The sequence below is a fragment of the Actinoplanes sp. CA-252034 genome (assembly GCF_050956125.1).
In the GTDB taxonomy this organism is placed as follows: domain Bacteria; phylum Actinomycetota; class Actinomycetes; order Mycobacteriales; family Micromonosporaceae; genus Actinoplanes.
On the sequence record NZ_CP191846.1, the window covers coordinates 7,575,123 to 7,632,515 of the forward strand.

Genomic DNA, 57,393 nt, shown 5'->3' on the forward strand with positions numbered 1-57,393 from the left:
GAGGCGTACGAGCGGCTCCTGCTGGACGCGCTGATCGGTGACGCGTCGCTGTTCATCCGCAGTGACGAGGTGCAGCACAGCTGGCGCATCGTCGACCCGATCATCGAGCACTGGAACAAGGACACCTCGCCGATCCCGACGTACGAGGCCGCGTCCTGGGGCCCGACCGACGCCGACCGGCTCATCGGCCGCAACGGGCGCAAGTGGCGCAACGCGTCCTGAGTGGCACACCTGCGTGTGGTGACGGGCTCGCATAGGGTATTCATCGATCCCCCCAGCGAGCCCGTTCCACGCAAAGGACACACCGACATGCAGGTCTCGGTCGCGCATCACCCACCGAACACGGCCGTGCTGGTCCTGCGCGGATCACTCGACATCGACACCGCCCCCGCACTGAAGGCGAACCTGACACGGCTCGTCGAGCGGCCCGCCCCCCGCGTGGTGGTCGACGTCTCCGGCCTCGACTTCTGCGACTCGATGGGCGTCGGGGTGCTGGTCACCGCGCACGGCCGGGCGGCCGAACGGGGCGGCTGGGTCCGTCTCGCCGCCCCGTCGAGCTTCCTGCGCCGCCTCTTCGACACCCTCGGGCTCAGCGACTACCTGCCGATGTTCCCCGACGTCGCGGCGGCCCTCAAGGAGGAGTGACCGTCACGGCCGCCCCCAACCGTCGCGGCGGCCGTCACAGGGGAGTGACCGACGTGAGGGCGGCCACCGCCGCGCCCCGGGCCCCGGCCATGTCCCGGTCGGGGACCAGCGCGAACGTGGCGACCGCCTTCTGCTCGTCGCGCAGGTCGGTGTTCTCCCGGACGGTGTTGAGGAACCACTGCCGGAAGTGGGGCTGCGCCTCGACCACGCCGCCGCCGAGGAAGTAGGCCGACGGGTCGGTGAAGTTCGCCGCGATGGTGAACAGCTTGCCGATCGCCTTGGCCTGCTGGGCGAAGACCGCGAGCGCGAGCGGGTCCTCCTTCTCCCCGTAACCGCGCAGCGCCTTGGCCGCCGTCACGATCGGCTCCGCGGCCAGCGGGTGGTCCGGGAAACGGGTCAGCCAGTACGGCAGCAGGTTGTTCCTGATACCGGTCAGCGAGGCGATGCTCTCCACGTCGCCGGCGAACCCGCAGTTGCACCGTGGGACGGGCTGACCATCCTCGAGGACCCCGTGCAGCGGGATCTGCACGTGCCCGAGCTCGCCGGCCATCCCGGCCGCGCCGCGGACCACCTGGCCGGCCTCGACCACTCCGCCGCCCAGGCCGGTGCCGACGATCGCGGAGACCGACGAATGCGCCGCCGCGGCGGCGCCGAAGTGCTGGTGGTGCGCGTAGAGGGCGGCCGCGTTGCCGTCGTTGTTGTAGACCACCGGCATGCCGAGCCGGGCCTCGAGGGCGCCCCGGATGTCGAACCCGTGCCAGGAGACCTGGTTGAAGTTGGTCGCGCCCTTCGACGAGATCACCCCGTGCGCGCTGGCCGGGCCCGGTGTGTCCAGCCCGACGGCACGGACCAGCGACAGCGGTGTCCTGGTCAGCTCCAGAATGTTCGCGAAGGCGTCGGCCAGGGCCTCGACGGCCGACTCCGGCCCGTCGAGCACCCGGCTCGGGTTCTCCACGAGGTTGTTGACGAGGAACTGTCCCGTCGCGTCGAGAACGGTGGCGTTGTTGCAGGTGCCTCCGTTGTCGAGTCCGACGACGACCCAGGAGGACGGGGTACGTACGGTTTCAGCCTGATCCACGGTCTTGAGACTAAGTCAGCACCTGGTTTCCGGTCACGGGTGCGCCCGGATTGCGGCTCCGTTAGTCACGGTTGCAGCCGTGACTCGATCGGCGTTGCGGGCCGAACCGTCTGGCATGACTCAGCCGACCCGCCGTACCGTGCTCGCCGGTTCCGTCGCCACCGCCGCCCTCACCGTCACCGGCCTGGCCGTCGAGACGCCCGCCGCCGCCCAGGCCGCGCCCGCTCCCGACCTGGCCCGGACGATGGGCGACGACCCGATCGCCCACCTGCTGCGCCGCGCCACCTTCGGCGCCACGCCCACGTCGCTGGCCGAGGCCCGGCGGCTGGGTGTGAGCGGCTGGCTCGACCGGCAGCTCGACCCGGCGCGGATCAGCGACACCCGGTGCGACGAGGTCCTCGAGCGGCTGCCGATGGCCGGCGCCGACCCGGCCACCGTACGGGCCACGCTGCCGAAGGACTCGTACGACGCCTTCAAGCAGCTGGGGCGGGCCGCGATCGCCCGCGCCGCGTGGAGTGAGCGGCAGCTGTTCGAGCAGGCCGTCGCGTTCTGGGCGAACCACCTGCACGTGGCCGCCCCGTCCAGCGGCGTCTGGGACACCCGCGCCGACTACGACACCACGGTCATCCGCAAGCACGCGCTCGGCAAGTTCGCCGACATGCTCAAGGCCAGCGCCCGCCACCCGGCCATGCTGACCTACCTGGACCAGCGCTCGTCGACGAAGGCGCACCCGAACGAGAACTACGCCCGTGAGCTGATGGAGCTGCACACCGTCGGCGTCGGCGACTACTCCGAGCCGGACGTGCTGGCCGCGGCCCGGCTGCTCACCGGCATGACGGTCGGGAAGTCGTCGCGGGCGTACGTCTACGACGCCTCGCTGCACGCCACCGGCGCCGTCGAGATCCTGGGCTTCAAGCACGCCAACGCCGCGAGCGACGGTGAGGCCGCCGCGTTCGCCTTCATCGACCACCTGGCGCGCCGTCCGCAGACCGCCGAGCGGATCGCCCGCAAGCTGTGTGTCCGGTTCGTCGCCGACAGCGCCCCGGAGTCGCTGGTCGCCAAGCTCAAGAAGGTCTACCTGGACAACGACACGGCGATCGTGCCGGTGTTGCGGGCGCTGTTCCTGTCCCCGGAGTTCGCCGGGTCGGTGGGGCAGAAGGTGCGCACCCCGTTCGAGGACGCGGTCGCCACGATCCGGGTGCTCGGCCTGGGCCCGGACCCCTCCGGCGTGAAGTCGCTCGACGCGCTCTACAACCACCTGGCGCAGGCCGGGAACGCCCCGTTCCGCTGGAGCCCGCCGAACGGCTACCCGGACGTCGCTGCGGCCTGGGCGTCGCCGTCGGCGTTCCTGCTGCGCTGCAACCTGCACCTGAACCTGGCCGCCGGCTGGTACCCCAAGCAGCTGGCCCGGCCCGCCGACCTGCTGAAGTCTCTGGTGCCGGTGCTGCCGGGGACGTACGGCGCGCTGGTCGACGCGATCGCCGTGCGGCTGATCGGGGCGAAACTGCCCGCCGCGCACACCGCCGCCGTGCTCAGTGTCGCCGGGAAGCTGCCGACGAGTCCTCTGACCGCCAAGGACAAGTCGCTGGCCGGCGCCGCGCCGTACCTCCTGGCCCTTGTTCTTGACTCGCCGTCCTTCCAGCTGAGGTGACCCATGACCACACCACTGCTCTGCTGTGACGAGAACGAGAAGCTGCAGCTCACCCGCCGGGGGGTGCTCGGCCGTGGGCTGGCCGTCGGCGCCGGGGCGGCACTGACCGGCCTGGCCGGTGAGGCGCTCAGCACCAGCCTGGCCTTCGCCGCCGGGACGTACACCGGGGACACCCTGGTCGTGGTGTCGCTGCGCGGCGGATTCGACGGCCTGTCGGCGTTCGCGCCGATCGGGGACACCGACTACTACCAGGCGCGCCCCGGCATCGCGGTGCCGAAGGCGAAGGTCATCGGCGGCGACGGCGGCATGTTCGGCCTGCACCCGGCGCTGGCCCCGCTGCTACCGCAGTGGACGGCCGGCAGACTCGCCGCGGTGCACGCGGTCGGGCAGCCCGATCCGACCCGGTCGCACTTCGCCGCCATGGAGGCGATGGAGAACGCCGCTCCCGGCACCTCGATCCGCAGCGGCTGGCTGGACCGGATGCTCGGCCTGACCGGCGCGTCCGGTCCGCTGGCCGCGGTGTCGCTCGGCGACGCCATGCCGGCCCGCCTGCTGGCCGGCGCGTCACCGGACGTGTCGATGAAGGGCCTGGACGACTTCACGCTCTCGGCCGACGGAAAGAAGCCGATGGCCGCGGCACTGCGCGCCATGTACGCCGACGCCCCGCCGGTGCTGGCCGGCCCCGCGCTCGCCGCCGACCGGGCACTGGCCGCCACCACCGCGGTCAAGGGCGCCTACACCCCGGCCAACGGCGCGGTCTACCCCGACACCGACCTCGGCGAGGCGCTACGCGACGTGGCCCGGCTGATCAAGGGGAAGTCCGGCCTGGTCACGGCCGCGGTCGACTGCGGTGACTGGGACATGCACCAGGGTCTCGGCCCGGCCGTCGCGGGCCAGCGAATGTACGACAACCTGCTCGACCTGTCCACCGCGCTCGCCGCGTTCGTCAAGGACCTCGGCGACCAGGGCATGAGGAACGTGACCGTGCTGACGATCAGCGAGTTCGGGCGCCGGGTCAAGGAGAACGGCTCCCGTGGCGTCGACCACGGCCACGGCAACGCGATGATGCTGCTCGGCGGCGGCATCCGCGGCGGCCGGGTGTACGGCGACTGGCCCGGCCTGGACACGCAAGCGCTGGTAGCCGGCGATCTGGCGGCGACCACCGACTACCGCTCGGTGATCGGCGAGGTGCTGCAGAAGCGCTGCGGCCTGGGCGCCCTGGACACCGTCTTCCCGAAGGTGAAGCCGTCGGCGTTCGGGCTGGCCGCCGCCCGCTGAGACGGAGGAACGAGTAGGGGCCGGTGCTTCTCCCAGAAGCACCGGCCCCTACTCGGCGGTCCCGGCCAGGTCCTGGCCGGGAGCGCCGGGTCCTACTTGGCGCCCGCCGTGCGGCGCTTCGACCAGACGTCGAAGGCGACCGCCAGCAGCAGCACGCCGCCCTTGACCAGCATGACCGTCTCGGTCTGCCAGCCGAGCAGGCCGGCGCCGTTGTTGATGACGCCCATGATCAGGCCGCCGGTGATGGCGCCGACGACCTTGCCGACACCGCCCTGGACGGCGGCGCCGCCGATGAACGCGGCCGCGATGGCGTCCAGCTCGAAGCTGTTGCCGGCGGTCGGGCCGGCCAGGTTGAGCCGCCCCGCGAAGATCAGGCCGGCCAGTGCGGACAGCACGCCCATGTTGACGAACAGCCAGAACACCACCGACTTGACCTTGACGCCGGAGAGCGTCGCGGCCTGGAGGTTGCCGCCGACCGCGTAGATCTGGCGGCCGAACACGGCCCGGTTGGTGACCAGGGTGTAGCCGACCACCAGCACCGCCAGCAGGACCAGCACCCACGGCAGGTTGCGGAACCGGGCGAGCTGCACCACGAGGAACAGCACCAGCAGCGCCGGGACGACGGCCTTGAGCAGGAACAGCCACATCGGGTCGATGGCCTGGTGGTAGCGGATCCGGCCGGCACGGGCCCGGAACTGCACGATCAGCATGCCGACGACGACGGCGACACCGACGATGATGCTGAACAGGTCGGCGCCACCCAGCGGGCCCAGGGCGATGTTGTTCAGGAAACCGGGGGTGAACCCGTTGGCCAGGGTCCGGACGGTGTCCGGGAACGGGCCGATGCCCTTGTTGCCGAGGATGTAGTAGGTCACGGCACGGAACAGCAGCATGCCGGCCAGGGTGACGATGAAGGCGGGAATGCCGAAGTACGCCACCCAGTAGCCCTGCCAGGCGCCGATCACGGCACCGAAGGCCAGGGTCGCCACCACCGCGATCGGCCACGGCACGTCGTTCTCGACGATCAGCATCGCGGCGAACGCGCCGGTCGCGGCCACCACCGAGCCGACCGAGAGGTCGATGTGCCCGGCGATGATGATCAACACCATGCCGATGGCGAGCACGAGGATGTACGAGTACTGCACGATGATGTTGCTGAGGTTCTGGGGCGAGAGCAGAGCGCCGTCGGTCGCCACCGCGAACGCCAGGACGATCAGCGCCAGAGCGATGTAGATACCGTTCTGTTTCAGGTCGAAGCTGACCCTGCGGGGAGCCGTGTCGCGCCCGGGCGCGCCCACGCCCTTGCCGACCTGCGCGGGTGCGGCCGTCACGGCGCTACCTCCTGTACGTCCTTCGTCATCAGGGTCATCAGGCTCTCCTGCGTGGCCTCGGCGCGCGGCACCTCGCCGGTGATCCGGCCGGCCGAGAGGGTGTAGATGCGGTCACAGATCCCGAGAAGCTCGGGTAGCTCGGACGAGATGACCAGCACGGCCTTCCCCTCGTCGGCGAGCCGGTTGATGATCGTGTAGATCTCGTACTTCGCGCCGACGTCGATGCCCCGGGTCGGCTCGTCCAGGATCAGCACATCCGGGTCAGTGAAGATCCACTTGGAGAGTACGACCTTCTGCTGGTTGCCACCGGAAAGCTTGCCGACGACGGCCTCGACGGTCGGCGACTTGATGTTCATGCTGGTCCGGAACTCGTCGGCGACCTTGAACTCCTCGTTGCCGTCGACCCAGCCACCCCGGGCGAGTTTGCTGAGCCCGGCCGCCGAGACGTTGCGCTTGATGTCCTCGATGAGGTTCAGGCCGTACCGCTTGCGGTCCTCGGTCGCGTACGCGATGCCGTGGTCGATCGCCTCGCGTACGGTGCGCGCCTGGATCTCCTTGCCGTCCTTGATCAGCTTGCCGGAGATGTTGACGCCGTACGAGCGGCCGAAGACGCTCATCGCCAACTCGGTGCGGCCGGCACCCATCAGGCCGGCCAGGCCGACGATCTCGCCGCGGCGCAGGCTCAGGTTGGCCTTGCGGACCAGCGCCCGGTCGGGCTGGGTGGGACTGTAGACCGTCCAGTCGACGATCCGCAGAGCCTCCTCACCGATCTTCGGCGTGTGGTCCGGGTACCGGTGCTCCATGTCGCGGCCGACCATGCCCGCGATGATCTTCTCTTCGGTGAGGTTGGCGGTCTCGTCGGTCCAGATGGTCCGGCCGTCCCGCAGGATGGTGACCCGGTCCGAGATCCCGATCACCTCGTTGAGCTTGTGCGAGATGATCACACAGGTGATGCCCTCGTCACGCAGGCCGCGCAGCAGGTTCAGCAGGTGTGCCGAGTCCTCGTCGTTGAGCGCCGCGGTCGGCTCGTCGAGGATCAGCAGCCGGACCTCCTTGGAGAGGGCCTTGGCGATCTCCACGAGCTGCTGCTTGCCGACACCGAGGTCGATGACCGGCGTGACAGCGCTCTCCGCGAGGCCCACCCGGCGCAGCAGCTGGTCGGCCGCCGCGTTGGTCCGGTTCCAGTCGATCCAGCCGCGCGTGGCCTGCTCGTTGCCGAGAAAGATGTTCTCGGCGATGGAAAGATTGGCCGCGAGCGCCAGCTCCTGGTGGATGATGACGATGCCGCGATGCTCACTGTCACGGATGCCGGAGAACTTGCAGATCTCGCCCTCGTACTGGATGTCGCCCTCGTAGGTGCCGTGCGGGTAGACACCCGAGAGCACCTTCATCAGAGTCGACTTGCCGGCCCCGTTCTCGCCGCAGATGGAGTGGATCTCTCCTCTGCGTACCTCGAGGTTGACGTCCTGCAGCGCCTTGACGCCCGGGAACGTCTTGGTGATGCCGCTCATCCGCAGGATCGTGTCGGTCATGGAGCCCTCCTATGGGCTGATGAGGCCGCGCCCCCGCCCGCCGGGGGACGGGCGGGGGCGCGGGTCCTACATCACTTCAGCTGGTCAGCCGTGTAGTAGCCGGCGTCGACCAGTTCCTTCTGAACGTTGTCCTTGGTGACGATGACGGACTCGAGGAGCTGCGACGGGACGACCTTGACGCCGTTGTCGTAGTCCGTGGTGTTGTTCGTCTTCGGGGTCCCGCCCTTGAGGACGGCGTCGGCCATCTCGCCGGTGGCCTTGGCCAGGTTGCGGGTGTCCTTGAAGATGGTGGAGTACTGCTCGCCCGCGAGGATCGACTTGGCCGAGGCCAGCTCGGCGTCCTGGCCGGTCACGATCGGGTAGGCCTGCGCGCCGGTGCCGTAGCCGCCGGACTTGAGGGCCGAGAGGATACCGATCGAGATGCCGTCGTAGGGCGAGAGAACGCCGTTGACCTTCGAGCCGTCCTTGTAGGTCGAGGTCAGGATGTTCTCCATGCGCTTCTGCGCGGTCTCCGGGTCCCACCGCAGCGTGGCGACCTTCTCGAAGTCCTTCTGGCCGCTCTTGACGACGAGGGTGCCGTCGGCGATGTACGGGTCCAGAATGCTCTTGGCGCCGTTGAAGAAGAAGGTGGCGTTGTTGTCGTCCGGCGAGCCGGCGAAGAGCTCGACGTTGAACGGGCCCTTCTTGTCGGTCTTGGCGCCGGTCGCGTCGACCACACCCAGGCCGGTCAGCAGCGAGGTGGCCTGCTGGACGCCGACCTTGAAGTTGTCGAAGGTGGCGTAGTAGTCCACGTTCGGGCTCTTACGGATGAGCCGGTCGTACGCGATGACCTTGATGCCGGCCGTCTTGGCGTTCTCCAGCTGGGTGGTGATCGCCTCGCCGTCGATCGACGCGATGATCAGCAGCTTCGCGCCCTTGGTGATCTGGCTGTCCAGCTGCTGGGTCTGGGTCGGGATGTCGTTCTCCGCGTACTGCAGGTCGACCTTGTAGCCCAGGCCCTCGAGCTGCGACTTGAGGTTGTCGCCGTCGTGGATCCAGCGCTCCGAGGACCGGGTCGGCATGGTGATGCCGATCAGGGCGCCGGCGGTGTCACCGCCGCCGGTGGCCTCCTTGTCGGAGGTCTTCTCGGCGTTGCCGCAGGCGGCCATCGTGGCGACCATGGTGGCAGCGGTCAGAACGGCCGCGAGCCGGGGATATTTCACGGTGGATCTCCTCTTTGAGAACGGGTGTTACAGGGGGCGGGCCAGGCGGAAGTACGCCTGGTTCCAGCGCACCCGGTCGGAGAAATCCGCCGGGGTGGTGCGCTCATCGATCAGCAGGAGTTCGGTCTGGGCCATCTCCGCGAAGTCACGAAGTGTCTCCGCGCCGACAGCCTGGGTGAGCACCGTGTGGTGCGGTCCGCCGGCCATGATCCAACACTCGGCCGAAGTGGACAGCGACGGGGCGGGCTTCCACACCGCGCGGGCCACGGGCAGGTTCGGCAGCGGCTCGTCCGGCGGGATCACCTCGATCTCGTTCGCGACCAGGCGGAACCGGTCTCCCATGTCGGCCATGCCCATGACCACCGCCGGGCCCGGGGCCGCGTCGAAGACCAGGCGCACGGGGTCCTCCCGCCCACCGATTCCCAACGGGTGGATCTCGGCACGTGGCTTCGCCGACGCGATGGACGGGCAGACCTCGAGCATGTGCGCGCCGAGGATCTTAGGCTCACCCGGACCGAAGTGGTAGGTGTAATCCTCCATGAATGAGGTGCCGCGTCCGGTTCCGGTTCCCATCGCCTTCACGGTGGCCACGAGCACCGAGGTCTTCCAGTCGCCCTCGCCGCCGAAGCCGTAACCGTCCGCCATCAGACGCTGAACGGCGAGTCCCGGCAGCTGCCGCAGACCCCCGAGGTCCTCGAAGTTCGTCGTGAACGCGCCGAAGCCGCCCTCGGTCAGGAACCGCCGCAGGCCGGCCTCGATGCGGGCGGCGTAGCGGAACGAGTCGAGGCGGTCGCCGAGCAACTCCGGGGCGATCTCGAAGACGTCGCGGTACTCGGCGATCAGCTTGTCGATCTCGGCGTCCGGCACCTCGTCCACGACTGCCACGAGGTCGTTCACCCCGTACGTGTTGACCGAGACCCCGAACCGCAGCTCGGCCTCGACCTTGTCGCCCTCGGTGACCGCCACGTCGCGCATGTTGTCACCGAAGCGCGCCAGCCGGAGGCCACGCATGTGCTGCAGGCCGGTCGCGGCCCGGGCCCAGGCGTCGACGCGCTTCACCACCGACGGGTCGGCGGCGTGCCCCGCGACGACCTTGCGCGGCACGCCGAGGCGCGCCTGGATGAACCCGAACTCCCGGTCGCCGTGGGCGGCCTGGTTGAGGTTCATGAAGTCCATGTCGATGGTCGACCACGGCAGCGACCGATTGTGCTGGGTGTGCAGGTGCAGCAGCGGCTTGCGCAGCGCGTCCAGGCCACCGATCCACATCTTCGCCGGCGAGAAGGTGTGCATCCAGGCGATCACGCCGATGCAGTCGCGGTCGGCGTTGGCCTCCAGCATCACCTGCTTGATGGCGCCGGAGTCGGTGAGCACCGGCTTGCCGACGATCTCGGCGGTCAGCCCACCGGCGGCCAGGGTCCGCTGGATCTCGGCGGACTGGCCGGCGACCTGCTGGAGGGTCTCCGGGCCGTAGAGATGCTGGCTACCGGTCAGGAACCAGATCTGCGGGTTCATCGGTTGGTCCTTTGGTCGAAGAAGTTCAGGCGCCCGCGGCAGCGCGGCGCACCATCGCCGAAACCGGCAGGCACGTCTTCATCCGGTCGCCGGACTTCAGGGGCACCGGCAACCCAGTGATCTTACGTCCGGAAACGGGGCCGCCGTCACCAAACGTCACGCCATACCCGGCCACGGGTCGTACCTCCGAGGGACGGCCGGGAGGGTGGCCGCGGCCACAACCCGGCGGGAAACCTCAGTGTTATCGTTAACAAATACGCTGTCAACGGGCGTCGGCAACAACGAGGTAACGGCCCATTAACGTGGGCGGAGAGTAATCGTTCAGATGCGCCGGGGGGCGCTTTCCCGGACGATCAGCTGCGGCGGCACCACGATCTGGTCGGCGGTGCCGGAGATGTCCCGCATCTGGCCCAGGAGCAGGCTCAACGCGGCCCGGGCCACATCACCGAAGGCCTGCCGGACGGTGGTCAGCGGCGGAATGAAATAGGCCGCTTCCGGAACGTCGTCGAAACCGACCACGCTGACGTCGTGCGGCACTCGCCGGCCGCGCTCGTGCAGCGCCCGCAGAATGCCCAGAGCCAGGTGGTCGTTCGCCGTGAAGATGGCGGTCACCTCGGGCATCCGGGCCAGCATCTGACCGGTCCGGTAGCCCTCGGCGGCGGACCAGTCGGCCGACAGCAGCGGCGGCACCTCGGCGCCGGCCTCCTCGAGGGTCTGCCGCCAGCCCTGGATCCGCCCGGCCGAGTCGAACCAGTCGGTCGGCCCGGACACGTGCCAGACCGTCTCGTGCCCGGCGTCGAGCAGGTGCCTCGTCGCCGCCCGGGCGCCCGCCACCTGGTCCACCGTCACGAGCGGGCGCCCGCTGGACGGATCGCCGTCGATGAAGACGACCGGCAGGTCCTCCGGGATCTCGGCGAGCGCCTCGGTGGCCGACGCGGTGTTGGCGATCACGACCAGGCCGGCGACCCGCTGGTCCAGGTGCCGGTCGACGACCGCCGAGATGGAGGAGCGGTCCAACTCGTGAACGCTGCCCACGCTCACCGCGAAACCGGCGTCCGCGGCGGCCTGCTCGAACTCGCTGAGCATGGTGGCCGGGCCGAAGAGGGTGCTGTTGCGGGCGACCACGCCGATCAGCTGGGAACGGCCGGTGACGAGAGCGCGGGCGGCGCGGTTGGGACGGTAGCCCAGCTCGGCGATGGCGGCACGGACCCGGATCCGGGTCTGCTCCTTGACATTGGGATGATCGTTGAGCACCCGCGAGACGGTCTGGTGGGACACCCCGGCCAACCGGGCCACATCCGTCATCGCCGGGCTACGTGATCCCTTGTCCACTTGCGCACCTCGTCCGATCCGGTGAACCATTTCAACCGGGCATCGATCGGGGACCGGGCAGCCGGAGACCTCGCCGAGTTGAGAAAAGCTCAGTTCTGATGGAGCGTAGCGGGCAGTCGCACGCGCTCACAGACTCAGAAATGTTATCGATAACATCGGCTTTTCACGAGCCCCGCGCAGACGATCTTCGGCGGCACGTACCCTCGGCAGCGATGGAACCGTCAGGAAACACCGCGCCGGGTGTGCTCGGCAGCTTAGCGGACGAGGGGTTCACCTCGTTACGCCGGGCCGCCGCACCTCGCGCCGAGCGCTACGAGATCGGCCGGTCCCTGCGCGAGCGGTCCCCTCGCTCCGACATGGCCCACTGGAAGGCCCCCGACCGCCGCCCCGACCCGGTGGCCCAGGTCATCGCCTCGCACGAGGGCCGGCTCAGCCGGCTCGTCCCGGTGCGCGTCGGCCGGATGATGGCCTCGCCCTACACCTTCCTGCGCGGCACCGCGGGCCTGATGGCCGACGACTTCGCCGGCCTGCCCAGCACCGGCATCACCCCGGTCATCTGCGGCGACGCCCATCTCGGCAACTTCGGCTTCTACGCCTCCCCCGAGCGGGAGCTGGTCTTCGACCTCAACGACTTCGACGAGGCCCACCCCGGCCCGTGGGAGTGGGATCTGCGCCGCCTCACTGTGAGCGTGCACGTGGCCGGCCGGGTCAACGGGTTCCGGGAGAGCTCCTGCTCCGACGCCGTCCAGCACTGCGTCGAGTCGTACCGGGACCAGATCGCCCACCTCGCCGAGCAGCCGCTGCTCGCCCGCTCGTTCGACCAGCTCGACGTCGAGGGCATGCGCTCGGCGGCCACCCGGGCCAGCTTCCGTGACGAGATCGAGCGCGCCGCACGCCGCGCCCGCCGCCGCACCAGCGACCGCGCGCTGCCCCGCTTCACCGAGCGTAACGACGGTGCCATGCGGCTCGTCGAGGAGCCGCCGCTGATCACCCGGCTCCCGGCCGACGAGCGCGAGCAGCTGGCCGAGGCCCTGGACGGCTACCTCAGCACCCTCAAACCGCACTGGGCACGGATCCTCGGCGGCTACCGGATCGTCGACATCGCGCACAAGGTCGTCGGCGTCGGCTCGGTCGGCCTGCGCGCCTACGTCGCCCTGTGCGAGGGCAGCAGCCCCGACGACGTGCTGTTTCTACAGCTCAAACAGGCGCGCCGCTCGATCGTGGCGAAACATCAGCACGGCGCGCTCGCCTGGCACCGCCACCAGGGGCAGCGCGTCGTGGAGTACCAGCAGGCCCTGCAGACGGTGAGCGACCCGCTGCTCGGCTGGACCACGGTCGGCGCCCACCAGTACTACGTGCGCCAGTTCCGCGACATGAAGGGCGCCATCGTCGTCGACGACATCAACGCCGGCGCGCTCGCCGACTACGCCGCCATCTGCGGCTTCCTGCTCGCCAAGTCGCACGCCCGGACCAGCGGCGCCTCCATGATCGCCGGCTACGTCGGCAGCGGCGACAAGCTCGACGAGTCCGTGGCCCGCTTCGCCCGGGCCTACGCCGACCAGGTCGAGAAGGACCACGAAGCCCTGGTCGCCGCGGTCCGCCGCGGCGACCTGCCGGCCGAGCCCGGCCCGACCCCATGACGATCACAACCCCCGATGAGGTACGCCCGTGAGCGGCACGATTCCCCTCGACTCCCCCGCGCTCGCCGCCTTCTGGACCGAACGCCACCTGTGCACGCTGACCACACTGCGCGCCGACGGCTCCCCGCACGTGGTCGCGGTCGGCGCCACCTTCGACCCGGTCGCCGGCCTGGCCCGGGTGATCACCTCCGGCACCTCGACCAAGGTCCGCAACGTGCTGCGCGGCCGGCAGCGGGTGGCGATCTGCCAGGTCGACGCCGGCCGCTGGAGCACGATCGAGGGCCTCGCCGTGATCCGCGACGACCCGTCCTCGGTCACCGACGCCGAGCAGCGGTACGCCGCCCGCTACCGCCAGCCCCGCCCCAACCCGGCCCGGGTGGTCATCGAGGTGACGGTCACCCGCGTCCTGGGCTCGGCGTCACTGATGCCCGCGGCGGACTGAGCCCGGGCACTCCCGGCACGACCAACCCGGGCGCTTCCACGACGAGCCTGGGCGCTTCCGGCACGACGAACCCGGGCGCTTTCGGTGCGACGAACCCCGGTGCTTCCGCGCGACCAACCCGGGCGCTTCCGGCACGACCAACCCGGGCGCTTCCGGTGCGACGAGCCTGGGCCGCCGATACGCCCGCGCACTAGTCTCGGGGGCATGAGCACTCCGCCGGACATCGTCGACAGCGTGCTGCTGCCGGGCCATGACGTGCCGCTCGGCCGTTACACGACGGTCCGGCGGCTGCTGCCGCACCGGGAGCGGCGCATGATCGGCGCCTGGTGCTTCGTCGACCACTTCGGACCCGACGACGTCAGCGGCCGGCCGGGCATGCAGATCCCGCCGCATCCGCACTGCGGCCTGCAGACGGTGACGTGGCTGGCCGACGGGCTCATCGAGCACCGCGACAGCCTCGGCAGCCACCAGCTCGTCGCGCCCGGTCAGCTCAACCTGATGACGTCCGGGCACGGGATCGCCCACTCCGAGCACACCCCGCCCGAGCACCCGGACGGCATGCACGGGCTCCAACTGTGGATCGCCATGCCGGACGACGCCCGCCACGGCCCGGCCCGCTTCGAGCACCACACCGGGCTGCCGTCGCGCCGGGACGGTGACGTGACGATCACGGTCGTCGCCGGCAACCTCGGCGACCTGCGGTCCCCGGCCGGCGTGCACTCGCCTCTGATCGGGGCCGAGCTGGTGCACGCCGCGGCAGCCGAGCACACCCTCGAGCTCGACCCCGCCTTCGAGCACGGCGTGCTGGTGATGTCCGGCCGGGCCACGGTCGCGGGCACACCCCTGGAGCCGGGATCGCTGCTCTACACCGGCCCCGGGCGCGACACCCTCCACCTGGCCACCGACGGTCCGGCGCGGCTGTTCCTGCTCGGTGGAGAGCCGTTCGACGAGCCGCTGGTGATGTGGTGGAACTTCGTCGGGCGCAACCACGACGAGATCGCCCGGGCGCGCGCGCAGTGGATGGCCGGGGAGCCCTACGGCTCCGAGAGGTTCGGCACCGTCGACGGTTGCGCGGCCGGTCCGCTCCCGGCTCCTGAGCTTCCCTCGGTACGGCTGAAGGCGCGCGACCGGCACGGCGACACGTACTGACACGCGGCTTCACATTTGCACCGGCGACCGTCATGATCGTCCGATGACGCCCGCCCGACTCCTCGCGGTCCTGGCCGGCGTTCCCGGCCTGCACCCGCACACCGACCAGCGGGTGCCGCCGATCATCACCTGGGACGACGGGCCGTCCGGGAGCACCGCGGCCGCCGCGCTGACCGCCGCCGGCTTCGCGGTGACCGAGCCGTTCTGGGCCGGGGCGCTCGTCGACGTGGGCGTCGAGCCGTGTGTCTTCCAGCGGGTGCTGCGCCCGGAGACGGCCGCCCTGCTCTGGCTGCACAGCACCGGGCCGGACACCCCCGACGGCGACGCCGCCCTCGCCCAGCGGGTCTTCGCCGCCGATCTGCCGGCCGAGGGCCACCGGCCCGCCACGCACACCGAAGAGCTCGCCGTCCACCTGCTGATCGGTGAGCTGACCGGGACCGACTTCGGCGGGGACGACCTGTTCGCCCGGATCGGCACGACCGTCCGGCGCGTCTTCGGCGGCCGGCCCGGTCTCGTCGAGCTCGCCGGCCGCGCCGTCATCTGACCCGTGGACGGGGCCCGTTCGGCGCACGCCGGCTACATCCGGGCCGTCGCGGCGGCACTGGAGGCCGCCGGGGTGCCCGTCGCCGACTGGCGTGCCGACGACGGACCGGTCCGTGACGGGTGGATCCCCTTCGACCTGGCCCGGCAGGTACGGCTGCACGGACGGCCGGTGTGGGACCACGACGAGGCCGGGGCCGGATGGTCCGAGGAGCGGGGCTGGTATCTGCTCGTCGTCGACGATCCGGCCGGGCGCTCCGTGCGTACCACCGAAGCTCTTGCCGTCGCGACGATCGCCGCGCCGGGCGCGGTGGCCCGGGCCGTCGCCTCCCTCGCCGGTCTTCCCGGCCCTGCCCCACCGGCCCCCGATTCCCCCGCGGGCCTTCCCGCGCCTGCACCACCCGCTCCCGATTCCCCCGCGGGCCTTCCCGCGCCTGCACCACCGGCCCCCGATTCCCCCGCGGGCCTTCCCACGCCTGCACCACCCGCTCCCGAGGAGGCCGGCGCCGACTTCCCGGGGCACCGGGCCGACGTGGCCGATCCCGCTTTCGAGGCGGCGCTGGGTCGCTATGCGGCACGTCGCACAAAGTCCGTTGACGGGTGGCGGGGCGCGGCGGAAGGTCGAGGGTAGACCGACCCCACACCGGCGGAGGACGCCCGTGACCCTCCTGGACGCCAGCCGTATCGCCCTGATCCTCGCCGCCCCGGGCCTGGTGATGGCCGGATGCCGCTACGTGCCGCGATGGTGTGCCGCGGTGGCTGAGCGCTGCCGCCCGCCCGTCGTGCGACCGCACGGCCCGCCGATCGAACGGCTCGCCGCCGATCTGCGCCGGTTGCTGCGCCTGCACGGGGAGCTCGCCGCCTCGGCGCACTCGGCGTTCTGCGCTCACCGGCTGTGGGCGGTCGAGGCGGCCATCGGCACGCGTGCCATCGAGGCGGCCGTCGCGCTGGAGGTCCCGCACCCGCCTGCCGACGCCGCGGCCACACTGACCAGGACCCAGTTGTCCGCGCTGCTCACCGCCCTGGCCGCGGCCGGCCTGGTGCTGCCCGCCAGGGTCGAGGGCTTCACCACCGACGGCCGCCTCTGAGCCGCACCCCACCCGGGATCGGGCCGGTTCGATCATGTCGGCTTGCGAATCCTGTCCCGCGCCGTCGTCGCGACCGTCGCCCTGACCGCGCTCCCTCGGCTCGCGGCGACTTGGGCGTGGTCATCGCCCTGACGGCGCTCCTGCGAACCGCGGCGACCTGCACCTGGGCGCCATCTGCTCACCTGCGCCGGCGCGGAGGGACGGCGGCGGAACGACCGGGTTCCGCCGCCGCCTCCGGTCCCGGCTCCATGACCCGGTGACACGCACCGCGAGAATGCGGAGGGGGTCATCCCCGCGGGGGTCTGCCGGGCACGGCACGGCCACCGTGCTGGGATCGGTGACCGCGGAGCCGGGGGCTGGGAAGAGAGCAGCGGCGGGAGATGGGCTCCCGCCGCTGCCTCCGTCCCGGCGACACGCCAAGAACCGCTGCCCGCGAGAAGACGAGGGGGCGTCGTCTCAGCGGAACGTCTCGGGCATGACACGGCCGCCGTGAAACTGGGGGGCGACGGCCGTGGGCCGGGAAGTCAGGGGCCGCAAACAACCCGCCGGGACATCACTGGCCGCGGCGGGGTGCTCCTCCACCGTGACAGATCACCCATCCATGATCCGCGAACACGGAGCGTGTCCTTCGCCACCCGCCGGTCACGCGTGCGACGCCGGACGTTCACCGGGCTCCGATACAGGTGGTCACCTGTTCAGGGTCACCCACAAGTCCTTGGTTCTCCTGAAGAGCACCTTAAAAAGTCCTTAAGTCGACACCGCTACCGTCACCTCACGGCAGTGAATCCCGTTGATCGGGACAGCACCCGGACCCGGTCCGCGACCATCACCGGACCGCTGTCATAGTCACTGCTCAACCGGTTGAACCGGGGCAGCCCTCCAGACGTATACCCCGATGATCGCGCACCATCGGCGGGCTGCGGCGCCGATGCGATCAACGCTCGCGGGCCGGCCGCGAGGCCGATGACGGGGACCCGCAGGGCGGTGGCGCAGTGCGCAAATCCGTGGTTAACCTTCCACATCCACCACGTGGCAGGTATTGATCGCGGGACGCAGGGGGCGGCACCGGGGTGCGGAGGTGGTACAGGGTGAGGACGGTGGCACGGATGCGGCGTCGGGGCGTTGGGTCCTTCCCCAGCCGATTCGGGGCCGCGTCATGAGCTTCGAGGACGACGAGTACTGGGCGGACGAGTACGACGAGTACTCGTTCATGCCGAGCTCCGCGGTCAAACAAGAGAAGCACTACACCAAACGTTCCGTTCCGGACCCGGTCATGCCGACCCGCCGGCGCACCGGCCGAGCCGACGACGGCGACCTCCGCCAGAAGGCCGCCTTCGACGCCGAACGGCCCGGCTGGCTCGACGACCCCGACTTCGAGCCCATCGACACGTCCGTCGACAACCTCGTCGGCGACGACTTCGACGACGTCGACTTCAACCGGCCCGAACTCGCCGTCGACTTCGACAAACCCGACTTCCCGATCGTCGACCCCGCGGCGCGACCCGAGCTGCGGCGAAGCGCGGCAGACCGGCGCCACGGCGGGGACAACCGCTATGAGCGTACGGGCGACCCGCGCCGTGACGGCGACCACGGATACGGGCCGTCCGCCCGCTACCGCGACGACGCCCCGCCCCGCCGCGACGACCGGCGGGAGCGCAGCGGTGGACGCCCGGACGACGGGCGCGGCGGATGGGACGAGCGGCGCGACGGGGCGCCCGGACGCCGGGACGAGCGCGATCGCCGGCCCGCGGCTCGCGAATCCCGCGACGACCTGCGTGATCCCCGCATCGACAGTGATCCCCGTGTCGGCCGTGATTCCCGCGGCTCGCGGGACGTGCGTGGTGGGCTCCGTGACGCTTTCGACCCGCGTGATCCGCGCGGTGGTACCGACTCGCGGGACCTGCGTGATCCGCGCGATGCCCGCGGTGACGTGCGCGATCCCCGCGATTCCCGCGGTGACCTGCGTGACCCCCGCGATGCTCGCGGTGAGCTGCGCGATCCCCGCGACGCCCGCGGTGACGTGCGTGGTGCCCGCGGTGAGCTGCGCGACCCGCGTGATGCCCGCAGCGACGCGCGTGACCCCCGCGGTGAGTTGCGGGATTCCCGTGACCCGCGTGCTGAACTGCGTGATCCGCGCGGTGAGATCCGTGATGCGCTCGACCCGCGCGACCGGCGCGGCGACATCCGTGACCCGCGTGACGATCTCCGTGCGGCGCAGAACGATCGCCGTGACGACTCTCGTGACCCTCTGGAGGCCCGCGACGGCCGGAACGACCCGCGCGACGAACGCCGGGACCCGTCCCGTGACGACCGCCGGGGACGTGGCCCGCGCGCCGTGGAGATCCGTCCCGACGAGTCGTGGGACGACGAGGGTCACATCGAACGGGACGACGAGCGGCCCGGCAGCGGCCGGACCATCGAGTTGGGCACCGACGAGTACTGGGAGGAGCCCAGCCGGTCCCGCGATGGCCGGCGCCCGGCGCGGCCCGACGGCTCCGGCGAGGCGTGGGACGACTTCGGTCCGATCCGCCCGGTCGGTGGGCGGCGTCAGCGCCGCGACGAGGACGCCCGACGGTCCGGTCCGGCTCGCCGCGACGACTACGCGGTCAGCGGGCGGGCACAGGTTCCGGCCGGCCCGGAGCGCGGCGACGGCTTCGGCACGGTCGACGGACGAGCCCAAGTCCCGACCAACCCCGAACGCAGCGACAGCTTCGGCACGGTCGACGGACGAGCCCAAGTCCCGACCAACCCCGAACGCAGCGACGGCATCGGCCCCGCCGGACGGGCACAGGTCCCGACCAGCCCGGAACGCGGCGACGGCTTCAGCACGGCCGGTGAGTCCTACGACGGTTACCGCCAGGAGCGCGAGCCGCTGACGGCAGCTCCCTCAGTTGGCGACTCCCGTGCCGCCGACCAGGGTGGACGCCGACCCACCACGGCCGGCGACGACGCCAACCGGCCGGAGCTCGGGGCCGATGGATCCCCGCTGCCCGACCGTGGAACCAGCGGCGACCTCTCGCCGGACACGCCGGCCGGTCGTGCCGAAGTCCGCGACGGATCCGGGCGCGCCACGGCCGGTGACGCCTTCGGTCGTGCGGCGGGCGAATCCGCCGAAACCGGCGACCATCGCGAGACGGCGGACGGGGGGCCCGCGTTCAACCGTGCCCGTACGGGATTCGGCAGTGCGGGCGACCACCGCGGCACACCGGCCTCCGGCGTCGGGACGACAGCCGACGTGGGCGGCCAGGACGGCGCCGACGAGCGCCGCGTCGCAGCATCCGGCGGAGCCGAGGGTGGGCGTCCTGCCACCGACGACCGCAGCGCTTCGGGCGCCGGGAACAGGGCTGACCGGGCCGACAACGGCGGCGGCCGCTCCGGCGCGGCGGACCCCGGTGGTCGTCCCGAATGGACCGCCCCCGGCCACGGTGAGATCGGGCGCGGCGCCGGTCATGGCACCCCGGTCTCGGATTCCAGGAACGGGGCTCCGGAGCAGGTCGGCGGAACGACCGCGGCGCATGACGTCGCCGGGCACGGGACAGGCGGTTCCGGTGCGCCAGGCTCGTCCGGGTCGCGCCAGCAAGGACCGGCCACAGGTGGAGCGCCCACGGCCGACGGCTGGGCCGCGCCGCAGGGAGCCGGATCGGGCGGAACACCCGCCGCCGACGGCTGGGCCAACCCGCAAGGAGCCGGATCGGGCGGAGCGCCCACGGCGGACGGCTGGGTCACTCCGGTCGGCGCGGGTGACCGGGGCGTTCCGGGGGCGGGTGTTCCCGGAGAGGTGGCGGGTCACGGCGAGGCCGACGGTGCTGGGCGGCAGGCTTCCGGCAAGGACGAGCGGAAGGGCTCGGAGCGGCGCGGGGGCTGGCGTTCGGCGGTGGCGCGGCTGGTGCCCGGACATCGGGGCGGGGCGGCCGACAAGGGCGTCGAGCCGACGACGGATGTCAGTGGACCGGGCGGGACCGGCTCCGGCGCTGGTGTGGGGCCGAACGGGCCGGCAGCCGCGAACCCCGGGGATGGGAACGATAGGGCCGCAGCGACGGGCGCTACCGACGGCGGGCCTCGTGTGGTGCGTCGCGCTGAGCCGCCCGTACCGCCGAAGGTCGTCAGCACGGCCACGCCTCCGACCGCACCGCGCGTGATCAAGGCCGACCCGCCGGTGGCGCCGCGTGTCGTCGCCGCGCCGGCGCCGGTCCCGCCGGCGCGCATCATCGGCCCGAACGGACCGCAGCCGGGCGCTGAATCCGCACGCCCGGGCGCCGGAGCGCCGGAGAACGGCTCGCCCGGCGCACCGTCGGGGAACGGCAACGGCGGCGTTTCGGCTGCTCGCGGGCCGGAGACCGGCCGCGCCGGAGCAGCAGACGGACCAGGAGCTCCCGGCTCAATGCCGACCCAAGGAGCTTCCGGCGGGATCCCCGGACAGGGCGGGCCCGGAGTGCCGCCCGGACAGGGCGTTCCCGGCATGGCGGCCGGACAGGGCGCAACTCCCGGATACGGAAATGCGGGCCCGGCTTCCGGGCCCGTCGATGCACGTTGGGGCGGCGCCGGCGGGCGACCGGATGGGACCGGCGGCTTCGACCGACCTGGCGCACCCGCCGACAACCAATGGGGCGGCACCGGCGGACGGCCCGACGTCACCGGCGGCTTCGACCGACCCGCCGCACCCGGCGACAGCCGCTGGGGCGGCGCCGGCGGGCGACCGGATGTGACCGGCGGCTTCGACCGACCCGGCGCACCCGCCGACAACCAATGGGGCGGCACCGGCGGACGGCCCGACGTCACCGGCGGCTTCGACCGACCCGCCGCACCCGGCGACAGCCGCTGGGCCGCGGACGGGCGGTCGGACGTTCCGCAACAGCGGTCTCGGCGGACGCCACGGACCGCGCACGTCTTCCTCTCCGAAGGGGACGGGCCGTGGGCCATGGTTCCCGACGACGCTCAGCCGGCCGCCGGTGCCCGGCCGATCTCGCCGTCCACCACGGGTGACGTCGCTGCCGGTCAGCCCGCGCCGACGGCGGCCTGGCCGCCCGCGGCTCGACCGCAGGTGCCGGGCGTCGACGCGGGTCCGGTCGGGTACCCGCCTCAGGGCCAGGGTCCCGCCGCAGCCGGTGCTCCGTCGACCGCGACCGCCTGGCCGCCGGCTGATCAAAGCGTGCCGGGTGTTCACGGTCCGGGCGGGACGCCTACGGGATCGCCGCAGCCGACCGTCGGTGGACCGCAGGCCGTTCCCGGCACTCGGCAGCCGGGTTTCGGGGCGTCACCGTCTGCTCCCGGTGGGCCTCGATCGGTTCCTGGGGCGCCGCCGTCGGTTTCGGGCGCTCGGCAGCCCGGCCCCGGTGTGCCTCAAGCCGCACCGAGCGGTCCCCCGCCGGTTGCCGGAACGCCGCAGTCCGCGGCCGGCACGGCACAGTCCATGCCGGGTCTCACACCGCCGGGTCCCGCGGCACCGCCCTCTGCGCCCGAAGCTCGGCACTCCGCTCAGGGTCCGCAGGCCGTTCAGGGACCCTGGGCCGCCCAGGGATCGCAGTCCGCTCAAGGACCGCAGTTCGCTCAGGCGCCGCAGGCCGTTCAAGGCCCGCAATCCACGCAGGGGCCGCACGCTGCTTCCGGTGGGATGCCGCCGGCTCCCGGTGCGCCGAACGCGGCATGGTCGTCAGCGCCGGGTCAGGCCACTGGTGGGTGGCCGGCCGTTTCGCCGCAGGGGACGGGTCCGACACGGCCGGGCGAGCAGTGGAACGAAACCGAGAGCGGACGATCGGGCGACGGGCGGAACAGCGCCGCACCTCGGTCGGCACCGCCTTCGCCGGATCCCCGCGGCCCTGGGGCGTCGTGGAACGGGTTCGGAGCACAGGAAGCCGCAGGGCTCGGCGCGACGGCAGGACCGGCGGCCGGTGGCAGCGCGCCCCGGTCGGCGCCTCCGGCGAACGGCGCTGACGGGTCCGGCCCCCGGCACGGGTTCGGTGTGCCGGGCGCGCCGCAGGCTGACGGCGGACGGAACGGCGCCACGCCCGGTGACGCCTCCACCATGCCGCGGTCGGCTCCGCCCCCGGCGAGCGGAACGTCCGGTGCGCCGTTCGGGCCGTGGAACGGTTTCGGGCAGGCCCCGGGAACGGCGTCCCCGGCGGGTGCCGGCTGGGACGGTCCCACCGGGGATCAGGCCGCTGTGGGCAGCGTTCCGGGTTCGGCGCCCAGCTCGGGTGGTCCGCGGCCCGGAGCGCACGCCGCCGACGACACCGGCTCGCGGTCCGGCGCCGCCCCGGGTTCCGCTCATGGTGTGGAGGCTGCGGCACCCGTCTCGGGCGCTCAGAGCGGCCGGCCCGGATGGAACGGCGCCACACCGGTCTCCCCGGCGCCCGCCGCCACCCCGGAGGCCCGGCAGTACGGCCCGGACGGGGTCACCGGGAGGGGCGCCACACCGGTGTCCCCGGCTCCCGGCGACATGCCGGACGGACGGCAGACCGCCTGGAACGCCGCCACACCGGTATCCCCGGCTCCCGGCCACATCCCGGACGGACGGCAGACCGCCTGGAACGCCGCCACACCGGTGTCCCCGGCCGCACCCACCAGGACGGGCGGGCCGCAGACCGGTCCGGACGGCATCACACCGATCCAGGTTCCGCCCGCCGCCAACGGCCCGGCACCGGTCTCCCCGACTGTCGGCTACGCGCTCGACGGACGACAGAACAGCTGGAACGGGACCTCGCCGGCCGGGTCGGACGGGTGGAACGGGATCACACCGGTCTCGCCCGCGCCCACCACGAACTCTCCTGCTGCCGGTTTCGCGCTGGGCGGGCGTGGCCGGAACGGGACTGCCCCGATCTCGCCCGCGGCCGCCACCGGGGCAGACGAGTGGAACACGACCGCGCCGGAACCTGCCTCCTCGGGCGACGCCCTGCAGAACGGGCGAAACGGCGACGCCCTGCATAACGATCAGAGCGGCTACGCCCTACAGCCCGGGCGCAACGGCGACGCCCGGCTGTCTGGGCCGCACAGCGACGCCGGACCGATGGGACCGCACGGCGACGCCCGGCCGACCGTGCCGCACGGGGCCTCGCCGGTTTCCGGCGCGCCCTCGGGGGGCGACTCGGGTGACGGGCGATCGGTTCCAGGTGCCGGCGCGACGGGTGAGCGGCCCACGGTGGCGTTGCCCAAGCCGGGTTCCCGGCCGGGCGCGGCTGCTGGTGGGCCGAGTACGGCCGGGCGGGAGAAGATCGGGTTCCCGCTGACCAGGCCGGAGTCGGACGGGGCGGACCGGCCGTATATGGATCCGGACGGGACGCTGCACAACCTGCGGCCGATCGGGCGGCTGGAGACGTCGGGGCCGGACAGCGAGCCGAGGCGGTATGCCGACACGGCGTTCGGTGGCGGCTGGTTCGTCTCCAAGATCGGCGGAATGGCCGCGGCCGGTGGCGGTTCCGATGCCGCGAAGCCGGTGGACGGCACTGCCACGGGCGGCACGAACGCGGGCGGCACGGCCACCGGCGGCACGAACACGGGTAGCACGAACACGGGTGGCACGGCCACCGGCGGCACGAACACGGGTAGCACGAACACGGGTGGCGCCGATGCCGCCAGCGGTGACGCCGACAGCGTCAATGCGGGCATCGGTAACGCGGATGACGGCGGGGCCGGGGCCGAAGGCGGTTCCTCGAACAAGGCCGGACGGCACGCCTCCGGGGCCGGGGTGGATCCGGCGAGCGGTAGCGCGGACCAGCTGACCCGCGACGCCGGCCGGACGAGTGGCGCATCGGGTAGGCGACGGGCCGCAGAGGTGCAGGGCACCGAAACCGCTCACGGCGGCGACGGTGCCGGACCAGGAGCTTCCGGCGCGGCAACGGCTGGAACGGGAGCCCCGAACCCGGGAACGCCCGGCGCGGCAGCGTCCGGTGCGGGTACGACCGACACGGAGGCGTCGGTCACGGCTGACGCGGGAGTCTCCGCTGTGACCGGCGCGAACGCGTCGGGCATGGCTGGCGCGAATGCCTCCGGTGCGGCTGGCGCGGGCGCCTCCGGTGTGGTCGGGGCGGACGCCTCGGGAGCGGGAACGCCTGGACACCGGGCCGTGGCCGGCGGCGAGCAGGCCGGTAACGCCGGCGACCGGGATGGCGACAGGAAACCAGGCGGCGGAGGGAAGCCGGGCGGCGACGCGGCTCAGCAAGGCAACGCGGGCCAGCAGAGCGGCACAGGCCAGCAAGGCGGCGCGGCCCAGCAAAGCGGCGCGGCCCACCAAGGCGGCGCGGCCCACCAAGGCGGCGCGGCCCAACAAGGCGGCGCGGCCCACCAAGGCGGCGCGGCCCACCAAGGCGGCGCGGCCCAACAAGGCGGCGCGGCCCGGCAGGACAATGCGGGCCAGCAGGGCGGCGCGGGCCGGCCGAGCGGCACGGCACCGGCACGGGACGTGCCGCGTGGACCGGATTTGGCGCCGCATCTGCCGCTGACCGCGGCCGAGCTGTCGGCGATCCGCTGGCGGCTCGACGGCGCCACGCTGCGGGAGGTCGTGGACAACCGGGACGCCCTCCGGGCGCTGGGGGAACGGCTCGACGGGCCCCTCACCGACGAGGCGGACAACATCGTCAAGGCGGGGCTTCTGAGCGTACGCGCGGAGGTGTACCGCCTGCTCGGTGAGCTGGGTATGGCCGCGGCCGCGAGCCGGCTGGCTCTGGCGCACGCCGAGTCGGCGCAGGATCTGCAGTCGATGGTGATCGCGCAGGCGGAGCTGGCGCACGTGTTGCGGTTGCGTGGTGACTACATGGAGGCGGACCGGCTGTTCCAGAGGGCCGTGGAGGCGGAGGTGTCACCGGCGGTGCGTAGCGTGGTGCACGAGAACGCCGGGCGCAGCTGCTTCGACCAGGGGCGGCACATGGAGGCGCTCGACCATTTCGCGCGGGCGATCCGGCTGGGCGCAGCGGAGGACACCGACCTGGTGGAGCGCATCGGGGTGTGTCTGGAGGCCGTCTACATCCACGTGCTGCGGGACGGCTGGGGTCCGTACCCCCGCAGGTCTCCGGAGATCCTGACCCCGCTGGGCGGCAAGCCGGCCGCCGACGGTGACCCGGCGCCGGAGCAGCGGCCGGGCTGAGACCGGGAGCGGAACCACAAGCCGACCCCACGCCGGAACAGCGGCCGCGCTGAACCCGGGCGCGGAGCCACAAGCCGGCCGACCTCGCGCCGGGGCAGCGGTCAGGCTGAGGCGCGGAGCGTGACGGTCGGATGGGCCATCTTGCTGCGGCCGCGGCCGCCCTCTTTGGCCCGGTACAGGGCGGCGTCGGCGACCTTCTGCAGGTCGTCGCCGGTGTGGGCGTGCTCGGGCAGGACGGCGATGCCGATGCTTAGGCTGGGTGGGCCGCTCGGCAGTTCGGCGGTGGCGGCGACTCTGGCGCGGACGAGCTCGGTGAAGTGGACGGCGGCGTAGGGGGCGGCACGCAGCAGGACGGCGAACTCGTCGCCGCCGAGGCGGGCGACCATGTGCCGGCGGCCCTCGGCGGCGTCGCGGAGGGCGTCGGCGACGGTACGCAGGGCGAGGTCCCCGACCGCATGCCCCCACGTGTCGTTGATCGTCTTGAAGTGGTCGACGTCGATCATGATGAGGGCGACCGGGTCGTGGTCGCCGGCGGTCGCGACGGCGTCGCTGAGTGCGGCGTCGAAGGCCCGGCGGTTCGCGGCGCCGGTGAGGGAGTCGGACGTGGCCTGCGTCTCCAGGACGCCACGGAGCCGGTCGTTGCGTTCGCGGAGGCCGGCCACGACGACCGCCGTCATCGACATGGCCACGGTGATGGCGATCCAGTCGAGGAGCGCCTGACCGCTCTCCTGGAACTGGAAGGCGGTCAGCGCATGCCCGGCGGAGATCTGCACGACGGTGAGGGCGATCACCCGGCGGTTGAGGAACATCGCGGCGTAGAGCAGCGGCCACAGGTAGAACAACTGCGGTCCCATGGTGGCGTCGGCCGTGGCCACGTTGAGCCCGGTGATGACGCCCGCGCCGAGCAGGGGCACGAGCAGCCAGAACAGCCGGGGCATGCGTTCCGGGCGGCGCAGGCAGATCAGGCCGACGGCGAACAGGACGAACGAGGTGACGCCGAGGGCGACGACCTGGCCCAGCGGGTCGCCGAGCTTCATCAGGACGCCGGTGACGAAGTTGTAGGGTCCGGCGGCCAGCATCAGGTAGGCGACGGCACGGGCGGCGCCGTGCATGTCGCGCAACTGATGGGCCAAGGCGTACTCCTCCAGATCAGGTCCGAAACCCTCATTCGGTTCCGGGCGGCGTCACCTGAGGCGTTGGCCCACGGTTCCGGGCGGCGTCACCCGAGGCGTTGGCCCACGGTCCCGGGAGGCGTCACCTGCGGCGTTGGCCGGTGGCTCCGGGAGGCGTCACCTGAGGCGTTGGCCGATGGCCCGGCGGGGCCTCATTCGGTACGCAGCGCGACCACCGGGTCGAGCCGGCCGGCCCGCTGCGCCGGAACCACGCCGAAGATGATGCCGACGGCCGCGGACACGCCGAACGCGAGCGCCATCGACCACCAGGTGAGGGCCGCCGGCACCGGGCTGAGCCGGTCGACCAGCAGGGCGGTGCCGCCGCCCAGGAGCATGCCGAGGATGCCGCCGGTGGTGGTGAGCAGCACCGCCTCGAAAAGGAACTGCAGGCCGATGTCGCGGGGCCGGGCGCCGACGGCCTTGCGCAGGCCGATCTCCTTGGTGCGCTCGCGGACCGAGACGAGCATGATGTTGGAGACGCCGACGCCGCCGACGAGCAGGCTGATCCCGGCGATCGCGGCGAGCACCCCGGTGAGCACGCCGAGGATGTCGCCGAGCACACCGAGGATCTGCTCCTGGGTGACGGCGGAGAAGTCGGTGTCCGGGTGGCGGTCGGCGAGGGCGGCGACGACGGCGGCGGACAGTTCGCCGATGCGCTCGCGGTCGGGGGCGCGGATGGCGATGCCGTCGATGCGCTCGGTGCCGAGCAGGCGCTGGGCGGCGGTGACCGGCACGTGGACCTCGCCGTCGCGGTCGACGCCGAGGCTCTGCCCGAGCGGCTCGAAGACGCCGATCACCCGGAAGCGGACGCCGCCGATGGTGATCTGCCTGCCGATCGGGTCACGGTCGGCGAACAGGGTGCGGGCCAGGCCGGCGCCGAGGACCGCGACCCGGCGGCCGGTGCTGACATCCGTACGGGTCAGATAGGAGCCCCGGTCGAGCCGGCGGACGAAGACGGTCGGCGTCGTCTCCAGGACGCCCTGCATGCTCGCGAAACCGGTGCGCGACCCGGCACGGATGGTCTCGCCGGAGGCGATGGTGACCGCGACCCGGCTGCGGTCGCCGACCACCCGGTTGATCGCGTCGATGTCGTCGAGGGTGAGCGGTGACGAGGTGGGCGCCGAACCGGCCTGGAGGCGCCCGGGGACGACCAGCAGCAGGTTGGAGCCGAGGCCCTCGACCTGGTTCTCGATCTGCTGTTTGGTGCCGGTGCCGATGGCGACCAGGGCGACGACCGCGGCCACCCCGATGATCACGCCGAGCATGGTGAGCATGCTGCGCAGCCGGTTGGCGCGCAGCGCGTCGAGAGCGACCCGCCAGGCCTCAGCGAGTCTCACTGATCAGTCCGTCCTTCATCACGATCTGCCGGCGGGCGCGGGCGGCGACGTCGCGGTCGTGGGTGACCAGGACGACCGCGACACCGTCGTCGACGAGCGACTCGAGAAGGGCCAGCACGGACTGGCCGGTCGCCGAGTCGAGGTTGCCGGTGGGCTCGTCGGCGAGCAGCACGGACGGGCCGGTGACCAGGGCGCGGGCGATGGCGACGCGCTGTTGCTCACCGCCGGACATCTGATTGGGCCGGTGGGTGACGCGGTGGGCGAGGCCGACCCGTTCGAGCATGGCGGCGGCGCGCTCCCGGCGCTCCCGGCGGCCGGCGCCGCGGTAGACCAGGGGCAGGCCGACGTTGTCCTGCGCGGTGGTACGGGCGAGCAGGTGGAACGACTGGAAGACGAACCCGATCGTGGTGTTGCGCAGCTCGGCCATCTCGTCGGGGCTGAGCGTGCTGACGTCGCGGCCGCCGATCAGCAGGGTGCCACCGGTCGGCCGGTCGAGGCCGCCGAGCAGGTGCATGAGGGTGGACTTGCCGGAGCCGGAGGTGCCGACGATCGCCACGTAGTCACCGGGGTCGACGGTCAGGGACACGCCGCGCAGCGCCGCCACCGACACCCCGTCGAGCTCGTAGGTGCGGCTCACGTCGTCGGCGACGATCGCGGCGGTCACGGCGCCTCGCCGCCCGCGTCGACCTGGTCGGCGCCGGCGACGACGACCCGCTCGCCCGCGGTGACGCCGGAGACGACCTGCACGGTGTCCTCGCCCTGCACGCCGAGCCGCACCGGGACCGCGGTGTAGCGGCCGTCCCGGACGGTCCAGACGGTGTCCCGCCCGTCGGCGCTGACCACCGCGGAGGCGGGGACCGTGACGGCGCCGGCGGCCTGCCGGACCTTGAGGCGGATGACCGCGCTCATGCCCGGCCGCGGGCTGGGGGCGGGCTCGCCGCTGTCCGCGAACGATCCCGCGCCCAGCTCGAGCCGCACCCGGTAGGAGACGCCGCCGCGGGCCGAGGTGGTGGGCAGCAGGTCGACGGCGCGGACCGTGGCGGGATAGCTGGCGCCGGGAGCGGCGTCCAGCTCGGCCTCCGCCTCGACGCCCTCGCCGACCAGGAGCACGTCGGTCTCGTCGACCTCGGCGGAGAGCCCGAGACGGGCGGTGTCGACGACGGTCACGACCGGGGTGCCGGCGGCGACCCAGCCGCCCTCGGGGATCGCGGCGTCCACCCCGGACATCGTGCCGGACGTGGTGGTGGGGGCCTGCCCGGACTCCAGGAGCCCGGCGAGCGGGTTGCCGCCGGTCTGCGCCGGGCCGCCGAGCTGCACCACGCCGGCCACGGGGGCGCGCAGCGTGAGGGCGTCGACGGCGGCGTCGGCCAGCTCGTACGCCTGCTCGGCCTGCAACCGTTGGGCGGCGGAGAGGGTGCCCATGGCGCGGCTGAGTGAGGCGACGCCGCGCTGCACCGACCGCAACGCGGTCGCCGAGGCGGCCGAGGCGGTCTCGTAGCTGCGCTCGGCCGCGTCGACCTGATGCAGCAGGGTCTTCTTGACCTGGGGGTCGGCGATCTGCGCGGCGGCGGCGCGGGCCTGCTCGAAGGCGTCGGCGGCCTGCTCGTCGGTGCGTTCGCGGACGGCCGCGAACTCGGCGGTGCCGCCGGTGCTCACGCCCGTCCCGGTCGGGGCCTGCTCGACGGCCTCGGCGGCGGCGTCGCGGCGGCGGGTCAGCTCGGGCGAGTCGATGACGGCGAGCACGTCTCCCTTGCGCACCCGCCGGCCGGGCTCGGCGTGCAGCTCGCGAAGGGTGCCGGAGGCGGGCGCGGTCAGGGTCGCGGCGGTCCGGGCGGTGACCGTGCCGGGGGCCTCGACGATCTCGTCGACCGTGCCGATCTGCGCGTTGCCGAGCCGGACCGGGTCGGGCGTGTCGTCGCAGGAGGCCGCGGTCATCGGGAGCAGCACCAGGACACCGGCGGCGAGGATCACGGCACGTGAGCGATACACGACCGCCACTCTATGCCGACGACGACGAAATGCCGACGACGACGAAATGCCCCGGGACGACGAAGCGGGCCGCCCCGGAGGGACGGCCCGCTCTGCTGTCACGCGACGATCAGGTGCCGGGGCGGCGGCCGATGACCTTCACGGTCATGCCGATCTTGCCGATGCTCCAGTACTTCTGGGCGTCCTGCTGCAGGAGGTTCACGCAGCCGTGCGACCCGCGCCACTTGTCGTGGATGTAGGTCGTGGTCTGGTGGAAGCCCCGACCGCCGATGAAGCGCTGCCAGTACGGCAGCCACACCTCGTACGGGTCGGACCACTCCTTCTTCGTCCGCTTGTTGATCGTGAAGGTGCCCGCCGGGGTCCGGTAGCCCTTGTACCCGGTACGGGTGACGGTCGGCTTGACGTGCACCGCCCCGTTCTTCATCACCCACGTCGTCTGGTTGGTCAGATCGACGCAGAAGGTGATGCCCTTCTTCTTGGCCTTGCAGGCCGACGTCTTCGTCGCCGCCAGTCGCTTGGCGACGTCGTAGGTCGTCGGGCCGGCCAGGCCCTTGGCCGGCTGGATCCCGAAGCGCTTCTGGAACTTGACGATCGCGGCACAGTCGGCGGGCGACTGCTTGCCGTCGACCGTCATGGTGCCGTATCCACCCAGCTGCTTCAGGTAACCCTCGACCTGCTTCTGGTACTTGCCGGTCGCGCACGACGCGGCGGCCGCCTTGGTGACCACCGTGGTGGTCACGGCCGCGGTCACCGGCGCGGACGCACCGGCGCTCGCCGGCGTCAGCGCGAAAGCGCCGAGACCGCTGCCGACCAGCGCCGCCATGGCAGCGCCGGCGAGGCGAGCGGAAACCCGTCCCCTTGCCAAAACGTTCCTCCCCAGGACTGTTGTCCGCACATAGAAGCACAGCAGGCCCACCTGTGGAGTACGGGGAAGGCCGGTGACACGAAACCGGTATGCCATCGGCATCCGGAGCCACCGGGTTGAGGTAAGTCAGCTACGGGGAGTGGCGAACTCCTGGACCCAGTAGGGGGTGTCGTCGGTGTCCACGGCCAGCCCGACACCCATCTGGTCGAGGCGGCAGTCCAGGATGTTCTCCCGGTGGCCGGGGCTCTTCATCCAGTCGGCCATCACCCGGTGCGCGCTGTCCTGCCCCTTGGCGATGTTCTCGCCGTAACGGCGCCACGTGTAGCCGGCGTCGGTGACCCGCCGGCCGGCCTTCTCCCCGCCGGGGACTCGTGGTCGAAGTAGCCGCGCCGCGCCATGTCGGAGGCGTGCCGGCCGGCGGCCTCGCTCAGCCGCCGGTCGAGGGTGACGGGGTCGCAGCCGGCCTCCTTCCGCTTCTGGTTGACCAGCGTGAGGATCTGCTGCTGCACCGCCGCCGGCGAGCCGGGGACGGCCGACTCGGCGGTGCGGGCCCGTGGACGCTCCGGACGGGTCCGGGACGGGCGGCCGGGCCGGACGGGCGCGTCGCCCCATCCCGCCACCGGTGGCCGCGCGCTCGCCGTGACGTCCGGTGTGCCCGGTGGCCCGTACGCCAGCGCCGGCGTGCCGCATCCACCGGCCGCCAGCGCCGCCACCGCCAGACCGAGCCCCACCGAAAGTTTGCGCATGTCGCCGTCGATCCTTTCGTCCGGGCGCCCGGACGCTTCGGGTCGCTCCAGAGATGACCAACGGCCCGGCCAGCGGAAACGGAACGGAGGACGAATCACATGAGTCGCACAGCCGCACAGGATTCCGGCTCTACTCCGCCTATCGGGGTAATCCACTCAGTCCGATCTCGCCGTCCGGCCGGTGGTCCCGGCCGCGGGTTCGCCGTCGCTACGGTTTCGCGGTGCGCAACCGCTACCTGGACACGCTCCGTGCCGCGGCGATCGTCCGGGTCGTCGTCTACCACCACTTCGGATGGGCCTGGCTGTCGCTGGCACTGCCGGCGATGGGCGTCATGTTCGCGGTGGCCGGCTCGCTGACCGCCGCGTCCCTGGACCGGCGCCCGGCCGGCACGGTCGTGATGTCGCGGCTACGCCGGCTGCTGCCTCCACTGTGGCTGCTCGGCGCGGTCGTCGTCCCGGCCATGCTCACCACCGGCTGGGCCCTGGAGGAGGACGGCGCGCACCCGTACAGTCCGGCGGGTCTGGCGCTCTGGATCCTGCCGCTGGCCGACCCGCCCGGCAGCGACGCCGCGGTCGACGTGTGGGAGCCGCTCTGGTACATCCGCGCCTACCTCTGGTTCGTGCTGCTCACCCCCCTGCTGTACGCGCTGTGGAAGCGGCTCGGCTGGGTGCTGGTGGCGGTGCCGATCGCCGGGCTGGCCGTGCTGGACCGGACCGGGTTCACCCTGCCGGACGTCGCCGACGCCGCCATGTGGGACCTGGTCACCTACGGCGCGTGCTGGATCGCCGGGTTCGCGCACCGTGACGGCCGGTTGGCCCGGCTCCGGCCCGGTGCCGTGATCGCGGTGGCGGTGGCGCTCGGCGCGGCCGCTCTCCACTGGCAGAGCGGCCACCAGGGCGACGCGCTGTGGGACCTGAACGACGTGTCCGAGTCGCAGGCGCTCTGGTCGCTGGCGTTCGTTCTGATCGCGCTGCGGTGGCAGCCGGACATGACCTGGCTCGCCCGGATCGGTCCGCTGGACCGCCTGGTCAGCCTGCTGAACGGGCGGGCCGTCACGATCTATCTGTGGCACAACATCGCGATCGCCGCGATCTGGCCGGTGCTGGAGCTCTCCGGCCATGACGAGCTGGGCCGGTGGGAGCAGCCGATCACGCTGGCGATGACGTTCCTGCTCACCGGGGTGGCGGTGCTGGTGTTCGGCTGGGTGGAGGACGTGGCGGCGGCCCGCCCGCCCCGGCTGTGGCCGGCCTACCAGCCACCCGAGGCCGGTGCCGCGCCACCCGCCCCGCCTGTAGAGGCCGGGCAGCCTGTGGAGGCCGGGCAGCCTGTGGAGGCCGAGCCGGTCACCGAACGGATCGCCGTCCCCTGGACGCCGCGCCCGCCGCAGCAGGCCCGCCGGTACGCCGGACCGGAGCCGGTCACCGAGCGGATCGTCCGGGACATGCCGGTGGCCGGGCGGCGGCCCGGACGTGCGGGCGGGCACGACGGTGTGCCGTGGGCCGGGAACACCGCTCCGCAGCAGGGCGGGCCACCCCTGCCGGTGCGGTTCACCGGGCACGACGGCGCCCCCTGAGCAGGCTGGTCCCGGTTCGCGGAGGGCGGCCGCGCACCGGGACCGGCCACCCCGGTCGAGCCGGGAAGGGCCAGGCTCGGCGGGAGGCGTACGGCGTACCTCCGGAATGCTTTGAAAGCGAGCGGAGCTCGAGAAACGCTGGCTAGCCTGAGGCCGTGGGGGGGCTGCCGGGCGGTGTGCTGACTCCGGCGCCTGCCGCCGGAGTGGTCGCGCTGGTCTTCCGGGCCGGGCCGCTCCACTGCGCGCTGCCGCTCGCCGACGTCATCGAGACCATGCGCCCGCTGCCCACCCGGGCGCTCGCCGGCACCCCGCCCTATGTGCGCGGACTGACCGTCCTGCGCGGCGCGCCGGCCCCGGTGATCGACATGACCCGGCTGCTGACCGGTACGGAGGCGCCGGTCGACCGGTACCTCGCGGTGCGCGCCGGCCGCGGCCCGGTCGCCTGCGCCACCGGCCCGGTGCTCGGCGTTCAGGACGTCGAGGTGGCGCCGCCCGAGGGACCGGCCGCGCTGTTCACCGGCGTCTCCAAGGCCCTGATCGCGGCGGTCGGCACGATCGGGACCGAGCCGCTGTTGCTGCTGCACAGCATCACCGCCGTGCCCGACGAGGTGTGGGAGGCCGCCGGTGGCACGCCACCGGGGGTCCCGTCATGATCGGCGCGGCGTCGCTGACCCGGTTCCGGGAGCTGCTGCAGCGACGCCTCGGCTGGACGTTCGCCGACAACGACCTGGGGCAGACCGCCGAGGTGCTGGCCGCCCGCGCCCGCGCGCACGGGCTCACCGACCGGGAGTACCTCGACCGGCTGGCCGGGCGCCGCTGGACCGCCGAGGTCGCCGAGCTGGCGAGCGCGCTCAGCATCACCGAGACCTACTTCTTCCGGCACACCGAGCAGTTCCGGGTGCTGCGCGAGCGGGTGCTGCCGGAGCTGATCGAGGCGCGGTCCGGGCAGCGGGTGCTCCGGCTGCTGTCGGTCGGCTGCTCGTCCGGGGAGGAGGCGTACTCGCTGGCCATCGCGGCGATCCGGGCCCGGCCGGGACCGGACTGGATCGTGACGGTGACCGGGGTCGACGCCAACCGGGAGATGCTGCGCCGGGCCCGTGACGCCGTCTACTCGTCCTGGTCGCTGCGCGACACCCCGGACGACGTACGCCGGCGCTGGTTCCGCCCCGCCGAGGAGGGTTTCCGGGTCGCCGACGAGGTGGTGGCGACGGTCCGGTTCGTGGAGCACAACGTGGCCGGCGACGACCCGCAGCTGTGGCACCCGGCCCGCTACGACGTGGTCTTCTGCCGCAACCTGCTGATGTACCTGACCGCGGACGTGGCCGCCTCGCTGGTCCGCCGGATGTCCGGGGCCCTCACCGAGGGCGGGTTCCTCTTCCTCGGGCACACCGACTCGCTCGGCAGCCGCCCGGACGGCCTGGACGTGTGCCACGTCGACGGGACCGTCTACTACCAGCGGCGGTCGGCGGTCGCGCCCCGTGAGCCGGCGCCCGCCCCGCAGGCCCGCCCGGTCGCGGCCGCGCCCGAGTCGCCGTCGCCGTCTCCGCCTCCGACGCCGTCCGGCGGCGCCGACCCGCGGCGGGTGCTCGGGCTGATGCGCGACGACAGGTTCGCCGAGGCCCTCGACGTCGCCGGGCCCGGTGACTCGCTCACCCGCGGTGTCCTGCTGGCTCAGCTCGGCCGGGTCGGCGAGGCCCGGGACACCGCGAACCGGCTGCTGCACGCCGGTGGGCCGCAGGCCGACACGCACCACCTGCTCGGCGTGTGCCACGAGCTGGACTGCGCGGACCGGGCGGTCGGGCAGTACCGGCTCGCCGCCTACCTGGATCCGCGGTTCGCGATGCCGCGCCTGCGGATGGGCCTGCTCGCCCGGCGGCGCGGCGACGACCGGGGCGCCGCCGCCCACCTGAGCGCCGCGCTCGAACTGCTGCCCGGCGAGACCGACGAGCGGATCGTGCACTTCGGCGGCGGGTTCGGGCGGCTCGCGCTGACCACGCTGTGCCGCACCGAGCTGGACGCGTGCGGGGTCCGCCGATGACCCGGGTGAGCGTGGCCGAGCGGGTGGCGCGCCTGCGCGACGACTTCGACCGGTCGTTCGCCGAGCCGGCCCGGGTCTTCGACGACGAGAACATCGAGCTTCTGGCGGTACGGGCGGGCGACCGGCCGTACGCCGTGCGTCTGGACCAGTCCTCCGGCATACATCCCGATCGCCCGGTGACCGCGCTGCCCACCACGGTCCGGGCGCTGCTCGGGGTGGCCGGGTACGCGGGCACCGTGGTCCCCGTCTACGACCTGGCCGCGCTGCTCGGCCATCCGATCCCGCAGCGGCCCCGATGGCTGCTGCTCACCACCGGCGCCCCACCGCTGGCACTGGCCTTCCACGAGCTGGAGCGGCATCTACGGGTCCCGGCCGCCGACGTGATCGACGGGGCGGACCGGCGCGGCTGCCTGCACGGCATGGTGCGGCTGGCCGACGGCAACCGGCCGATCGTGGACGTGCCGGCGGTGCGGGAGCTCGTACATCAGCTGGCCGGACACCGGCCCGTCCCCGAGGAGATCCGATGATGGCCGGGCGCACCTACGGCGGAAAGCTGGCGATCGGTGTCGTCATCACCGTCACGCTCACGCTGCTGACCATCGTCACGTCGGTGGTCGGGCTGGCGTTCGTGGTCAGCTCCAAGGACGCCGCGATCCGGTCGGCGACCGAGGACCTGACCGGCGCGGAGAACCTGAGCCGGATGATGGAGATGCGGATCGCGGACTACCGGGCGTACCTGTTGAACAAGTCAACCGAGAGCGCTCAACTGACCCAGAGCAGTCACGAGGCGTTCCGCAGGCAGCTCGACGCTCTGAACCGCAGTATCTCCGCCTCGGCGGCGAAGGCGAAGATCGCCGAGATCGCCGACCTGGACGACCAGCACGCGGCTGCCACCACCGAGTTGATGGCCGCCCGGCTGCGGACCGACGACATTCCCGCCATCGACCGGCTGAACGACGAGAAGGTCGTCCCGATCCGCAAGGCCCTGCAGCGCGCGCTCGCCGACCTCATCGAGCTGGTCCGCACCGACGTCGCCGCCGACCGGCAGGCGTCGTCGACCCGGGCCACCCAGGCCATCGCGCTGGTCATCGGCCTGGGCGTGCTCACCACGATCAGTGCCGTCCTGGTCGCGCTGCGGCTGAGCCGTGACCTGAAACGGGAGGTGGGCGCCGCGGTCGGGCACATCCAGAGCTCCTCGGCCCAGCTGGAGGCGGCCGCCGAGCAGCAGGTCAGCGGCGGTCGGGACCAGGCCAGCGCGATGAGCGAGATCACCACGACGATCAGTGAGCTGCTGATCACCTCCCGGCAGATCGCGGACACCGCCCAGCGGGTGTCGAAGATCGCCGAGGAGACCGAGGCGGCGGCCCGGACCGGCGACGCCACCATCGACCAGACCCGGGCCTCGATCGACACGATCCGCTCCCAGGTCGACCAGATCGTCCAGCACATGCTCGCGCTGGGCGAGAAGTCCCAGCGCATCGGCCAGGTCGTGGATCTGGTGTCGGAGCTGGCCGAGCAGACCAACATCCTGGCCATCAACGCCACCATCGAGGCCAGCGGCGCCGGCGAGTGGGGGCGGCGGTTCGCGGTGGTGGCCGAGGAGATCCGCAAGCTCGCCGACCGTACGGCCGCGTCGGCCAAGGAGATCAGGGCGCTGATCGAGGACGTCCGGGGCGCGGTCAACACCACGGTCATGGCCACCGAGATCGGGGCGAAGGCGGTCGACGCCGGGGCCCGGAAGTTCGACGACGCCACCAACTCGTTCCGCGCGATCGTGCAGCTGGTCGCCACCACCAACGACGCCACCCGGGAGATCGAGCTGTCCACCAAGCAGCAGACCACCGCCGTCGAGCAGGTCAACGTGGCCGCCTCGGACACCGCCCGGGTGTCGCGGGAGACCGAGGCCAGCGCGGTGCAGACCAAGCAGACCGCCGCCCATCTGAGCACCCTCTCCAGTGACCTGCTGGAAATGGTCGGTACCGGGCGCCACTGATGGCCGACGGCAAGGATCCCCTCCGATACTTCCGGATCGAGGCGCGCGAGCTGGTCGACCAGATCAGCGCGGGTGTGCTCGACCTGGACCAGCGGGCCGGGCCGGAGCCGGTGGCGAAGCTGCTCCGCTTCGCGCACACGCTCAAGGGCGCGGCCCGGGTCGTCAAGCAGAAGGACATCGCCGACCGGGCGCACGCGTTCGAGGAGGTCCTGGTCCCGCACCGCGCCGACCCCGGGCCGCTGGCCGCCGAGGAGATGCGCGAGCTGCTACGCCTCAACGACGAGATCAACTCCTTCGTAGCGAGGCTGGAGAACCCGCCCCCGCCCGAGCCCACGACGGCCGCCGTGACCGAGCCCATGCCGGCCGCCGTGACGGAGCCCGGGCCGCCCGAGCCCGTCACCCACCGGGCCGCCACCCAGGATCTCGACGACCTGCTCGACGCGATCGGCGAGACCAACACCCGGATGGCGCCGCTGCGGGCCGGCTGCGCCACCGTCGAGCGGCTGCACCGGACGGCCGCGGACCTCGCCGATCAGCTGCGGCTGGACCGGGGTACGGCGAGCGGGTCGGCGCGGGCCGCGGCCGTGCGGCTCGCGGCGGAGCTCGGCTCGGCCGGCCGCCGGTTCACCGACGCCGTCGACCAGATCGAACGGGAGCTCGACGACGTCCGGGCCAAAGCCGAGGGGCTGCGGCTGGTACCGGTCGGCTCGGTCTTCACCACGCTGCACCGGGCCGTCCGGGACGCCGCCGACGCGGAGGGCAGGCGGGTCCGGTTCAGCGCCCGGGGCGCCGCGATCCGGATGGGCGCGCACCTGCTCGGACCGGTCAGCGGCGCGTTCCTGCACGTGGTCCGTAACGCGGTGGTGCACGGGATCGAGCCGGAGGACGTGCGGCTCGCGGCCGGGAAGCCGGCCGAGGGGACGATCACCGTCGAGGTCGAGCGGCGGGGGCGGTTCGCGGTGTTCCGGTGCGTCGACGACGGGCGGGGCTTCGACCTGGACGCGTTGCGGCGTACCGCCGAGGATCGTGGACTGCTGCCGCCCGGCGGTCCGCCGCCGGACGGCGACGACCTGCTCCGCCTGGTCCTGCAGGGTGGCATCAGCACGTCGCCGTCGGTCACCGAGGTGTCCGGGCGCGGCATCGGCATGGACGCGGTACGCGAGGTCGCCGCCCAGTTGCAGGGCGAGGTGACGGTACGCAACCGGCCGGGCCGGGGCGCCACGGTGGAGCTGGTCATCCCGCTGGCCCTGCTGGCGATGACCGGCCTGATCGTCGAGGCCGGCGGCACCGTGGCCACGCTGCCGCTGGACTCGGTCCGGGCGTGTGTGCGGCTCGGCGCGGACGAGGCTCTCGCCGCCGTCGCCGGCGGACGGCTGGTCCACGAGGACACGGCCGCCCCCTTCCTGCCGCTGGCCGAGGCGCTCTACACCGGATCGACCGTCCCCGACTCCCCGGCATCGGCGCCGCCGTCGTGGTGAACGGCCCGGCCGGGGTCTTCGCCATCGGCGTGGACCGGCTCGCGGGCACCTCCGCCCTGGTCGCCCGCCCCCTGCCGGACCTCGCCCCGGCCTCGCCGGTGATCGGCAGCGTCGCCGTCGACGCCGACGGCAACCCGCGGCTCGTGCTGGATCCGGCCGGGCTGGCCGAGGAGGTGCTGCGCAGTCATCAGGAGTCCCGGCCGGTGGCCGCCGGCCAGGCCGACCCGCTGCCGATCCTGGTGGTCGACGACTCGCTGACCACCCGGATGCTGGAGCGCAGCATCCTGGAGTCGGCCGGTTACGAGGTCGATCTGGCCGCCTCGGGCGAGGAGGGGCTGGAGAAGGCCCGGTCCCGCCGGTACGGCCTGTTCCTCACCGACATCGACATGCCCGGCATCGACGGGTTCACCTTCGTCGAGCGGACCCGCGCCGATCCGGGGCTCGCGTCCGTCCCGGCGATCCTGGTCAGCTCGCGGGCCAGCGCCGCCGACCGGGAGCGTGGTCGTGCGGCCGGGGCCGGCGCCTACGTGGTGAAGGGCGAGTTCGACCAAGAGCAGTTGCTCGCTCACATCCGGCGTCTGGTGGTTCGATCGTGACACGAGTGCTGATCGTCGAGGACTCCGCGACCATGCGGCACCACCTGCGGGAGGCGCTGCAGGCGGATCCGCAGCTGGAGATCGTCGGCGAGGCCGCGGACGGGGAACGGGCGGTGCAGATGGTCGCCCGGCTGCGACCGGACGTGATCACGATGGACATGATGCTGCCCGGGATCAGCGGGCTGGCCGCCACCGAGCAGATCATGGCCGAGCACCCCACCCCGATCCTGGTGGTGTCGTCGGCCGACCGGGAGGAGCTGTTCAGCACGTACAACGCGCTCGCCGCCGGTGCGGTGGACGTGATGGAGAAGCCGCGCGGCGACGACTCGGACGCCGATTGGGCGGCGCGGCTGCGGACGTCGCTGCGGCTGGTCGCCCGGATCCGGGTGATCACCCATCCCCGGGCCCGGCTCGGCCGGCGGAGCAGCCCGCCGCCGCCGCCCGCCCCGACGACGGTGCCGGTGCCGCCGCCCGGCGGGCTGGCCGTGGTGGCGGTGGGCGCCTCCACCGGCGGGCCGGCCGCTCTCACCGAGCTGATCCGCGTGCTGCCGCCGAGCTTCCCGACCCCGGTGCTGGTGGTGCAGCACATCGCGGCCAGCGAGCAGTTCGCGGTGGCGTTCTCCGACTGGCTGGCCGGGCAGACCGGCCGGGACGTGCGCTACGCCCGCGACGGCGCCCCGGTCAGCCGCGGGGCGGGGCAGGTCCTGCTCGCACCACCGGACCGGCATCTGTTCGTCCGGGACGGGCTGCTGCGGCTCAGCGCCGGGCCGCCCCGGCACTCGTGCCGGCCGTCGGTGGACGTGCTGTTCGAGTCGGTGGCCGGGGAGTACGGCCCGAACGCGGCCGGCTGCCTGCTCACCGGGATGGGCCGGGACGGCGCGAGCGGGCTGCTGCAGATGCGCAACCGGGGCGCCGTCACGTTCGCCCAGGACGAGCACAGCTGCACCGTCTACGGCATGCCGCGGGAGGCTGCGCTGCTCGGGGCGGCCGTGCACGTGCTGCCGCCGGGCCGGATCGCCGTCCGGCTGGGTGAGCTGGCCACGGCGGTACGTCGATGACACCGACCGTGCTGATCGTCGACGACAGCCTGACCGTACGGATGGATCTGCACGAGGCGTTCTCCGACGACGGGTTCACGACGATCCTGTGCGCCACCGGGGAGGAGGCACGGACCGCGTTCACCGGGGCCAGCTTCCAGGCGGCGGTGCTCGACGTGCTGCTGCCCGACGCCGACGGCCTGGAGCTGCTCACCGAGCTGCGGCGCACGCCCGGACGCGACGGGGTGGTGACGATGCTGCTGTCCAGCGAGAGCGAGGTCACCGACCGGCTGGCCGGGCTGCGGATCGGCGCCGACGAGTACGTGGGCAAACCCTACGACGCGGGGTACGTCGTGGCCCGTACCCGCCAATTGCTCGGGGAGACGCCGGACCGGACCGCCGACCGCACCACCGTCCTGGTGATCGACGACAGCATGACGTTCCGGGAGCGTCTGCGGGACCTGCTCGAACCGGAGGGTTACGCGGTCCTGACCGCGGCCGGCGGTGAGGAGGGCCTGCGGATGGCAGCCGACCGCCGCCCGAGCGCGGTGATCGTCGACGGGGTGATGCCGGGCATCGACGGCGTCACCGTGATCCGCCGGATCCGTCTCGACCCGGCGCTGCGCGACACCCCGTGCCTGCTGATGACCGCCGCCGACGACTACGCCACCGAGATGCAGATGCTCGACGCGGGCGCCGACGCGTTCGTGCGCAAGCAGCAGGACCTGGCCGTGGTGCTGGCGAAGCTGGCGGCGGTGCTGCGGCAGAGCGCCGAGCAGCTGCCGATCGAGGCGCTCGGTGGCCTGCACGGGCCGGGCAAGGTGCTCACCGTCGGGCCGGACCGCGCCGAGCTGGACCGGTGGGCCGAGGTGCTGCGCGCCGACGGCTACGACGTGGTGCACGCCGCCGGCATCGACGACGCCCTCGACCTGCTGGCCGCCCAGCCGGTCGACTGCATCGTGATCGGACTCGACGGCGACGTCGACCGGGCCCGCGACGACTGCCGCCGGCTGCGGGACATGCCGCAGATCGGCGAGCTGCCCCTGGTGATGACCGGCGCCGAGGAGTCCATGCTGGACTGCCTGGCGGCCGGCGCCGACGACTACGTGCGGGACACCGACGGGCCGGAGGGGCTGCGGGTGCACGTGCGCGCGCAGATCCGCCGCAAGCAGTCGCACGACGAGGCCCGCCGCATCCGTGAGGAGCTGATGCGCCGTGAGCTGGACGCCGCCGAGGAACGGTCGGCACGGCAGCTCGCCGAGACCCGGGCGGCGCTGGTCGAGGAGCTGGAGTGGCGCAACCGGGAGCTGGAGGCGTTCTCCGGCTCGGTGTCGCACGATCTGCGGGGCCCGCTCCAGGTGATCAGCAGTTTCGCCGAGCACATGCTGGAGGAGGAGGAGGAGCCGCTCGGCGAGAAGACCCGCTACCGGCTGACCCGGATGCACGCGGCCGCGATGCGGATGGCCGACCTCGTCGAATCGCTGCTGATCCTGGCCCGGGCCAGCCGCGGGGAGCTGCGGCGGGAGCATTTCGACATGACGGCGACGGCCCGCCAGGTGATCGGCGAGGTCGCGGCCCGCGACCCCGAGCGGCAGGTCACCTTCGCGGTACGCGAGGAGATGACCGCCGACGCCGACGAGGGCCTGGTCCGGGTGATCCTGGAGAACCTGATCAACAACGCGGTGAAGTTCACCCGCAGAGTCGACGATCCCGTCGTCGAGGTCGGCGCCGACGACGGGCGGTTCTACGTGCGTGACAACGGTGCCGGGTTCCCGCCCGAGCAGGCGGGCCAACTGTTCCGGCCGTTCGCCCGGCTGCACGACGCCCGCGACTTCCCCGGCACCGGGATCGGGCTGACGACCGTGCACCGGGCGGTCGAGCGGCACGGCGGCGAGATCTGGGCGGAGAGCGGGGAGGGCCGGGGGGCGACCTTCTGGTTCACGCTGCCGCCGGCGGACTGGGACGGGCCCGAACGGCGCAGCGCCGCACGCCGCTGACGGGGAGACCTCAGCGGATGTACGCCAGCCCGTCCGACACCACGGTGGTCCGCCCGGCCGTCCCCGCCACCACGATCATGACGGTGTGCTTCTTGACCGAGGTCGACGACACCCACAGCGCCTGGCGGTACCGGGTGGCGCCGGATCGGGTGTCGATCGTGGCGACCTTCCTGCCGTCGAGGTAGACGTACGCCTTGCCGGTTTTGGAGCCGCGGGAGAACAGCAGCGCCGCGGACCGCCCGGTGAAGGTGTAGGTCAGCTTCGCGTTCTTCCTCGTCGCCGCGAGCGCCTTGCCGCCCAGGTAGGACTTGCCGGTCCGCCTGGTCCACGTGCCGGACTTCTTGGCGGCGGTCTCGGCGGACAGCACCACGCCGCGCGACATCGACGTGGCCCGGGTGTTGCCGGCCGTGTCCCGTGCGGTCACCCGCCACGTCACCGTGCCGGGCTTGACGGTGGTGGCCCAGCTCGCGACCGGGCCCAGCGTCGCCGCCCGCGGGCCGCTCACCGTGTATCCGGCGAGCTTCAGGTTGTCGGCGCCGGTCAGGCCGAGCCGCACCGGTGCCGACGTCGCACTGTAGGTGCCGGTGGTCAGGTCGAGCGGCAGCGCACCACGGAAGGTGGGCGCCGTGGTGTCGCCGTGGACGGTGCCGCCGACCCGGGCGGTGCTGCCCGAGACGTGCACGGCCCGGACCGTGACGCCGTGCCGGCCGGCCGGGATCGCCACCGTCGCGGTGTGGACGTCACCGCCGAGGGTGCTCACCACCGTGCCGTCGACGAGCACCTCGAACCGGGCGATGTCGGCCGCCGCGGTCGCGGTGCTCCAGGTCAGCGTCGCCGACGACTTCACATACCAGGCGCCGCCGGAGTACGTGCCGGTCACCGAGCCCAGCGTCAGGCCGGTCACCATCTGCTGCGACCGGGCGCGGATGTCGGCGAGCCGGGCGTACAGGTTGGCGCCGGGGCAGGCGGTGGCGTCGGCGTCACGGTGGCCGGACAGCCGGGGAATCGTGATCGTGGCGCCCTTGGCCAGCTTGTCGTTGGCCACCCCGGCGGTGAACGTGCCCTGGGCGGCCGGGTTGAAGCCGTACTTGCCGAGACGGGCGGCGCCGACCTGCGCGAGGACCGTCTCGATCGCGGCGGACGACGCGGCGGTCTCGTAGTTGCCGATCACCGCGATCGCGGCGAACCCGGTGTTGAAGCCGACCGTGGCGGCCGGGACGATGGCGTTCTCCACACCGCCCCGGCGCCCCTCGAAGAGCCGCCCACACCTGTCGACCATGTAGTTGTAGCCGAGGTCGGACAGACCCTTGACCTTGACGTCGTTGATCTGGATCGCGCGGACGATCGCCGCCGAGTCGGCACAGTCGTAGTTGTTCGAGGTGCCGGTGTGGTGCACCCACACCGCCTTGACCTGCCCGGCGTCGGTGACGCCGCCGACGATCGTCTCGTCGGCGCTCCAGGCGGTCCGCGTGTAGTAGGTGGGGAACTGCGCCTTGACCGGCGCCGTCGAGGTCGGGGCGGCGGTCGGCTCGCTCGCCGCCGCGGCGGCCGGGGCGGCCTCCCGGCCCACCGAGTCGACGCCGGCGTCCGGATCGGCCTCCACCGCGGGCGGGGCCGTCTCCTCGACGGCCGCCGGCGCCTCGACGGGCTCCTCGACGGTCTCGTCGACCGGCCCGTCGCCCTCGATCGGGGTGTCCTCGGGCGCTGCCGCGGTCTCGGCCGGCGTGGGCGACGGGTCGGCCGGGACGCCGGGCGACGGCTCGCCGCCACCCCGGCCGCCGCTCTCCGTGCCCGGGTCGATCAGGTCCAGCCGCAGGCCTTTCGTGAGACCGGCCTTGCCGCCGATCCGGACGGCCACCCCGTCGGATGCGCCGGCCCAGAGCGGCTCGGTCGCGCCCCTGCGGCCGGAGACGGCCGCCTCGGCGGCGTCCGGGCCGGTGTCCGCCTTCTCCAGCGTCTGCCAGCCGGACCACCTGCCGGTCGCCACGGCACGGGTACGGACCTCGATCGTGCCGTCCGGCTCGGCGGCCGGGTCCGACCAGCTCACGCCGAGCAGGCTGAACCGCCGGGTGTCGTGCTGGGTCGCGCTGTTCGGCCTCGTCAGGTCCACTGCGGCCAGCGCGGTCCTGATCCGTGGCGGCCGGGCTGCCGGGTCGGGCGGCAGCTCGGTCGGTGTGACCACCGGCGCGGCCCCGGCCGGTTCCGTCCCAGCCGGCCAGACCAGGACGGCGACGCCGCCACCCGCCGCCAGCACGGCGGTCGCCGTGCCGATCCCCATCGCCAGTTTGCGCCGCATTCCCGTGGCCCCCGTACCGAGAAAGACTCACTTGTGGCGGTGAACCTACCGGACGGTCCGGCCCCGTCCCGTCCCGCATCGGCCATCGCGGCACGGGCGGCCCGCCGACCGTGGACGGGTCGGCGGGCCGTGCGGCGGACGGGCCGTCAGTCGGTGCCGAGGGCGGTCACCGGGCTCACCCGGGCCGCCCGGCGGGCGGGCATCACCCCGGCCAGCGCGGTCAGCGCGACCAGCACGAGGAAGACCACGACGAGCTGCCACACCGGGAAGGTGAGCGGCGCGTCGTTGGCGAGGGCCGAGATGGCGAGCCAGGCGTACGGCACCCCGAGCGCCAGCCCGAGCAGGGCGCCGATCACCCCGTACAGGGCGGACTCGGTGGTGAGCATGGCCTGCAGTCCGCCACGCGACATCCCGACCGCACGGAGCAGGCCGGACTCGCGGACCCGTTCGACGACCGACAGCGCGGTGGTGGCGCCGACACCGACGACCGCGATCAGGACGGTGAGCCCGATCAGTGCCAGCGCGATCACCATCAGGGTCGCCAGCGCACTGTTGATCTCGTCGCGCTGGTCGGCCAGGACCTCCACGCTGATGTCGGGCTGGGCGGAGGCGGCCGCCCGGAGCGCCTGCAGGCCGGCGGTGCGGCCCTCCTCCCCGGAGCCGGCGGCGTCGGCGAGGACCCCCGTCGGCGCGGCCGGGACGCCCAGCTTCGTCAGATCCGACGGGTCGAGCAGGGCCTCGGTGTGCAACGGGGTCTGCCCGCCGAGGACGGCCGCGACGGTGAGGCGTACCTCCTTGCCCTCGCGTTTGAGGGTGATCTGGCCGCCGGTGGTGACCCCGGCGATGTCGGCGAGGTATCCGGCGATGATCGCCTTGCCGGGGGCGAGGTCGGTGACGTCGCCGGAGGCCGTGTCGAGACCGGCCAGGCGGGGCAGCGCGGACATCGACAGGTCGGTGGCCCCGGCGTCCCGGAAGTCGCCGATGGTGATCCCGCCCGCCCACCGGTACGGGGTGACCCGGGTCAGCTCGGTGCTCTGCTTCGCCCGGTCGGCGACGCCGTCCTTCAGGGTGGTTCCGGTGTTGCCCTTGAGCTCGAAGTCGGCGGGCGCGGCCGCGATCGTCTCGCGTTCGGCGAGGATCCGGATCGAGTCGCCGCCGACCAGCACGCCGGTGAGCAGGGTGACGCCGAGCGCGACCACCACCGAGACTGCCGCGGCACGCCGGGCGCTGCCGCCGACCCCGCCGACGGCGAGCCGGCCGACCGGACCGAGCCGCCGCAGCGGCCATCCGGCGAGCGCCAGGACCGGGCGGACCAGGACCGGGCCGAGGGCGATCAGCGCGACGAACGCCAGCCCGCCGGACGCGACGATGCCGAGCAGCAGGCTCTGCGCGTCGACCTCGTCGTCGGGGGTCTGCGGCAGGCCCCGCCACACCACGACGGCGACCGCGGCGGCGGCCAGCACCAGCAGCACGCCGGTGATCGCCCGCAGCCGGCCGACGCCCTGCTTGGCGCCGGTGGTCGAGGCCGACCGCAGCGCCTCCAGCGGGGCGACCCGGGCGGCGGACAGCGCCGGGGCGAGTACGGCGACGACGGTGATCAGCACGGCCAGCCCGACGGTTCCGGCGGCCTGCGCCATCGGGAACCCGGGGCCCGCCACCTCGAAGCCGAACGCGGACAGCGCCGGGGGATCAGATGGCCGACGGCGAGGGCGGCGAGCACCCCGGTGACGCCGACGACCAGGCCGGTGAGCGCGCCCTCGGCGGCGAGCGCCCGGGTCAGCGCACCCCGGCCGGCGCCCACCGCGCGGAGCAGGGCGAGCTGCCGCATCCGCTGGGCGAAGACGATCCGGAACGTGGAGGCGGCGATCAGGCCGGCCGCGAGCACGGCGACCGCGACGAACACCTTGACCACGATGAAGACCTGGTCGACCTGCGCGGCGGCCTCACGGGCCTCGGCCAGGCGGGTGTCGGCACCGGTGGCGACCGACGGTGGGCTCTCGCCCTTGAGCCGGGAGGCGATCCTCTCCTGTACGGCCGTCGCGTCGGCGCCGGAGTCGAGGCGGATGTCGACGCGCTCGACCCAGTCGTAGCCGGCGACACCGGCGGTCGGCAGTAGCCCGTAGGCCAGGAATCCGATGTCGTCGCGCGGCTGCACCACCCCGACCACGGTGAGGGTGACCGGTTTGGCGTCGCCGCCGGGAGAGACGGTGTGTTTCGAGCCGACGGTCAGCGCCATCCGCTCGACGGTGCGCGGGGTGACCGCGATCTCGCCGGCCGCGGTCGGGTAGCGGCCCTCGGTGACGGTGACCGTGCTCAGCGGCCCGGAGCCCGGGTCGGTGGCGACGACCAGGTCACCGGCGGGCAGCCGGACCCCGATGGAGGTACGGGCCACCGCCTCGGCGACGCCGGGCGTCGCACTGATCGCGTCGAGGTCCGCCTTCTTGATCTCGCCGTTCTGGACGACGAGGTCGACGGCCTCCGGGGTGCCGCTGAGCCCGTTGAGGACGCTGCGCTCGGTGATCTGCTGGGCCAGGACGGTGGCGTAGACGACGAACGAGGCGACGAGCACGGCCAGGCCGGTGAGCAGCAGGCGGGCCGGGCGTCTGCCGACCCCGGCGAGCTGGGTGCGCAGGACCGGGTTCACCGGCCGGCCGCCAGGCTCTGCAGGGCGTCGGTGACGGCGGCGATGTCCGGGTCGTGGATCTCTCCGGCCAGGCGGCCGTCGGCGAGCATGACGACCCGGTCGGCGTACGCCGCCGCGCCCGGGTCGTGGGTGACCATGACGATCGTCTGGCCCAGCGTGTGGGCCGAGTCCCGGAGCAGGGTGAGCACCTCGGCGCCGGAGCGGGAGTCGAGGTTGCCGGTCGGCTCGTCGGCGAAGACGACCTCGGGCCGGGAGACCAGCGCACGGGCCAGGGCGACGCGCTGCTGCTGGCCGCCGGAGAGCTCGGCGGGCCGGTGACCGAGTCGCCCGGCCAGCCCGAGCGTGCCGATCAGCCGGTCGTGGAACTCGGTGTCGACCTTGCGCCCGGCCAGGTCGAGCGGGAGGGTGATGTTGGCGGCCGCGGTGAGCTGCGGCAGCAGGTTGAACGACTGGAAGACGAAGCCGATCCGTTCGCGCCTGGCCTTGGTGAGCACCTTGTCCGGCTGCGTGGTCAGGTCGGTGCCGCCGAGCAGCACCTGACCGGAGGTGGCGGTGTCCAACCCGGCGAGGCAGTGCATGAGGGTGGACTTGCCGGACCCGGACGGGCCCATGATCGCGGTGAACCGGCCGCGGTCGAAGCCCACGGTGACGCCGTCGAGCGCACGGACCGCGGTGTCGCCGGAGCCGTACACCTTCACCAGGTCGACGGCCGCGACCGCCGCCAGGCCGTCGCGGTCCGTCACGGGTGAGGACTGCCTCTGCATGTGAGCTCCAAGCTCGTCGAAGAATCGGACGTGAGAGATATTGGCCGATCGATCGGTTCGGCCACATCCGCCCGCTGTCGGGGAGCCGGGTCTTACTTTCGGCCGATGATGGCCCTCATCCGCCCGCCTACGCTGGGTCACGATGATTAATCTCGCCCTGCTCCGGATGGGTCAGCTCGCCGCTCTCGGAGCGCTGGCCCTGCTCGGCGTCCTCGATCTCCGGGGCGGCCTGGCATCGCACAGCGTCGAGGTGACGCTGTGGCGGGTGGGCGCCGCGGTCGCCGCGGCGGCGGTCTGGCTGCCGGCGCACCGGCAGGGCTCGACCCGCCTGCCGAAGGCCGCGCTCCTGCTGGGCCTGCACTCGCTGCTGCTGACCACGGCTCTGTTCGTCTACGGGGGTACGGAGTACAACTCGCTGTGGGGCCTGGCCGAGTCGTCGGCGCTGCTCGGGGTCCTGATGGTGGTGACGCGCCGGGGCCGCTCGGACTGGGCCCTCCCGGCGGTGGCGGTGGTGCTGCTGGCGGTCGGCACACTGCCGTTGCGGGCCGGGTCGGAGAGCATCGTCATCACCTTCGGCCTGATCCAGGCGCTGGCCGGAGCGGCCGCCATCGGCGTCGGCATCTACCTGCGCACTCTGGAGGGCAACCGGCAGCGGGCGGTCGACGCGATCCGGGCCGAGCAGCGCACCGAGTTCGCCCGTGACCTGCACGACTTCATCGCCCACCACGTGACCGGGATCGTGGTGCAGGCGCAGGGGGCCCGGTTCATCGCCGAGCAGGACCCACAGCGGGTGCTGCTGGCGCTGGAGCAGATCGAGCAGGCCGGGGCGGAGACGATGGCGTCGATGCGGCGGATGGTCGGCGTGCTGCGCGACCCGGACTCCAGGCCGGACGCGCCGCTCGCCCCGGTGTCGGGGGTGTCCGACCTCGAGACGCTGGTCGGGCAGTTCGACGCGGCCGGCGGCCCGTCGGCGCGGCTGCAGGTGGACGGGGAGCTGGCCGGGCTGCCCGTGGAGGTGTCGACGTCGGCCTACCGGGTGGTGATGGAGGCCCTCACCAACATCCGGCAGCACGCTCCGGAGGCGTCGTCGGTGGACGTGTCGGTCACCCGTACCCCCTTGCAGTTGATGGTCCGGGTGAGAAACGACGGACCCGCCGCCCGCACGCCCACCGTGCGCGAACGGCCGGGGTACGGTCTCGTCGGCCTCGCCGAACGGGTCCGCGCCGTGGGTGGCCGGATCACGGCGGGCCCGGGCGTCGGCGGCGGTTGGATCGTCGACGCGGTGCTGCCGCTGGAATGGAGCAATTCGTGATCCGGGTTCTGATCGCCGACGACCAGGCGATGGTCCGCACCGGCTTCGGCATGATCATCGGCGCCCAGCCGGACATGGAGGTGGTCGGGGAGGCCGCCGACGGGGTCGACGCCGTGGCCGAGGCCCGCCGGCTGAAGCCGGACGTGGCGCTGATGGACATCCGGATGCCGCGGATGGACGGCCTGCAGGCGCTGCGGCTGCTCGCCGGACCGGACGTGACCGACCCGGTGAAGGTGGTCGTGGTGACCACCTTCGACCTCGACGAGTACGTGCATCAGGCGCTGCTCGGTGGCGCCGCCGGCTTCCTGCTCAAGGACTCCGGCCCGGCTCTGCTGGTGGAGGCGGTCCGGGCGGCCGCCTCCGGTGACGCGCTGATCAGCCCGTCGATCACGGTCCGGCTGCTGCAGCACCTGTCCGCGCCGGCGCCCACGGGCGGTGACGGCGGCCTGTCCCCCCGCGAGCTGGAGGTGGTCCGCCTGACCGCCCGTGGCCAGACCAACGCGGAGATCGCCGGTGAGCTGTTCATCTCCGTCGGCACGGTGAAGACGCACCTCGGCAGCATCCACTCCAAGCTCGGCACCCGAAACCGGGTGGAGATCGCCGCCTGGGCGTGGGAGCGCCGGCTGGTCAGCTGACGCCCTTCACCTGCCCCGAGGTGAGCAGGGCGGCGACCGGCGGTTCGGCCGTCTCGGACGAGCGGATCTGGGTCCACAGGTTGCGGGCGGCCTGCCTGGCCGGGCCGAGCCGGTGGCGGGCGATCAGCTTGGCGTTCGAGCGCATCCGGGCGCTGCGGGCGACCGGCGCCGACGGCTGGTAGCCGAACTTCGCCAGCCGGTCACCGAAGGCGGCCTCGCAGCGGCGCAGCTCGTCCTCGCTGAGCCGGGTACGCCAGCTCTCGATCCGCTCGGTGGTGGGCGCCTGATGGGTGAGCGTGTGCCACGTCTTGTACTCCGGGACGGCCACCGACGCCAGTTTGTTGGGCGCGCTCATCGCCGGGTCGTACTCCTCGCCGAGGAACTCGCACATCCTCCGCAGATGCGGCTCCGGGTCGGCCACCAGGTCCTCGTAGCGGACCTGGTGGTAGACGTCCTTCGGGTAGCGCCGGGCGGCCAGCAACGACGCGTCGGCCGACTGCACCCAGTAGTCGACGAGGGTGTCGAACTCGGACGGCTTCCACGGCGTCTCCTTGAGCGACGCCACGCAGTCCCGTCCGTCCCGCATGATGTTGATGATCTGCGCGTCCGGGAACAGGCGCAGGATGGTCGGCAGGTGCCGCAGGTAGAGCGGCCGCTTGTCGCCCCAGCGGGGTTTGCCGAACCGCTGGGAATACATCCGGAAGACGATGCCGAAGGCCGAGCCGAGCGTCGGCGGGCCGGCCAAGATCGCCTCGGTCACCTCGTCGCGGTCCAGCCCGAGGTCCTCGAACTGTGACGACTCGACGATGTACCGGGCCAGCTCGTGCCGCTGCGTCGGGTTCGCCAGATCGCCGAACCCGGCCCGCTTCTGGTAGGCGGCCAGCAGGAACCGGGTCTCCGGAGGCAGCGCTATCCGGGGATGGGCGTGCAACATCAGCTGCAGCATCGTCGTACCGGACCGGGGACAGCCGACTACGAAGATCGGGCGGTCTGATTGCCCCAGCGCTGTCATTTCGCTCCTCTCCAGGTCATCCCTTCGATCTTGATGACTTGGCAAAGATTTCGCAAAAAGTCTGTGCAGCCAAGGGGAGTGAGCTGTCGCCGTCCTGTGAGTTGACTGGCAATCCTCCCAGCCACGTGATCACCGTGACGGCTCCAGCACCCGCTCCTCGGCGCGCCGCGCGGCCGGCCGCGTGCAGAACCAGCAGCCCGCCACCACGAGGGCGAAGCCGGCGATCGTGCCGGTCCCGATCGGCTCGTCGAGCAGCGCCACGCCCAACAGGACCGCGATCACCGGGTTGACGTAGGTGATCAGACCGGCCCGGTTGGGCCCGGCCAGCGCGATCAGGCGGTAGAAGGCGAGCAGCGCGACCGCCGTGCACAGCACCCCGAGAACCGCGAGGGCGCCCCACGAGCGCGCGCTCACCGGCTCGGTCGGCAGGCTCGCCAGGGCGACCGGTGCCAGCACGATCGTGGTGGTCACGGTGGTGCCGACGGTCAGCGTCTCCGGCGGCAGATCGGCGGCCCGGCGCTGGACCAGGATCGTGGCGACCGCGTAGCTGACCGCCGCGGCCAGCACCATGGCCGCGCCGAGCAGGCCGTACCGGTCGCCGGAGAGGTCGACGCCGACCAGCACCACCACGCCGGCGAAGCCCAGCAGCAGGCCGACGATCCGGCCCGGCGTCAGCGGCTCGGTACGGGCCAGCAGCAGCGCGATGAGCACCGGCTCGACCGCGATCAGGATGCCGGTCAGCGACGAGGTGATGTGCTGCTCGCCGTAGGTGATCAACAGGAACGGGCCGATGATGTGCACCGCGGCGAGCAGGGCGATCGTCCGGCCCCGGCCGCGCAGCGCCCCGAGCGTCCCGCGGAACAGGGCGAACGGGATCAGCACGGCGGCGGCGATGGCGGTACGACCGGCCACCACGAGCACCGGCGACAGGTCCTCGATGGCGATCTTGATGAGGAAGTACGGGAGGCCCCAGAGCACGGAGCAGAGCACGAACAACGACCAGGCGAGACGATTCACCCCCTCAGCCTGGTCCCGTACGGTAGTAAGCGGAAGCGGTTACTTACTGATGCCGTGTTAAGGAAAACTGATGATCGATCCGCGTCGCCTCCAGGTCCTCACCGAGGTCGCCCGGCAGGGCAGCTTCAACCGCGCCGCCGCTGAGCTGCGACTCACCCCGTCCGCCGTGTCCCAGCAGATCAGCGCTCTCGAGCGGACCGTCGGCACCCCGGTCGTCCGGCGCAGCACCCGCGGCGTCGAGCTGACCGACGCCGGCCGGGTGCTCACCGAGACCGCCGCCGCCATCGCCGCCGAGCTGCTCACCGCCGAGCGGGAGATCGCCCGGCTGGCCACCGTCGGCGCCGAGCGGCTCACCGTGGCGACCTTCACCAGCGGCGGCCAGCGCATCCTGCCGCACGCCCTGACCAGGTTCACCCGGGTCCGGACCGACGTCGAGCTGACCGTCATCGAGAGCGAGCCCGAGGAGAGCCTGGCCCTGGTCCGCTCCGGCGCCGCCGAGCTGGCGCTCGTCTACCACTTCGACGGCCCGCCGCAGATCCCGGCCGGTCTCGACTTCACGCCGCTGCTCGACGACCCGATGTGGATCGTGATGCCGGCCGGCCACCGGTACGCCGGCCACACCGAGCTGACCGTCGCCCAGCTCGCCGGCGAGCGCTGGGTGCACGGCTGCATGGCGGTCGGCGAGATGCTCGAGCACTACGCGGCGATGGCCGGCTACGAGGTGGTCACCGCGTGCCGGGGCACCGACTACCAGTTCGCGCAGTCGCTGGTCCGGGCCGGTGTGGGCATCGCGATGATCCCCGAGGTGGCGCTCACCACCGACGCGTCCGGGCTCAGTGCGGCCCGGCTGACCGGCCCCGGCCCGTGCCGCTACGTCGGGGCGGCCACCGCCCGCCGCCGGCGCACCGACCCGCTGGTCGCCGCGCTGCTCGGCGAACTGCGCGACACCGTCGCCGCGCTGCCGGCCGGCCCGCTGGCTACAGCGTGATCCAGTAACGCCGGACGGTGCCGATCCCGGTGTCCCGGACGTCCTCCAGGACGCCGCCGTTGCGCTCGATCGTGCGGGCCGAGGCGGCATTGTCGACGTTGCAGGTCACCAGCACCCGGTCCAGGCGCAGCGCGCGGGCCTCCGGCAGGATGCGGGCCAGAGCCCAGCTCGCCAGACCGTTGCCGCGGGCCGACGGGCGCACCCCGTAACCGATGTGGCCGCCCGCCTCCAGCAGGAAGTCGTTGAGCTCGTGGCGCAGGGCGATCGCGCCCAGATAGCGGTCGCCCTCGACGATCCAGCGGAACGAGCAGGCCACCCAGTCCTCCGGGGCCTGTTTCGCGGCGGCGTTCAGCCGGTCCACCCAGGCCGCGAAGCCCTCCGGCGTGTCGACCTCGTCGACCTCGCGCAGACCCGCGCCGTCCTGGTGGACGCCACGGCCCCACTCGTCACGGGACTCGATCCAGGAGGCGTGCAGGGCGGCGGTCGGCGCGATCAACTCGGGCATGCGCCGACCGTACCCAATCCTCGCCATTGATCTTTCAGCCCGCCGCCAGCGCGAGAAGCCGCTGGATCTGGCCCTGCCGCGCCTCCGTCATGCGTTTGGCGAGATCAACCGCCTGGGGGTACGCCCCACCGGTCGCCTCCATCCGGATGGTCTCCATCGCGTTGTGCAGGTTGCCGAGCAGCAGAGCCACGGTGGCCCGGTCGAAGTCGGCGCCCGCCATCGCACCCAGGCCCGTGTAGTCCTCCTCCCGCAACGAGTGCAGTTCGCCGTGCCCGGCGTGCAGCCCGGCCGACGGATCCGCCTCCAGCGGCCGCTGCCACTGCTGCAGCCAGCCGCGCATGGTGTCGCGCTCGGTGCGCCACTGACCGCGCAGCTCGGTGACGACCGCGCGGATCTCCGGATCGACCGCCCGCCCCTCGGCGATCTCCGCGACCCGGTCGCCCTCGCCGATCTGCTCCAGGCCCATCTGCAGGAACATCACGTCGGTGTCGTTGAACGCGGGCGCGGCCGGCTTGTCCGCGCCGCACGCCGCGAGCAGGCAGAGCAGCAGGAGGGTGAGGGCGGCCCGGCAGGCCGGGCCGCCCGTTCCTGCTAGACGGCGGCCCACAGCGCCGCGACGTACGGGGGCTCCCAGCCGGCCAGCGCGGTGTGCGCCTGCCGGCACTGGTAGGTGGCGCCGTTGTACGTGACCCGGTCGCCCACCCTGTACGCCGTACCGGCCTTCCACGAGGTCGAACCCGGGTTGGTCGTCTGCGTCGGGGTCGGGGTCGGCGTGGTCGGCGTCGGGGTCGGCGTGGTCGGCGTCGGCGTGGGGGTCGTCGGCGTCGGGGTCGGGTTGGTGACCCCGCCGAAGTTCAGGTCCACGCACGAGTAGAACGCGTTGATCGTGTCGGCGACGTTCCACCGGGCCAGCACGGTCTGCCGTCCGGTGTACCCGGCGAAGTTGACCGTGTGCGACTTGGTGGCTCCCGGCTGCGCGCCGTTGTCGTTGAACGACGCGACCAGCTTGTTGCCGATGAAGTACTCCCACGTCGAGGTGGCGTGGCGGGCGGTCAACACCCAGTTGAAGGTGACGCTGGAGCCGACGCTCGCGGCCGGCCAGCTCTTGGAGGTGTCGTTGAGGACGGTGAACCGGCTCGTGCCGCCGTTGCACTGCGTCGACCCCTTCGGCGCCTCGACGCTCTGCGGCTCGTAGACGATGTCACCGCAGCCGGAGACCGCGCCGCTCGCGCAGTTCGCCTGACGGCTGGGCGGGGAGGAGATGTAACCGTGCGCGGACGCCGGGGAAACGGCCACGAAGAGGGATCCGCTGACCGCCGCCACGGTCAGCGCGGGAAGGGTGAACCTGCGTCGCATGCATTGCTCCTTGTCAAGGGGGCGTGTTCACCAACGTAAATTAAAGACTCCTTACAGTAAACAGTGTTAAGGAATTTTTAGGGCTGTTTTACGCTCGAACGATGCCCGTGGACCTGTTCGCCGGAATCTCGGTCACCGACTATCCGGCCGCCCTGACCTGGTACGAGAAGCTGCTCGGCAAGCCACCGACCTTCTCCCCCAACGACGTCGAGTCGGTCTGGGAGATCGCCGAACACCGATACGTCTACATCGAGCACCGGCCCGCCCACGCCGGGCACGGCCTCATCACCCTCTTCACCGACGACTTCGACGACCGCGTCGCCGGGATCGCCGCGCGCGGGCTGACCCCGGCGCGCGAGGAGACGTACGAGAACGGCGTCCGCAAGACCACCTACCGCGACCCGGACGGCAACGAGATCGGCTTCGGCGGCGCGCCGGTCTGAATGTCGTACCCGGGTGGCATGCTGCGGACGTGAAGGTGGAGTTCGAGAGCGAGCTGTGGATCTGGGATGCACGGCGTGACGAGACCTGGACGTTCGTGAGCCTGCCGGTCGAGGCATCCGAGGAGATCCGTGACCTGACCGCCGGGCAGCGGCGCGGTTTCGGCTCCCTGCGGGTCCGGGCCACCGTCGGGCGCAGCTCCTGGACGACGTCGGTGTTCCCGGACAGCGGCCGCAAGACCTACGTGCTGCCGGTCAAACGCGCGATCCGGGCCGCCGAGTCGCTGACCGCCGGTGACCTCACCACCGTGACCGTCGAGCTGCTCGACCTGTGACCCTTCCGGTCCGCCGCTGACTGCGGGTCCCGACCGCCTCTCGGCCGTCGGGCCCAAGTTGCGGCTCAGCCTTGGGTCTCAGGCTGCCGCTCGGGTTCGGGCTGCCGCTCGGGTTCGGGCTGCCGCTCGACCGCCGGGCCAGCCACCTGCTCGGCTGCCGGGCCAGGGAACGGCTCGGCGGTGGGTCTCAGGCGGCGAAGGCGTCGGCTATCGATGCGCGGGCTCGGGTGAGGTCGTCGCCTGCGCCGACGGCGAAGTTGGTGAGGTGGGCGCGGAAGTCGGTGTCGCCGGTCGCCGGATCGCCGTGGAAGCCGGCCAGCTCCAGACTCGCCAGGCCGTGCGCCAGACACCAGGACTGGCGGGTCAGCACCCATGGCTCGGCCGGACGGAACCGCCCGGCCTCGATGCAGCGGGCCACCGCGTCCCGGGCCACCCGCAGGGTGTGGGCACCGCTCCCCCGGTCCTCGTCGGTGAGGTCGACGCCGGTCGCGCCGAACATGACCCGGTACAGATGCGGGCCCGGTGGGCGGCCCGCCGGTAGGCGAGAGCCAGGGCCGCGCAGTCGGCGACCGGATCGACGGTCGGCGGCACTCCGGCCAACTCCGCGGCCAGCCGGGCGAACCCCTCGTTGATGATCGCCCGGACCACCGCGGGCATGCCGCCGAAGTGCGTGTACACCGCCATCGTCGACGTCCCCGCCGCGCGGGCCAGCGACCGCGCCGACAGGGCGCCCGGTCCCTGCTCGGCGACTCGTCGGCCGCCGGATTCGGCGCCCCCGACCACGCCACCGCCCTGGCCGGCCAACTCGCCTCAGCCCTGGCCACAAGCTTGGACCGGACCGTCTCCTGGCGGGTCGCGGCCCGCGGCGGCGCCACCGCACGCACCCTCACCGCCCTACTGCCTCGGCTAACCGACCCGGACACCGGCTGGCGCCCCGACCTGGTAGCCGTCGCCGTCGGCGTCAACGACACCACCCGTCTACGCCGCCCCGCCGCCTTCCAGCGAGACGTGACCCACCTGATCGCCACGCTGCGAGAGTCCCTCGCCGGCCCGGCCCCACACGACGACCCGCCCACCTGCCCCGCCTCGCACGCTCGGAACACCGCCGCCCCGGCCCCGCACACCAAGCCGTCCACCGGCCCCACCTTGCATGGTGCGCCGCCCGCCGCTCCGGCCTCGCACGCCGGGCACATCGGCGGCCCGGTCCCGGTGGTGCTCTCGGGTCTGCCTCCGGTGCACCGGTTTCCGGTGCTGCCCGCACCGGTCCGGCTGCTCTTCGGCGCGCACGCCCGCCGCCTGGACCGCCGGCTGGCCGCGGTGGCCGCCGCACTTCCCGCCACCCACCATCTCCCGATCGGCGACATTCCGATGGACGAGCCCGGCCTGTTCGCCGCCGACGGCTTCCACCCCGCACCGCCGGCCTACCGGATCTGGGCCCACCTTCTCGCCGCCCAGGCCACCCCGCTGCTGGCTTGACCCCGCCGGTCAGGGGCGGCTTCGCCCCAGCCCGCCGGCAGTGACGACTTCCACCCGACCCCGCCAGCCCGGCGCAGCCCTGTAGGCGGACCTTGACCAGCTCAGCACAGCCCGTCGAGCAGAGGCGCCTTCGACCCCGCCCGTCAAGCGGTGGCGACGTCGGACAGCGGCCTGGCCATCTCCGGTCGGCCGAAGTGGTATCCCTGCGCCCGCCGGTATCCGAGGCGGTACAGCTCGGCGGCCTGCTCCGCGGTCTCGACCCCTTCGGCGATGGCGACCAGGCCGAGACCGTTGG

At 72.8% G+C, this 57,393-nt stretch carries 50 protein-coding genes and 2 pseudogenes (2 of these 52 running past the window's edge); 26 read left to right on the top strand and 26 right to left on the bottom strand.

The window, feature by feature from the left end; genetic code table 11:
- Nucleotides 1-222, top strand: partial view of a glucose-6-phosphate dehydrogenase gene (zwf, locus tag ACQPZW_RS34430; protein WP_433790187.1) — the end only. 1,272 nt of this gene lie to the left of the window's left edge; 222 of the gene's 1,494 nt are visible here — the last part of the coding sequence; its start codon lies beyond the left edge, outside the window; its stop codon occupies nt 220-222.
- A gap of 87 nt (nt 223-309) precedes the next feature.
- Nucleotides 310-645, top strand: coding sequence for an STAS domain-containing protein (locus ACQPZW_RS34435; RefSeq protein ID WP_433790188.1), 336 nt, complete (start codon nt 310-312; stop codon nt 643-645).
- 34 nt (nt 646-679) lie between these two features.
- Here the strand turns inward: ACQPZW_RS34435 and ACQPZW_RS34440 are convergent, their stop codons facing one another.
- The gene (locus ACQPZW_RS34440) at nt 680-1,723 is read right to left on the bottom strand and encodes an ROK family protein (protein WP_433790189.1); all 1,044 of its coding nucleotides are present in this window, start codon (nt 1,721-1,723) and stop codon (nt 680-682) included.
- 115 nt (nt 1,724-1,838) lie between these two features.
- Between ACQPZW_RS34440 and ACQPZW_RS34445 the strand changes: the two genes are divergently transcribed.
- Nucleotides 1,839-3,374: a DUF1800 domain-containing protein gene (locus tag ACQPZW_RS34445; protein ID WP_433790190.1), complete on the top strand. Its 1,536-nt coding sequence runs from the start codon at nt 1,839-1,841 to the stop codon at nt 3,372-3,374.
- Nucleotides 3,375-3,377: 3 nt separating this feature from the next.
- Nucleotides 3,378-4,652, top strand: coding sequence for a DUF1501 domain-containing protein (locus ACQPZW_RS34450; RefSeq protein ID WP_433790191.1), 1,275 nt, complete (start codon nt 3,378-3,380; stop codon nt 4,650-4,652).
- Nucleotides 4,653-4,744: 92 nt separating this feature from the next.
- Here the strand turns inward: ACQPZW_RS34450 and mmsB are convergent, their stop codons facing one another.
- The 5 genes from mmsB to ACQPZW_RS34475 all read right to left on the bottom strand — a co-directional run bounded on the left by mmsB (nt 4,745) and on the right by ACQPZW_RS34475 (nt 11,534).
- On the bottom strand, nt 4,745-5,983 hold the full coding sequence (mmsB, locus tag ACQPZW_RS34455; RefSeq protein ID WP_433790192.1) for a multiple monosaccharide ABC transporter permease: 1,239 nt from the start codon (nt 5,981-5,983) through the stop codon (nt 4,745-4,747).
- Entirely contained in the window at nt 5,980-7,515 is a 1,536-nt protein-coding gene (mmsA, locus tag ACQPZW_RS34460; protein ID WP_433790193.1) for a multiple monosaccharide ABC transporter ATP-binding protein, read from the bottom strand. The genes mmsB and mmsA overlap by 4 nt, the downstream gene beginning before the upstream one ends.
- Nucleotides 7,516-7,586: 71 nt before the next feature.
- Nucleotides 7,587-8,717 (bottom strand): multiple monosaccharide ABC transporter substrate-binding protein, encoded by a 1,131-nt coding sequence (gene chvE, locus ACQPZW_RS34465; protein ID WP_433790194.1) that lies wholly within the window; start codon nt 8,715-8,717, stop codon nt 7,587-7,589.
- Nucleotides 8,718-8,744: 27 nt separating this feature from the next.
- Nucleotides 8,745-10,229 carry an L-arabinose isomerase gene (araA, locus tag ACQPZW_RS34470; protein ID WP_433790195.1) on the bottom strand — a complete coding sequence of 495 codons (1,485 nt, stop codon included), beginning with the start codon at nt 10,227-10,229 and terminating at the stop codon, nt 8,745-8,747.
- Nucleotides 10,230-10,550: 321 nt separating this feature from the next.
- A complete protein-coding gene (locus ACQPZW_RS34475; protein WP_433797695.1) occupies nt 10,551-11,534 on the bottom strand; it encodes a LacI family DNA-binding transcriptional regulator in 984 nt (327 codons plus the stop codon).
- Nucleotides 11,535-11,803: 269 nt separating this feature from the next.
- On the opposite strand from ACQPZW_RS34475, the gene ACQPZW_RS34480 reads away from it, so the two are divergent.
- The 6 genes from ACQPZW_RS34480 to ACQPZW_RS34505 all read left to right on the top strand — a co-directional run bounded on the left by ACQPZW_RS34480 (nt 11,804) and on the right by ACQPZW_RS34505 (nt 16,420).
- Nucleotides 11,804-13,201 (top strand): DUF2252 domain-containing protein, encoded by a 1,398-nt coding sequence (locus ACQPZW_RS34480; RefSeq protein ID WP_433790196.1) that lies wholly within the window; start codon nt 11,804-11,806, stop codon nt 13,199-13,201.
- Between the two features lie 28 nt (nt 13,202-13,229).
- Nucleotides 13,230-13,643 carry a PPOX class F420-dependent oxidoreductase gene (locus ACQPZW_RS34485; RefSeq protein WP_433790197.1) on the top strand — a complete coding sequence of 138 codons (414 nt, stop codon included), beginning with the start codon at nt 13,230-13,232 and terminating at the stop codon, nt 13,641-13,643.
- Between the two features lie 204 nt (nt 13,644-13,847).
- Complete coding sequence (locus tag ACQPZW_RS34490) at nt 13,848-14,792, top strand: pirin family protein (RefSeq protein ID WP_433790198.1); 945 nt, start codon at nt 13,848-13,850, stop codon at nt 14,790-14,792.
- A 43-nt stretch (nt 14,793-14,835) separates the two neighbouring features.
- A complete protein-coding gene (locus ACQPZW_RS34495; RefSeq protein WP_433790199.1) occupies nt 14,836-15,336 on the top strand; it encodes a hypothetical protein in 501 nt (166 codons plus the stop codon).
- A gap of 3 nt (nt 15,337-15,339) precedes the next feature.
- Nucleotides 15,340-15,963, top strand: a complete 624-nt coding sequence (locus ACQPZW_RS34500) for a DUF6292 family protein (RefSeq protein WP_433790200.1) — start codon at nt 15,340-15,342, stop codon at nt 15,961-15,963.
- A gap of 28 nt (nt 15,964-15,991) precedes the next feature.
- Nucleotides 15,992-16,420, top strand: coding sequence for a hypothetical protein (locus ACQPZW_RS34505; protein WP_433790201.1), 429 nt, complete (start codon nt 15,992-15,994; stop codon nt 16,418-16,420).
- A 934-nt stretch (nt 16,421-17,354) separates the two neighbouring features.
- On the opposite strand, the gene ACQPZW_RS34510 is transcribed toward ACQPZW_RS34505, so the two are convergent.
- Complete coding sequence (locus tag ACQPZW_RS34510) at nt 17,355-19,100, bottom strand: hypothetical protein (RefSeq protein ID WP_433790202.1); 1,746 nt, start codon at nt 19,098-19,100, stop codon at nt 17,355-17,357.
- Between the two features lie 207 nt (nt 19,101-19,307).
- Nucleotides 19,308-19,871 (bottom strand): hypothetical protein, encoded by a 564-nt coding sequence (locus tag ACQPZW_RS34515; protein WP_433790203.1) that lies wholly within the window; start codon nt 19,869-19,871, stop codon nt 19,308-19,310.
- 2,709 nt (nt 19,872-22,580) lie between these two features.
- On the opposite strand from ACQPZW_RS34515, the gene ACQPZW_RS34520 reads away from it, so the two are divergent.
- Nucleotides 22,581-25,496, top strand: coding sequence for a hypothetical protein (locus tag ACQPZW_RS34520; protein ID WP_433790204.1), 2,916 nt, complete (start codon nt 22,581-22,583; stop codon nt 25,494-25,496).
- A 101-nt stretch (nt 25,497-25,597) separates the two neighbouring features.
- On the opposite strand, the gene ACQPZW_RS34525 is transcribed toward ACQPZW_RS34520, so the two are convergent.
- The 6 genes and pseudogenes from ACQPZW_RS34525 to ACQPZW_RS34550 form a co-directional block, all read right to left on the bottom strand.
- The gene (locus tag ACQPZW_RS34525; RefSeq protein ID WP_433790205.1) at nt 25,598-26,629 is read right to left on the bottom strand and encodes a diguanylate cyclase domain-containing protein; all 1,032 of its coding nucleotides are present in this window, start codon (nt 26,627-26,629) and stop codon (nt 25,598-25,600) included.
- A 191-nt stretch (nt 26,630-26,820) separates the two neighbouring features.
- Nucleotides 26,821-28,005: an ABC transporter permease gene (locus tag ACQPZW_RS34530; RefSeq protein ID WP_433790206.1), complete on the bottom strand. Its 1,185-nt coding sequence runs from the start codon at nt 28,003-28,005 to the stop codon at nt 26,821-26,823.
- Complete coding sequence (locus ACQPZW_RS34535; protein WP_433790207.1) at nt 27,992-28,669, bottom strand: ABC transporter ATP-binding protein; 678 nt, start codon at nt 28,667-28,669, stop codon at nt 27,992-27,994. Before ACQPZW_RS34535 ends, ACQPZW_RS34530 begins: the two co-directional genes overlap by 14 nt.
- On the bottom strand, nt 28,666-29,994 hold the full coding sequence (locus ACQPZW_RS34540; RefSeq protein WP_433790208.1) for an efflux RND transporter periplasmic adaptor subunit: 1,329 nt from the start codon (nt 29,992-29,994) through the stop codon (nt 28,666-28,668). Before ACQPZW_RS34540 ends, ACQPZW_RS34535 begins: the two co-directional genes overlap by 4 nt.
- A 109-nt stretch (nt 29,995-30,103) precedes the next feature.
- Nucleotides 30,104-30,817, bottom strand: a complete 714-nt coding sequence (locus tag ACQPZW_RS34545) for a L,D-transpeptidase family protein (RefSeq protein ID WP_433790209.1) — start codon at nt 30,815-30,817, stop codon at nt 30,104-30,106.
- 168 nt (nt 30,818-30,985) lie between these two features.
- Nucleotides 30,986-31,605: pseudogene (locus ACQPZW_RS34550) on the bottom strand (CAP domain-containing protein).
- 221 nt (nt 31,606-31,826) lie between these two features.
- Between ACQPZW_RS34550 and ACQPZW_RS34555 the strand changes: the two are divergent.
- The 9 genes from ACQPZW_RS34555 (at nt 31,827) to ACQPZW_RS34595 (ending at nt 42,318) form a co-directional block, all read left to right on the top strand.
- A complete protein-coding gene (locus ACQPZW_RS34555; protein ID WP_433790210.1) occupies nt 31,827-33,179 on the top strand; it encodes an acyltransferase family protein in 1,353 nt (450 codons plus the stop codon).
- 155 nt (nt 33,180-33,334) lie between these two features.
- Nucleotides 33,335-33,832, top strand: a complete 498-nt coding sequence (locus ACQPZW_RS34560; RefSeq protein WP_433790211.1) for a chemotaxis protein CheW — start codon at nt 33,335-33,337, stop codon at nt 33,830-33,832.
- On the top strand, nt 33,829-35,217 hold the full coding sequence (locus ACQPZW_RS34565; RefSeq protein WP_433790212.1) for a CheR family methyltransferase: 1,389 nt from the start codon (nt 33,829-33,831) through the stop codon (nt 35,215-35,217). The genes ACQPZW_RS34560 and ACQPZW_RS34565 overlap by 4 nt, the downstream gene beginning before the upstream one ends.
- Nucleotides 35,214-35,744, top strand: a complete 531-nt coding sequence (locus ACQPZW_RS34570; protein ID WP_433790213.1) for a chemotaxis protein CheW — start codon at nt 35,214-35,216, stop codon at nt 35,742-35,744. The genes ACQPZW_RS34565 and ACQPZW_RS34570 overlap by 4 nt, the downstream gene beginning before the upstream one ends.
- Nucleotides 35,741-37,210: a methyl-accepting chemotaxis protein gene (locus tag ACQPZW_RS34575; protein WP_433790214.1), complete on the top strand. Its 1,470-nt coding sequence runs from the start codon at nt 35,741-35,743 to the stop codon at nt 37,208-37,210. Before ACQPZW_RS34570 ends, ACQPZW_RS34575 begins: the two co-directional genes overlap by 4 nt.
- Nucleotides 37,210-38,688, top strand: coding sequence for a chemotaxis protein CheA (locus ACQPZW_RS34580; RefSeq protein ID WP_433790215.1), 1,479 nt, complete (start codon nt 37,210-37,212; stop codon nt 38,686-38,688). The genes ACQPZW_RS34575 and ACQPZW_RS34580 overlap by 1 nt, the downstream gene beginning before the upstream one ends.
- The gene (locus ACQPZW_RS34585; RefSeq protein WP_433790216.1) at nt 38,682-39,284 is read left to right on the top strand and encodes a response regulator; all 603 of its coding nucleotides are present in this window, start codon (nt 38,682-38,684) and stop codon (nt 39,282-39,284) included. The genes ACQPZW_RS34580 and ACQPZW_RS34585 overlap by 7 nt, the downstream gene beginning before the upstream one ends.
- A complete protein-coding gene (gene cheB / locus ACQPZW_RS34590) occupies nt 39,281-40,342 on the top strand; it encodes a chemotaxis-specific protein-glutamate methyltransferase CheB (RefSeq protein WP_433790217.1) in 1,062 nt (353 codons plus the stop codon). Before ACQPZW_RS34585 ends, cheB begins: the two co-directional genes overlap by 4 nt.
- A complete protein-coding gene (locus ACQPZW_RS34595) occupies nt 40,339-42,318 on the top strand; it encodes a response regulator (RefSeq protein WP_433790218.1) in 1,980 nt (659 codons plus the stop codon). The genes cheB and ACQPZW_RS34595 overlap by 4 nt, the downstream gene beginning before the upstream one ends.
- 10 nt (nt 42,319-42,328) lie before the next feature.
- Here ACQPZW_RS34595 and ACQPZW_RS34600 read toward each other — a convergent pair whose 3' ends face one another.
- From ACQPZW_RS34600 to ACQPZW_RS34615, 4 genes are all read right to left on the bottom strand, one after another.
- On the bottom strand, nt 42,329-44,614 hold the full coding sequence (locus tag ACQPZW_RS34600) for an N-acetylmuramoyl-L-alanine amidase (protein ID WP_433790219.1): 2,286 nt from the start codon (nt 44,612-44,614) through the stop codon (nt 42,329-42,331).
- A 146-nt stretch (nt 44,615-44,760) separates the two neighbouring features.
- Nucleotides 44,761-46,251, bottom strand: coding sequence for an ABC transporter permease (locus tag ACQPZW_RS34605; protein WP_433790220.1), 1,491 nt, complete (start codon nt 46,249-46,251; stop codon nt 44,761-44,763).
- Nucleotides 46,212-47,258, bottom strand: coding sequence for an ABC transporter permease (locus ACQPZW_RS34610; protein ID WP_433790221.1), 1,047 nt, complete (start codon nt 47,256-47,258; stop codon nt 46,212-46,214). Before ACQPZW_RS34610 ends, ACQPZW_RS34605 begins: the two co-directional genes overlap by 40 nt.
- Nucleotides 47,255-48,022, bottom strand: coding sequence for an ABC transporter ATP-binding protein (locus ACQPZW_RS34615; RefSeq protein WP_433790222.1), 768 nt, complete (start codon nt 48,020-48,022; stop codon nt 47,255-47,257). Before ACQPZW_RS34615 ends, ACQPZW_RS34610 begins: the two co-directional genes overlap by 4 nt.
- 142 nt (nt 48,023-48,164) lie before the next feature.
- On the opposite strand from ACQPZW_RS34615, the gene ACQPZW_RS34620 reads away from it, so the two are divergent.
- Both ACQPZW_RS34620 and ACQPZW_RS34625 read left to right on the top strand, forming a co-directional pair.
- Nucleotides 48,165-49,334, top strand: a complete 1,170-nt coding sequence (locus tag ACQPZW_RS34620; RefSeq protein ID WP_433790223.1) for a sensor histidine kinase — start codon at nt 48,165-48,167, stop codon at nt 49,332-49,334.
- A complete protein-coding gene (locus tag ACQPZW_RS34625) occupies nt 49,331-49,969 on the top strand; it encodes a response regulator transcription factor (RefSeq protein ID WP_433790224.1) in 639 nt (212 codons plus the stop codon). Before ACQPZW_RS34620 ends, ACQPZW_RS34625 begins: the two co-directional genes overlap by 4 nt.
- Here ACQPZW_RS34625 and ACQPZW_RS34630 read toward each other — a convergent pair.
- Both ACQPZW_RS34630 and ACQPZW_RS34635 read right to left on the bottom strand, forming a co-directional pair.
- Complete coding sequence (locus tag ACQPZW_RS34630; protein WP_433790225.1) at nt 49,962-50,915, bottom strand: sulfotransferase family protein; 954 nt, start codon at nt 50,913-50,915, stop codon at nt 49,962-49,964. The genes ACQPZW_RS34625 and ACQPZW_RS34630 overlap by 8 nt on opposite strands.
- A 195-nt stretch (nt 50,916-51,110) precedes the next feature.
- A complete protein-coding gene (locus ACQPZW_RS34635) occupies nt 51,111-51,998 on the bottom strand; it encodes a DMT family transporter (RefSeq protein WP_433790226.1) in 888 nt (295 codons plus the stop codon).
- Between the two features lie 70 nt (nt 51,999-52,068).
- Between ACQPZW_RS34635 and ACQPZW_RS34640 the strand changes: the two genes are divergently transcribed.
- On the top strand, nt 52,069-52,986 hold the full coding sequence (locus ACQPZW_RS34640) for a LysR family transcriptional regulator (protein WP_433790227.1): 918 nt from the start codon (nt 52,069-52,071) through the stop codon (nt 52,984-52,986).
- Here ACQPZW_RS34640 and ACQPZW_RS34645 read toward each other — a convergent pair.
- The 3 genes from ACQPZW_RS34645 to ACQPZW_RS34655 are packed head-to-tail and all read right to left on the bottom strand — an operon-like array spanning nt 52,976 to nt 54,847.
- Nucleotides 52,976-53,491 (bottom strand): GNAT family N-acetyltransferase, encoded by a 516-nt coding sequence (locus ACQPZW_RS34645; RefSeq protein WP_433790228.1) that lies wholly within the window; start codon nt 53,489-53,491, stop codon nt 52,976-52,978. The genes ACQPZW_RS34640 and ACQPZW_RS34645 overlap by 11 nt on opposite strands.
- A 34-nt stretch (nt 53,492-53,525) precedes the next feature.
- Nucleotides 53,526-54,098: a DUF305 domain-containing protein gene (locus tag ACQPZW_RS34650; protein ID WP_433790229.1), complete on the bottom strand. Its 573-nt coding sequence runs from the start codon at nt 54,096-54,098 to the stop codon at nt 53,526-53,528.
- A complete protein-coding gene (locus ACQPZW_RS34655) occupies nt 54,083-54,847 on the bottom strand; it encodes a lytic polysaccharide monooxygenase (protein ID WP_433790230.1) in 765 nt (254 codons plus the stop codon). The genes ACQPZW_RS34650 and ACQPZW_RS34655 overlap by 16 nt, the downstream gene beginning before the upstream one ends.
- A gap of 101 nt (nt 54,848-54,948) precedes the next feature.
- Here ACQPZW_RS34655 and ACQPZW_RS34660 point away from each other — a divergent pair, with 101 nt between their 5' ends.
- Both ACQPZW_RS34660 and ACQPZW_RS34665 read left to right on the top strand, forming a co-directional pair.
- Nucleotides 54,949-55,290 (top strand): VOC family protein, encoded by a 342-nt coding sequence (locus ACQPZW_RS34660; protein WP_433790231.1) that lies wholly within the window; start codon nt 54,949-54,951, stop codon nt 55,288-55,290.
- A 29-nt stretch (nt 55,291-55,319) separates the two neighbouring features.
- Nucleotides 55,320-55,622 (top strand): DUF1905 domain-containing protein, encoded by a 303-nt coding sequence (locus ACQPZW_RS34665; RefSeq protein ID WP_433790232.1) that lies wholly within the window; start codon nt 55,320-55,322, stop codon nt 55,620-55,622.
- A 187-nt stretch (nt 55,623-55,809) separates the two neighbouring features.
- Here the strand turns inward: ACQPZW_RS34665 and ACQPZW_RS34670 are convergent, their stop codons facing one another.
- Both ACQPZW_RS34670 and ACQPZW_RS34675 read right to left on the bottom strand, forming a co-directional pair.
- On the bottom strand, nt 55,810-56,121 hold the full coding sequence (locus ACQPZW_RS34670; RefSeq protein ID WP_433790233.1) for a TetR-like C-terminal domain-containing protein: 312 nt from the start codon (nt 56,119-56,121) through the stop codon (nt 55,810-55,812).
- 188 nt (nt 56,122-56,309) lie between these two features.
- Nucleotides 56,310-56,405, bottom strand: a pseudogene (locus ACQPZW_RS34675) (hypothetical protein); the annotation flags it as partial.
- Nucleotides 56,406-56,414: 9 nt separating this feature from the next.
- Between ACQPZW_RS34675 and ACQPZW_RS34680 the strand changes: the two are divergent.
- Entirely contained in the window at nt 56,415-57,098 is a 684-nt protein-coding gene (locus ACQPZW_RS34680; RefSeq protein ID WP_433797697.1) for a GDSL-type esterase/lipase family protein, read from the top strand.
- Nucleotides 57,099-57,241: 143 nt separating this feature from the next.
- Here ACQPZW_RS34680 and ACQPZW_RS34685 read toward each other — a convergent pair whose 3' ends face one another.
- Nucleotides 57,242-57,393, bottom strand: the final stretch of a protein-coding gene (locus ACQPZW_RS34685; RefSeq protein ID WP_433790234.1) for a putative bifunctional diguanylate cyclase/phosphodiesterase. Its footprint extends 1,774 nt past the window's final position; 152 of the gene's 1,926 nt are visible here — the last part of the coding sequence; its start codon lies beyond the right edge, outside the window — the gene reads right to left on this strand; its stop codon occupies nt 57,242-57,244.

Excerpts from the sequence above, each read along its gene's own strand:
- ACQPZW_RS34435 (WP_433790188.1), top strand. The coding sequence starts at position 310 with ATGCAGGTCTCGGTCGCGCATCACCCACCGAACACGGCCGTGCTGGTC.
- ACQPZW_RS34445 (WP_433790190.1), top strand. The coding sequence starts at position 1,839 with ATGACTCAGCCGACCCGCCGTACCGTGCTCGCCGGTTCCGTCGCCACC.
- ACQPZW_RS34450 (WP_433790191.1), top strand. The coding sequence starts at position 3,378 with ATGACCACACCACTGCTCTGCTGTGACGAGAACGAGAAGCTGCAGCTC.
- mmsA (WP_433790193.1), bottom strand. The coding sequence starts at position 7,515 with ATGACCGACACGATCCTGCGGATGAGCGGCATCACCAAGACGTTCCCG.
- araA (WP_433790195.1), bottom strand. The coding sequence starts at position 10,229 with ATGAACCCGCAGATCTGGTTCCTGACCGGTAGCCAGCATCTCTACGGC.
- ACQPZW_RS34475 (WP_433797695.1), bottom strand. The coding sequence starts at position 11,534 with ATGACGGATGTGGCCCGGTTGGCCGGGGTGTCCCACCAGACCGTCTCG.
- ACQPZW_RS34490 (WP_433790198.1), top strand. The coding sequence starts at position 13,848 with ATGAGCACTCCGCCGGACATCGTCGACAGCGTGCTGCTGCCGGGCCAT.
- ACQPZW_RS34495 (WP_433790199.1), top strand. The coding sequence starts at position 14,836 with ATGACGCCCGCCCGACTCCTCGCGGTCCTGGCCGGCGTTCCCGGCCTG.
- ACQPZW_RS34515 (WP_433790203.1), bottom strand. The coding sequence starts at position 19,871 with ATGACCGGCGCCGCGCCCGATCTCACCGTGGCCGGGGGCGGTCCATTC.
- ACQPZW_RS34545 (WP_433790209.1), bottom strand. The coding sequence starts at position 30,817 with ATGGCGGCGCTGGTCGGCAGCGGTCTCGGCGCTTTCGCGCTGACGCCG.
- ACQPZW_RS34565 (WP_433790212.1), top strand. The coding sequence starts at position 33,829 with ATGATCGGCGCGGCGTCGCTGACCCGGTTCCGGGAGCTGCTGCAGCGA.
- ACQPZW_RS34570 (WP_433790213.1), top strand. The coding sequence starts at position 35,214 with ATGACCCGGGTGAGCGTGGCCGAGCGGGTGGCGCGCCTGCGCGACGAC.
- ACQPZW_RS34575 (WP_433790214.1), top strand. The coding sequence starts at position 35,741 with ATGATGGCCGGGCGCACCTACGGCGGAAAGCTGGCGATCGGTGTCGTC.
- ACQPZW_RS34580 (WP_433790215.1), top strand. The coding sequence starts at position 37,210 with ATGGCCGACGGCAAGGATCCCCTCCGATACTTCCGGATCGAGGCGCGC.
- ACQPZW_RS34595 (WP_433790218.1), top strand. The coding sequence starts at position 40,339 with ATGACACCGACCGTGCTGATCGTCGACGACAGCCTGACCGTACGGATG.
- ACQPZW_RS34600 (WP_433790219.1), bottom strand. The coding sequence starts at position 44,614 with ATGCGGCGCAAACTGGCGATGGGGATCGGCACGGCGACCGCCGTGCTG.
- ACQPZW_RS34605 (WP_433790220.1), bottom strand. The coding sequence starts at position 46,251 with ATGGCGCAGGCCGCCGGAACCGTCGGGCTGGCCGTGCTGATCACCGTC.
- ACQPZW_RS34615 (WP_433790222.1), bottom strand. The coding sequence starts at position 48,022 with ATGCAGAGGCAGTCCTCACCCGTGACGGACCGCGACGGCCTGGCGGCG.
- ACQPZW_RS34620 (WP_433790223.1), top strand. The coding sequence starts at position 48,165 with ATGATTAATCTCGCCCTGCTCCGGATGGGTCAGCTCGCCGCTCTCGGA.
- ACQPZW_RS34630 (WP_433790225.1), bottom strand. The coding sequence starts at position 50,915 with ATGCTGCAGCTGATGTTGCACGCCCATCCCCGGATAGCGCTGCCTCCG.
- ACQPZW_RS34640 (WP_433790227.1), top strand. The coding sequence starts at position 52,069 with ATGATCGATCCGCGTCGCCTCCAGGTCCTCACCGAGGTCGCCCGGCAG.
- ACQPZW_RS34645 (WP_433790228.1), bottom strand. The coding sequence starts at position 53,491 with ATGCCCGAGTTGATCGCGCCGACCGCCGCCCTGCACGCCTCCTGGATC.
- ACQPZW_RS34655 (WP_433790230.1), bottom strand. The coding sequence starts at position 54,847 with ATGCGACGCAGGTTCACCCTTCCCGCGCTGACCGTGGCGGCGGTCAGC.
- ACQPZW_RS34660 (WP_433790231.1), top strand. The coding sequence starts at position 54,949 with ATGCCCGTGGACCTGTTCGCCGGAATCTCGGTCACCGACTATCCGGCC.
- ACQPZW_RS34670 (WP_433790233.1), bottom strand. The coding sequence starts at position 56,121 with ATGTTCGGCGCGACCGGCGTCGACCTCACCGACGAGGACCGGGGGAGC.